This window comes from Pseudomonas sp. W2I6, from assembly GCF_030815935.1.
Classification (GTDB): domain Bacteria; phylum Pseudomonadota; class Gammaproteobacteria; order Pseudomonadales; family Pseudomonadaceae; genus Aquipseudomonas.
The window spans coordinates 5380864-5438534 of sequence record NZ_JAUSXJ010000001.1 but is presented as its reverse complement, the minus strand read 5'-3'; the positions used below and the strand labels follow the sequence as shown (position 1 = coordinate 5438534).

General features: G+C 61.2%; 45 protein-coding genes and 3 pseudogenes (2 of these 48 only partly in view). 31 read left to right on the top strand and 17 right to left on the bottom strand.

Annotation, left to right across the window (positions count from 1 at the left end):
- The 7 genes from QF039_RS25140 to QF039_RS25110 form a co-directional block, all read left to right on the top strand.
- Window positions 1–281, top strand: the 3' portion of a protein-coding gene (locus QF039_RS25140) for an RNA polymerase sigma factor (protein WP_177029001.1). Its footprint begins 241 nt before the window's first position; the window shows 281 of its 522 coding nt (coding positions 242–522); the start codon falls outside the window, past its left edge; the stop codon is at window positions 279–281.
- A 63-nt stretch (window positions 282–344) separates the two neighbouring features.
- Window positions 345–1334, top strand: coding sequence for a FecR family protein (locus QF039_RS25135; RefSeq protein ID WP_307521247.1), 990 nt, complete (start codon window positions 345–347; stop codon window positions 1332–1334).
- A 134-nt stretch (window positions 1335–1468) separates the two neighbouring features.
- On the top strand, window positions 1469–4219 hold the full coding sequence (locus QF039_RS25130) for a TonB-dependent receptor (protein WP_307521246.1): 2751 nt from the start codon (window positions 1469–1471) through the stop codon (window positions 4217–4219).
- Window positions 4220–4327: 108 nt separating this feature from the next.
- Window positions 4328–4948: a heme acquisition protein HasA gene (locus tag QF039_RS25125; protein ID WP_003215551.1), complete on the top strand. Its 621-nt coding sequence runs from the start codon at window positions 4328–4330 to the stop codon at window positions 4946–4948.
- A 176-nt stretch (window positions 4949–5124) separates the two neighbouring features.
- On the top strand, window positions 5125–6867 hold the full coding sequence (locus tag QF039_RS25120; RefSeq protein ID WP_102369947.1) for a type I secretion system permease/ATPase: 1743 nt from the start codon (window positions 5125–5127) through the stop codon (window positions 6865–6867).
- Complete coding sequence (locus tag QF039_RS25115; RefSeq protein ID WP_003215553.1) at window positions 6864–8195, top strand: HlyD family type I secretion periplasmic adaptor subunit; 1332 nt, start codon at window positions 6864–6866, stop codon at window positions 8193–8195. The genes QF039_RS25120 and QF039_RS25115 overlap by 4 nt, the downstream gene beginning before the upstream one ends.
- Window positions 8192–9520, top strand: a complete 1329-nt coding sequence (locus QF039_RS25110; protein ID WP_177020964.1) for a TolC family outer membrane protein — start codon at window positions 8192–8194, stop codon at window positions 9518–9520. Before QF039_RS25115 ends, QF039_RS25110 begins: the two co-directional genes overlap by 4 nt.
- Before the next feature lie 163 nt (window positions 9521–9683).
- On the opposite strand, the gene trmA is transcribed toward QF039_RS25110, so the two are convergent.
- A complete protein-coding gene (trmA, locus tag QF039_RS25105) occupies window positions 9684–10763 on the bottom strand; it encodes a tRNA (uridine(54)-C5)-methyltransferase TrmA (protein ID WP_102605483.1) in 1080 nt (359 codons plus the stop codon).
- Window positions 10760–12056 (bottom strand): annotated as a pseudogene (locus QF039_RS25100) (NCS2 family permease). Before QF039_RS25100 ends, trmA begins: the two are co-directional and overlap by 4 nt.
- Before the next feature lie 200 nt (window positions 12057–12256).
- Between QF039_RS25100 and QF039_RS25095 the strand changes: the two are divergent.
- The 4 genes from QF039_RS25095 to QF039_RS25080 all read left to right on the top strand — a co-directional run bounded on the left by QF039_RS25095 (window position 12257) and on the right by QF039_RS25080 (window position 16506).
- The gene (locus tag QF039_RS25095; protein ID WP_008436632.1) at window positions 12257–12709 is read left to right on the top strand and encodes a DUF4879 domain-containing protein; all 453 of its coding nucleotides are present in this window, start codon (window positions 12257–12259) and stop codon (window positions 12707–12709) included.
- A 106-nt stretch (window positions 12710–12815) separates the two neighbouring features.
- Window positions 12816–13340, top strand: a complete 525-nt coding sequence (locus QF039_RS25090; protein WP_003215562.1) for a (2Fe-2S)-binding protein — start codon at window positions 12816–12818, stop codon at window positions 13338–13340.
- Window positions 13337–14326: a xanthine dehydrogenase family protein subunit M gene (locus QF039_RS25085; RefSeq protein ID WP_307521239.1), complete on the top strand. Its 990-nt coding sequence runs from the start codon at window positions 13337–13339 to the stop codon at window positions 14324–14326. Before QF039_RS25090 ends, QF039_RS25085 begins: the two co-directional genes overlap by 4 nt.
- Complete coding sequence (locus QF039_RS25080) at window positions 14323–16506, top strand: xanthine dehydrogenase family protein molybdopterin-binding subunit (RefSeq protein ID WP_307521237.1); 2184 nt, start codon at window positions 14323–14325, stop codon at window positions 16504–16506. The genes QF039_RS25085 and QF039_RS25080 overlap by 4 nt, the downstream gene beginning before the upstream one ends.
- Here QF039_RS25080 and QF039_RS25075 read toward each other — a convergent pair.
- Window positions 16503–17744 carry an MFS transporter gene (locus QF039_RS25075; RefSeq protein ID WP_063026986.1) on the bottom strand — a complete coding sequence of 414 codons (1242 nt, stop codon included), beginning with the start codon at window positions 17742–17744 and terminating at the stop codon, window positions 16503–16505. The genes QF039_RS25080 and QF039_RS25075 overlap by 4 nt on opposite strands.
- A gap of 1207 nt (window positions 17745–18951) precedes the next feature.
- Here QF039_RS25075 and QF039_RS25070 point away from each other — a divergent pair.
- Genes QF039_RS25070 through QF039_RS25060 form a run of 3 tightly spaced genes read left to right on the top strand, consistent with a single transcriptional unit; the run spans window position 18952 to window position 21582 of the window.
- Entirely contained in the window at window positions 18952–20391 is a 1440-nt protein-coding gene (locus QF039_RS25070; RefSeq protein ID WP_008432808.1) for a cytochrome ubiquinol oxidase subunit I, read from the top strand.
- Window positions 20392–20394: 3 nt separating this feature from the next.
- On the top strand, window positions 20395–21402 hold the full coding sequence (gene cydB, locus QF039_RS25065) for a cytochrome d ubiquinol oxidase subunit II (protein ID WP_008432810.1): 1008 nt from the start codon (window positions 20395–20397) through the stop codon (window positions 21400–21402).
- 12 nt (window positions 21403–21414) lie between these two features.
- Window positions 21415–21582, top strand: coding sequence for a DUF2474 domain-containing protein (locus tag QF039_RS25060; protein WP_003215809.1), 168 nt, complete (start codon window positions 21415–21417; stop codon window positions 21580–21582).
- Between the two features lie 41 nt (window positions 21583–21623).
- Here the strand turns inward: QF039_RS25060 and QF039_RS25055 are convergent, their stop codons facing one another.
- Both QF039_RS25055 and QF039_RS25050 read right to left on the bottom strand, forming a co-directional pair.
- On the bottom strand, window positions 21624–22748 hold the full coding sequence (locus QF039_RS25055) for a methyltransferase (RefSeq protein ID WP_003215811.1): 1125 nt from the start codon (window positions 22746–22748) through the stop codon (window positions 21624–21626).
- A gap of 128 nt (window positions 22749–22876) precedes the next feature.
- Window positions 22877–23587 carry a LuxR family transcriptional regulator gene (locus QF039_RS25050; protein WP_003215813.1) on the bottom strand — a complete coding sequence of 237 codons (711 nt, stop codon included), beginning with the start codon at window positions 23585–23587 and terminating at the stop codon, window positions 22877–22879.
- Window positions 23588–23992: 405 nt separating this feature from the next.
- Between QF039_RS25050 and QF039_RS25045 the strand changes: the two genes are divergently transcribed.
- Window positions 23993–24769, top strand: coding sequence for a ferredoxin--NADP reductase (locus QF039_RS25045; protein ID WP_008432814.1), 777 nt, complete (start codon window positions 23993–23995; stop codon window positions 24767–24769).
- A 40-nt stretch (window positions 24770–24809) separates the two neighbouring features.
- Here the strand turns inward: QF039_RS25045 and mscL are convergent, their stop codons facing one another.
- The gene (mscL, locus tag QF039_RS25040) at window positions 24810–25226 is read right to left on the bottom strand and encodes a large-conductance mechanosensitive channel protein MscL (protein WP_003215816.1); all 417 of its coding nucleotides are present in this window, start codon (window positions 25224–25226) and stop codon (window positions 24810–24812) included.
- A 286-nt stretch (window positions 25227–25512) separates the two neighbouring features.
- On the opposite strand from mscL, the gene QF039_RS25035 reads away from it, so the two are divergent.
- The 3 genes from QF039_RS25035 to radA all read left to right on the top strand — a co-directional run bounded on the left by QF039_RS25035 (window position 25513) and on the right by radA (window position 29102).
- The gene (locus QF039_RS25035; protein ID WP_307521230.1) at window positions 25513–27054 is read left to right on the top strand and encodes a catalase; all 1542 of its coding nucleotides are present in this window, start codon (window positions 25513–25515) and stop codon (window positions 27052–27054) included.
- A 105-nt stretch (window positions 27055–27159) separates the two neighbouring features.
- Entirely contained in the window at window positions 27160–27699 is a 540-nt protein-coding gene (locus tag QF039_RS25030; RefSeq protein ID WP_307521228.1) for an ankyrin repeat domain-containing protein, read from the top strand.
- 35 nt (window positions 27700–27734) lie between these two features.
- Window positions 27735–29102, top strand: coding sequence for a DNA repair protein RadA (gene radA / locus QF039_RS25025; protein WP_003215821.1), 1368 nt, complete (start codon window positions 27735–27737; stop codon window positions 29100–29102).
- 115 nt (window positions 29103–29217) lie between these two features.
- Here radA and QF039_RS25020 read toward each other — a convergent pair whose 3' ends face one another.
- On the bottom strand, window positions 29218–29586 hold the full coding sequence (locus tag QF039_RS25020; RefSeq protein ID WP_307521225.1) for a PilZ domain-containing protein: 369 nt from the start codon (window positions 29584–29586) through the stop codon (window positions 29218–29220).
- 173 nt (window positions 29587–29759) lie between these two features.
- On the opposite strand from QF039_RS25020, the gene QF039_RS25015 reads away from it, so the two are divergent.
- The 3 genes from QF039_RS25015 (at window position 29760) to yjiA (ending at window position 33146) form a co-directional block, all read left to right on the top strand.
- A complete protein-coding gene (locus QF039_RS25015; RefSeq protein WP_003215826.1) occupies window positions 29760–31826 on the top strand; it encodes a carbon starvation CstA family protein in 2067 nt (688 codons plus the stop codon).
- A gap of 15 nt (window positions 31827–31841) precedes the next feature.
- Window positions 31842–32039 (top strand): YbdD/YjiX family protein, encoded by a 198-nt coding sequence (locus tag QF039_RS25010; RefSeq protein ID WP_003176208.1) that lies wholly within the window; start codon window positions 31842–31844, stop codon window positions 32037–32039.
- Between the two features lie 147 nt (window positions 32040–32186).
- On the top strand, window positions 32187–33146 hold the full coding sequence (gene yjiA / locus QF039_RS25005) for a GTPase (protein ID WP_177021862.1): 960 nt from the start codon (window positions 32187–32189) through the stop codon (window positions 33144–33146).
- 197 nt (window positions 33147–33343) lie between these two features.
- Here the strand turns inward: yjiA and glyA are convergent.
- Both glyA and QF039_RS24995 read right to left on the bottom strand, forming a co-directional pair.
- Window positions 33344–34598: pseudogene (gene glyA / locus QF039_RS25000) on the bottom strand (serine hydroxymethyltransferase).
- Between the two features lie 241 nt (window positions 34599–34839).
- Window positions 34840–38691, bottom strand: coding sequence for a bifunctional diguanylate cyclase/phosphodiesterase (locus QF039_RS24995; protein ID WP_307521222.1), 3852 nt, complete (start codon window positions 38689–38691; stop codon window positions 34840–34842).
- Window positions 38692–38976: 285 nt separating this feature from the next.
- Between QF039_RS24995 and ettA the strand changes: the two genes are divergently transcribed.
- Entirely contained in the window at window positions 38977–40641 is a 1665-nt protein-coding gene (gene ettA, locus QF039_RS24990) for an energy-dependent translational throttle protein EttA (protein ID WP_003215833.1), read from the top strand.
- Between the two features lie 349 nt (window positions 40642–40990).
- Window positions 40991–42328, top strand: a complete 1338-nt coding sequence (gene gdhA / locus QF039_RS24985) for an NADP-specific glutamate dehydrogenase (protein ID WP_134327343.1) — start codon at window positions 40991–40993, stop codon at window positions 42326–42328.
- Here gdhA and QF039_RS24980 read toward each other — a convergent pair.
- From QF039_RS24980 to QF039_RS24965, 4 genes are all read right to left on the bottom strand, one after another.
- Window positions 42325–42822 (bottom strand): GreA/GreB family elongation factor, encoded by a 498-nt coding sequence (locus tag QF039_RS24980; protein ID WP_177067052.1) that lies wholly within the window; start codon window positions 42820–42822, stop codon window positions 42325–42327. The two genes, gdhA and QF039_RS24980, sit on opposite strands and share 4 nt — an antisense overlap.
- A gap of 70 nt (window positions 42823–42892) precedes the next feature.
- Entirely contained in the window at window positions 42893–43249 is a 357-nt protein-coding gene (locus tag QF039_RS24975; RefSeq protein WP_102369931.1) for a hypothetical protein, read from the bottom strand.
- A gap of 389 nt (window positions 43250–43638) precedes the next feature.
- Window positions 43639–45492: a DUF4105 domain-containing protein gene (locus QF039_RS24970; protein WP_307521217.1), complete on the bottom strand. Its 1854-nt coding sequence runs from the start codon at window positions 45490–45492 to the stop codon at window positions 43639–43641.
- A 94-nt stretch (window positions 45493–45586) separates the two neighbouring features.
- Window positions 45587–46075 (bottom strand): DUF3015 domain-containing protein, encoded by a 489-nt coding sequence (locus tag QF039_RS24965; protein ID WP_003215845.1) that lies wholly within the window; start codon window positions 46073–46075, stop codon window positions 45587–45589.
- 267 nt (window positions 46076–46342) lie between these two features.
- On the opposite strand from QF039_RS24965, the pseudogene QF039_RS24960 reads away from it, so the two are divergent.
- Window positions 46343–48782: pseudogene (locus QF039_RS24960) on the top strand (Lon protease family protein).
- A 200-nt stretch (window positions 48783–48982) separates the two neighbouring features.
- On the top strand, window positions 48983–49309 hold the full coding sequence (locus tag QF039_RS24955) for a hypothetical protein (protein ID WP_003215849.1): 327 nt from the start codon (window positions 48983–48985) through the stop codon (window positions 49307–49309).
- A 57-nt stretch (window positions 49310–49366) separates the two neighbouring features.
- Here the strand turns inward: QF039_RS24955 and QF039_RS24950 are convergent, their stop codons facing one another.
- The gene (locus tag QF039_RS24950; protein ID WP_219406167.1) at window positions 49367–51202 is read right to left on the bottom strand and encodes a hypothetical protein; all 1836 of its coding nucleotides are present in this window, start codon (window positions 51200–51202) and stop codon (window positions 49367–49369) included.
- Window positions 51203–51368: 166 nt separating this feature from the next.
- Here QF039_RS24950 and QF039_RS24945 point away from each other — a divergent pair, with 166 nt between their 5' ends.
- Both QF039_RS24945 and QF039_RS24940 read left to right on the top strand, forming a co-directional pair.
- Window positions 51369–51857 (top strand): TIGR00645 family protein, encoded by a 489-nt coding sequence (locus tag QF039_RS24945; RefSeq protein WP_003215853.1) that lies wholly within the window; start codon window positions 51369–51371, stop codon window positions 51855–51857.
- A 113-nt stretch (window positions 51858–51970) separates the two neighbouring features.
- Window positions 51971–52588: an FKBP-type peptidyl-prolyl cis-trans isomerase gene (locus QF039_RS24940; protein WP_003215854.1), complete on the top strand. Its 618-nt coding sequence runs from the start codon at window positions 51971–51973 to the stop codon at window positions 52586–52588.
- 54 nt (window positions 52589–52642) lie between these two features.
- Here QF039_RS24940 and QF039_RS24935 read toward each other — a convergent pair whose 3' ends face one another.
- From QF039_RS24935 to QF039_RS24925, 3 genes are all read right to left on the bottom strand, one after another.
- Complete coding sequence (locus tag QF039_RS24935; protein WP_003215856.1) at window positions 52643–52900, bottom strand: hypothetical protein; 258 nt, start codon at window positions 52898–52900, stop codon at window positions 52643–52645.
- A 197-nt stretch (window positions 52901–53097) separates the two neighbouring features.
- Entirely contained in the window at window positions 53098–53439 is a 342-nt protein-coding gene (locus QF039_RS24930) for a zinc ribbon domain-containing protein YjdM (protein WP_003215858.1), read from the bottom strand.
- A 187-nt stretch (window positions 53440–53626) separates the two neighbouring features.
- Entirely contained in the window at window positions 53627–54595 is a 969-nt protein-coding gene (locus QF039_RS24925; protein ID WP_003215860.1) for a polyprenyl synthetase family protein, read from the bottom strand.
- Between the two features lie 377 nt (window positions 54596–54972).
- On the opposite strand from QF039_RS24925, the gene rplU reads away from it, so the two are divergent.
- From rplU to proB, 4 genes are all read left to right on the top strand, one after another.
- Window positions 54973–55287 (top strand): 50S ribosomal protein L21, encoded by a 315-nt coding sequence (rplU, locus tag QF039_RS24920; RefSeq protein WP_003176051.1) that lies wholly within the window; start codon window positions 54973–54975, stop codon window positions 55285–55287.
- Window positions 55288–55321: 34 nt separating this feature from the next.
- The gene (rpmA, locus tag QF039_RS24915) at window positions 55322–55597 is read left to right on the top strand and encodes a 50S ribosomal protein L27 (protein WP_003215862.1); all 276 of its coding nucleotides are present in this window, start codon (window positions 55322–55324) and stop codon (window positions 55595–55597) included.
- 193 nt (window positions 55598–55790) lie between these two features.
- Window positions 55791–57014: an Obg family GTPase CgtA gene (gene cgtA, locus QF039_RS24910; RefSeq protein WP_003215864.1), complete on the top strand. Its 1224-nt coding sequence runs from the start codon at window positions 55791–55793 to the stop codon at window positions 57012–57014.
- Window positions 57015–57137: 123 nt separating this feature from the next.
- Window positions 57138–57671: the start of a glutamate 5-kinase gene (gene proB / locus QF039_RS24905; protein ID WP_003215866.1), read on the top strand. Its footprint extends 585 nt past the window's final position; the window shows 534 of its 1119 coding nt (coding positions 1–534); it begins with the start codon at window positions 57138–57140; its stop codon lies beyond the right edge, outside the window.

Sequence of the window (57671 nt, the reverse complement as noted above, 5' to 3'; positions counted from 1 at the left end):
TGCCCCATGAGGCGCTGGCCGAGATTGAAGATGAAATGGCCGGGTTGGAGGCTCAGGCGATGGCGCAGCAACAGCGGCAGGCATTGAAGCAGGCACTGGCGGAATTGCCGGAGCGTACCCGGCAGATTTTCCGCCTCAACCGGATCGAGGGCATGACCCATGCCCAGGTCGCACGGCACCTGGATATTTCCGACAGCTCAGTGCAAAAGCACCTGGCCAAGGCGCTGGCGTATGTCATGCAGCGTTTGCAGGAAGGTGAGGCGGGGCCATCCGACGAATGAATTACCGACAAACCCGGGGTCAGACGTCACAGCGTTATATAACGAAAAATTCGAGATTCACACGTGAATAGCCCGGGTCCGCAACAGCACAGCATTACCGAGGCGGCTGCCGATTGGGCGGTGCGCCTGCACGCCGGCGCCCTGACCGATCAGGAGCAGGCCGAGCTGCGCCAATGGATCGCCAGAGACAGCCGCCATGAAGCGGCGCTGCGTTTTGCCGAGCAGACGTGGGCGGCGCTGGGCGAGGTGCATCGCGAGGAGACGGTGCATCGCCAGCGGCCGCCCGCTACCGCTGCGCCGGTGCGCGGCCCTCGTCGGCGCAGGCCGTGGCGCATGGCGGCGAGTGTTGCGCTGTTGCTGGTGGTGGCGGGCGTCGGCTGGGTGCGCGGGCCTGAGGCGCTGCTGCAGATGCAGGCCGATTACTTCACCCAAAAAGGCGAAGTGCGCACCGTGCACCTGGCGGACGGCAGCAGCGTGCAACTGGATTCTGCGAGTGCGATCAAGCTGGAGTTTGACGGTGTGCAGCGGCGCATCAGCCTGATCAAAGGCTCGGCGATCTTTGATGTGGCGCCCATGGCCGGTGAGGAAAAAAGGCCGTTCGTGGTGCACAGCGCCAGCGGGCAAACCCGTGCCCTGGGCACGCGGTTTGTGGTCGAGCGTGAGGACGACCGGCAGGCCTGGGTCGGAGTGTTGCAGCACAGTGTGGCCGTCACGCTGCAGGCGCTGCCGCAGAAAGAAACGGTGCTCAAGGAAGGCCAGGCTGCGCGCTACAGCCCGGAGAACGGCGTGGTCGCCCTCGACGACTTCGACCTGGAGCGCGCCACCAGTTGGCGTCGCGGTGTGCTGATCTTCGACCGCTTGCCGCTGGCCAAGGTCATCGAACAGCTCAACCGCTACCGGCCGGGCAAGGTGGTGCTGACCAATGCCGACCTCGGCACCCGTGAAGTCAGCGGCGTGTTCCGCCTCGATATGCTCGACACGGCCCTCGGCACCCTGACCGAAGAATTACAGGTGCAGCGCTTTGATCTGGCGGGGCTGAGCCTGATCTATTGATGGGGTCGCCGGGCCCCGTTTACGCCCTTTGAAAAAACTTTCAAAAAAACCTTACTGAGTTCCGACGCCTGACACGTCCTGTTAAGTGAGAAGTATTCGCATAAACAAGAATGGTCAGCGAAGGGATAACGTCGATGTCTGCAATCACCAAGGGGCGCAACACCGGTAGCCGGTTGGCCCTTGCCATCCACCTGGGGCTGTTAGCCTCCGCCTGCCAGGTGCAGGCCGCCGAGGCGCCAGTCGGTGAATCACAGCCTGTCACGTTGACGTTTGATATTGCGGCGCAACCCTTGGGCCTTGCCGTACTGACGTTCGCCGACCAGGCCGGGTTGCAAGTGTTGTTCGACAGCGCGCGCCTGCAAGGCCTCACCAGCACCGCGCTCAAGGGCCGTTACAGCGCCCAGGAAGGCCTCGGCCGATTGGTGGGCAGTGCACCGGTGGAATACCGCTTTACCGGGGACCGGCAGGTGACGCTGACTCGCGTCGGCGCCGACCATGACGGTGCGCTGACCGTGGGCACCACCACCATCACCGGCAACACCAACGGCAAGCCAAGCGACTGGGTGTACGACACACCGCGCTCGGTGGCCGTGATCAGTCGCGAGCAGATCGACAAACGCCCACCACGCCACGCCGCCGACATGCTCGAAGAAACCGCCGGCGTGTACACCGCCGTCAACCAGCGTGACCCGGGCCTGTCGGTGAACATCCGCGGCGTGCAGGACTACGGCCGGGTCAACATGAACATCGACGGCATGCGCCAGAACTTCAACGTCAACGGCCACCAGCAGCGCAACGGCACGATGTTGATCGACCCGGAATTCATCTCCAGCATCGAAATCGACAAGGGCAGCCAGTCCGGGCAGGGCGGTGCTGCCGTGTTGGGCGGGATTGCATCCTTCAAGACCCTGGAGGCCAGTGAGTTCCTGGCCGATGGCAAGGACTATGGCGGGCGTCTGCGTGCCGGTAGCGGGATTGGTGAACTGGGTAACGGCACCTATTTCAACGGCAGCGGTGTGTTTGCCTTTGGCGACGAGCGCGGCGACGTGCTGCTGGGGTACAGCGAACGGCATTTTGGCGACTACCGCGCCGGTACCCACAACGACCAGAAACTGGGCACTCATTTGCGCGCTCGTGACTCCCAGCCTGCGGCCTTCGACGATTGGCTGAACAGTGAGGTCGGTGACACCGGCAGCGTGACCCGCTCGCAAATCGTCAAGTTCGGCCTGAACCTGCCCAATGACCAACGGGTGCAACTGAGCTACCTGGAAAGTGACAGCGACAGCAATGACGCGTGGGCCTACACCGCCCCGGATAACCAGAGCGTGTACTACCAGCGCGTCAGCAAGAACAACCTCAATGCCAGGAACGTCGGACTGGATTATCGCTACACGCCGGATAACCCGCTGATCGATTTCAAGGCCAAGGTCTACTACGTCACCACACAGATGGACCGGGACAATGCGCCCAACACCGCGTCGCTGACCTCCGGCAACTATGTGGCGGGCTACACGGATCATTTTCAGACCGATACCTGGGGTGTACAGGGCGACAACACATCGCGGTTCGACTTCGATGCGTTGGGGCATGTGAGTTGGAACTACGGCGTGGAGGTGTATCAAGACAAGTTCAAGCCCAGTACCAACAAGGTCGAGGCCACCAACCTTTCCGGCCTGTTGCCTTACGTTGAAGGCGGGACGCCCGGTGGCAAACGCACCATCGCCAGCCTGTTCAACAACCTGCAGTACGAATATGGCGACTGGCTGACGCTGGATGCGGGCTTGCGGTACGACCGCTATCGGCTGGAAGGGGTCACCGGGATGACGCTGTACCGGCGCGATCGGTTCTACAGCAGCACGGTAGGTGCCAAGCGTGTCGAGGAGGTTTTCGACATTGATAGAGAAGAGGGCCAGTTCTCTCCCACGTTCGGTATCGGCATAAAGCCGGGGCTGGACTGGATGCAACTCTACGCCCGCTGGGGCAAGGGCTGGCGCCCGCCGGCGGTAACGGAAACCTTCATGACCGGGCGTCCTCACGGTGGCAGCTCATCAGAGCGGGTATTTCCCAACCCGTTCCTGAAACCCGAAGAGTCGCGGGACTGGGAAATGGGCGTGAACGTATTCAAAGAGGGACTGCTGTTCGGTGACGACCGCCTGGGCATGAAGGTGGCTTACTTCGATACCCGGATCGAGAACTTCTCTTTCCTCAATCACAGCGTCAGTTTGCCGGAGACCTCCGTCGGCGGTTTTCTCGGCACGATGGCGTACGTCAATAACACCAACCCCACGCGCTTTCGGGGGGTGGAGTACCAGCTCAACTACGACATGGGGCGGGCGTACGCCAACCTTAGTTACACCCATATGATCGGCAGTAATGAGTTCTGCTCGAAGAACTATTACATGGGCGGGGCGAAGAAGAACGGGCCGTCCACCACACGCTATGAACGCTACACCCGGCCAAACGGCACGATCGGCCTGCGCCCGGTGACCACGTATGAGGTGCTGGACGACGATGTCGCCAACAACAAGGAAAGCTGTGGCCGGATCATGGGCAACGCCACCTATATGCCGGCTGATCGCGGCTCGCTGACCTTCGGCGCGCGCTTCCTGGAAAAGCGACTCGATATGGGCGTCCGCGTGCGCTACAGCTCAGGCAATGGCGAGAACCTCGACTCACAAGGTTATGACTTCATCGACCAGGCGCTATGGCCCCAGTACACCCTCTATGACCTGTACGCCAGCTACTGGATGACCGAACAATTGAACATCGCCCTGGCGCTGGAAAACGCCACCGATGAGGCCTACTTCGTTGCCATGGGGGACGCCAATAACCTGAGCCTGGCGCGCGGGCGAACGTTGAGCGGGATGCTCGAATACAAGTTCTGATCAAGGTGCCACGGCACTTTATCAACCAACGGTTTTGCCCAAGGGTGGGCAAAAAGTGCGCTGTATGAGCGTGCTGATCAATCGTGTTGTTTATAACGAGGTTAAGTGATGACTATTTCTGTTAGTTACGAAGCTGCGCTCGGTGCTTACTCCGTCTCGGACTACCTGACCGACTGGGCACTGGGGTTCAACACTGCGGGTCACGGCAGCAGCAACACCGGCGGCTTCAGCAACGGCTCCCTGAGCGGCGACCAGTATTCGACCCACGGCGCCAACAATTCCGACTACGCGTTCATTGCCGACAGCAACACCAGCAACGGCCTGCACTACGTATTCAACCCGGCGCTGCCAGCCAGCCACAACGAAAACCACTACCTGTGGGGCAACCTGGATAACGTTCAACTGGGCACCGGCCTGGGCGGCGGCAATGGCAGCGACTTCACCCTCGATGCGTTCAAAGTGGCTTTCAACGGCCTCGACTTGAGCGCGGCACAAGGTGCAGGCCGCGTCGGCAATGACGTTCAGAACGTGATCTACAGCCTGATGCAAGGCAACACCTCGGCACTGGAAACCGTGCTCAACAACCTGCTGGACGACTTCGGCCTGTCCACCGCCAACACCTTCGACGAGATCTCGGCCGGCCTGGCAGCACACGCTACGGCAACCACCACCGACGTCGCCCTGGTAGGCGTGCAGGACGTTGCACAGGACTGGGCACTCGCTGCCTGATGTTGCTGCGCAATGAAAAAAGCGAATGGAAGATCGCTCTCCCATTCGCTGCGTAAACCCCGTCGTCGCCGTGAGTTTCGAAGGCCAGGGCGACGGCGGTGACAAATTCTGCGCAGCGGCGCGTGGCGTGTCAAACGCGGGCGGCGCTTCCCGATTTCCCCCATGAGACTCCCTCGATGCGCCATGCCGGCAACGAAACCCTGGCCGCTCTCACGGCCTATAAAAGTGGCTTCCTCAACATTGGCCTGTTTTCGGCAGTGATCAACCTGTTGATGCTGGCCCCGGCGCTGTACATGTTGCAGGTCTACGACCGGGTGCTGGCCTCCGGCAACTCGATGACCCTGTTGATGCTGACGCTGATGATCCTTGGCTTGTTCGGCTTGATGGGCGCGCTGGAGTGGGTGCGCAGCCAGGTGGTGATCCGCCTTGGCACACAGATGGACATGCGCCTGAACCAGCGGGTGTACGACGCCGCGTTCGAGGCGCAACTCAAGGGCGGTACCCAGGCGGCTGGGCAGGCGTTGAGCGACCTGACGACCTTGCGCCAGTTCGCCACCGGCCAGGCGCTGTTCGCATTTTTTGATGCGCCGTGGTTTCCGGTGTACTTGCTGGTGATCTTCCTGTTCCACCCCTGGCTCGGCGTCCTGGCGCTGGCCGGTGCGCTGATGCTGATGGCGCTGGCGTGGGCCAACCAGCACATCTGCCAGGCACCGTTGACTCAGGCCAATCAGCTGTCGATCAGCGCCAGCCAGCAGGCCACGGCCAACCTGCGCAATGCCGAAGCCATCGAAGCCATGGGCATGCTGGCAACCCTGCGTGCGCGCTGGTTTGCCCAGCACCAGGCGTTTCTGGCGGCGCAGAACCTGGCCAGTGAAAAGACCGCTGCCATCAGTGCCTGGTCCAAGGGCGTCCGCCTGGCGTTGCAGTCATTGGTCCTCGGTCTGGGCGCATTGCTGGCGGTGCAGGGGGCGATTACGCCGGGCATGATGATCGCCGGCTCGATCCTGATGGGGCGGGTACTGAGCCCTATCGACCAGCTGATCGGCGTGTGGAAACAGTGGAGTTCGGCGCGCCTGGCCTATGACCGTTTGACCCTGATGCTGGCGGCCAACCCGGCGCGCACCGAGCGCATGAGCTTGCCGGCGCCCAGCGGCCAGTTGACGGTCGAGCAGGTAAGCGCGTGTGCGCCCGGCAGTCGTCGGCCTGCATTGGCCAACCTCGGGTTCAGCCTGCCTGCCGGTGACGTGCTGGGCGTGATCGGGCCTTCCGGTTGCGGCAAGTCGACCCTGGCGCGGTTGCTGGTGGGGGCCTGGGCGCCCTTGGCCGGCAAGGTTCGGCTGGACGGCGCGGACCTGGCGCAATGGGACAAGCAGCAACTCGGCCCGCACATTGGGTATCTGCCCCAGGACATCCAGCTGTTCGCCGGCAGCATTGCCGACAACATCGCGCGTTTCGACACCGTGGATTCGGACAAGGTGCTCGCTGCCGCGCAAATGGCCGGCGTGCATCAACTGATCCTGCAGTTGCCCCAAGGCTACGACACCCAACTGGGGGAGGGCGGTGCCGGGTTGTCCGGCGGGCAGAAGCAACGTGTCGCGCTGGCGCGAGCGCTGTACGGCGTGCCTGCGCTGATCGTACTGGATGAGCCCAATTCCAATCTCGATGAGGCCGGCGAGCAGGCCTTGCTCCATGCCATCACCTTGCTCAAGGCGCAGCGTCGCACGCTGGTGCTGATCACCCACAAGACCCCTGTGCTGGCGTTGACGGACCAATTACTGATCCTGCGGGACGGCCAGTTGCAGGCGTTCGGGCCCACGGCGCGGGTGCTGGAGGCCACGCAGAAACCGGCGGCCGCGCCGCCCAAACCGGTGTCGGCGATGAGCATGAGCTACCGCCTCGGTGAAGGAAAAAAAGCATGAGCCGACCTGTGCTTGTGACGGACAACAGCGTGCCGCCGGTGAACAACGTGCTGGCGCTGGACGATAAAAAATACGCGCGCCTGGGCTGGTTGCTGGTGCTTGGCGGGTTTGCCGGGTTCCTTGGCTGGGCCGCGCTGGCACCGTTGGACAAGGGCGTGGCGGTGTCCGGCAAGGTCATGGTGTCGGGGCACCGCAAGACGGTGCAGCACCCCGCGGGCGGGATCGTCGAGCGGATCGAGGTGCGCGATGGCGAGGTGGTAAGCGCCGGCCAGGTATTGATCCGCCTGAAGGAAACCCCGTTGCGCGGGCAGATGCAGTCTTTGCGCAGCCAGTTCATTGCGTCCCGGGCCAGCGAAGCGCGCTTGAGTGCCGAGAGCGAAGGCTTGTCGGCCATCGTCTTCGGCCCCGAACTGCTGAACGAGCCTGAGGCCGCCGCCACCTTGAGCCTGCAACGGCAACTGTTCAGCAGTCGCGCCCAGGCCCTGGCCACGGAGCAGCAAGGCCTGCGGGAAACCATCGCCGGGGCCGAGGCACAATTGCGCGGCACCCGGGAATCCCAGGCCAGCAAAGTGCTGCAACGCACCGCGATGAATGAACAACTGCAAGGCCTGCGCGAGCTGGCGCGGGACGGCTACATTCCGCGCAATCGGCTGCTGGAAAATGAACGGCTGTATGCCCAGCTCGACGGTGCGATTGCCGAGGATTTCGGCCGCATCGGCCAGTTGCAACGGCAAGTCCTTGAACTGCGCCTGCGCATCCGCCAGCTCGGCGAAGACTTCCAGAAAGACCTGCGCGGCCAACTGGCCGAAACCCGCACCCGCAGCGACGACTTGCGCAACCGGTTGGCCTCGGCCGAATTCGAACTGGCCAACAGCCTGGTGCGCGCGCCGGCGGCTGGCGTGGTGGTGGGGCTGGAGGTGTACACCGAAGGCGGCGTGATCAAGCCCGGCCAGGCGCTGATGGACATCGTGCCCCAGGGCGAACCACTGCTGGTGGAAGCGCGGGTGCCGGTGCAGATGGTCGACAAGGTGCACCCGGGCTTGCCGGTGGAGTTGCTGTTCTCGGCGTTCAACCAGAGCACCACCCCACGCATTGCCGGTGAAGTGACGCTGGTGTCGGCCGACCGCCAGGTCGACGAGCGCACCGATGAGCCGTATTACACCTTGCGCGCCCAGGTCAGTGCAGCTGGCATGCGCCAGCTCGACGGCTTGCAGATTCGCCCGGGCATGCCGGTGGAAGCGTTCGTCAAAACCGGTGAGCGCTCGATGCTCAACTACCTGTTCAAACCCTTGCTGGATCGGACTCACATGGCGTTGGTGGAAGAATGAAGGCGCTGTTATTCGGTCTGTGTTGTGCCTGCAGTGGATCGGTTCAGGCGCTGGGATTGCTCGACGCCTATGACTTGGCCCTGCGCAACGATCCGACGTTTCAGGCGGCAATCCAGGAGCGCGAGGCCGGCGAGGAAAACCGCATCATCGGCCGCGCCGGGCTGTTGCCGAACCTGTCCTGGAGCTACAACAACTCGCGCAATGAATCCGAAGTCACCCAGTCGACGGCGGTGGGCAACGTCACCAGCGACCGCGATTACCGCAGCTATGCCTCGACCCTGACCCTGCAACAACCGCTGCTCGATTACGAAGCCTATGCGCGCTATCGCCAGGGTGCAGCGCAGGCGCTGTTTGCCGATGAACGCTTTCGCAGCAAGAGCCAGGAACTGGCCGTGCGGGTGTTGAGCGCCTACAGCCAGGCATTGCTGGCCCAGGAGCGGATCGAGCTGAGCCGCGCCCAGAAACGCGCGTATGCCGAGCGCCTGCAACTCAATGAACGGCTGCTCAAGGGCGGCGAGGGCACCCGCACCGATGTGCTGGAAACCCAGGCACGCCTGAGCCTGGCCCAGGCCGAAGAGATCGAATCCCTGGACACCCAGGACGCAGCCTTGCGCGAGCTGGAAGCGATTGTGGGCCAGCCGTTGCAGATAGACGAGTTGGCGCCGCTGACTCGCCAGTTCGAGATCCCGCCGCTGGAGCCCAACCGTTTCGAGACCTGGCGGGAAATGGCAATGGCCAACAACCCGGAGCTCAAATCCCAGCACCACGCGCTGGACGTCGCCGAATACGAAGTGGAGCGCAAGCGCGCCGGGCACATGCCCAAGGTCAGCCTGTATGCGAGCAGCCGCCAGACCAGCTCGGATTCGGAAAGCAGCTACAACCAGAAGTACGACACCAACAGCGTCGGCATCCAGGTCAGCCTGCCGCTGTTCGCCGGTGGCTCGGTGTCGGCGTCGACGCGCCAGGCCGCCAATCAACTGTCCCAGGCCCAATATGAACTGGACGCGCAGACCGCCAGGACGCTGATCGAACTGCGCAAGCAATTCAACCTCAACACCAGCGGCGCGGCCAAAGTGCGGGCGTATGAAATGGCGGTCAGCTCGGCCACCGCCCTGGTGACGGCGACGAAGAAAAGCGTGACCGGTGGCGAGCGCGTCAACCTCGATGTGCTGGATGCCGAGCAGCAACTGTTCACGGCACGCCGCGACCTGGCGGATGCGCGGCATGCGTATCTGCTGGCGCGGATACAACTGAAGTATTTTGCAGGGTTGCTGAACGAGCAGGACCTGCGGGCGTTGGCGGGGTATTTCCAGCCATCGGCATGATGGCTATATCGGCTAACACACCGATCCACTGTGGGAGCTGTCGAGCCTTGGCGAGGCTGCGATGGCGGCGGGACTGATGACATTTTTCTGTCTGACCCACCGCCATCGCAGCCTCGCTAAAGCTCGACGGCTCCCACATTTTGATCTTTGCAGTGCTGGGGATTTAACGCCGGGTCAGTAACACACCCGATTCCATGTGGTGCGTCCACGGGAACTGGTCAAACATGGCGCACTGGGTAATCCGGTGCGTGTCATGCAGTTGCGCAATGTTCGCCGCCAACGTCTCCGGGTTGCAGGAGATGTACAGGATGTTCTCGAAGCGCCGGGTCAGCTCGCAGGTGTCCGGGTCCATGCCGGCACGCGGCGGGTCGACGAACACGCTGCCGAACTCGTAGCTCTTGAGGTCGATGCCGTGCAGGCGGCGGAACGGCCGCACTTCATTCAAGGCCTCGGTCAGCTCTTCGGCAGACAAACGCACCAGGGTGACGTTATCCACCGCGTTTTCATCGAGGTTGCTCAGTGCCGCGTTCACCGAAGTCTTGCTGATCTCGGTGGCCAGCACTTTGCGCACGCGAGTGGCCAGGGGCAGGGTGAAGTTGCCGTTGCCGCAGTACAGCTCCAGCAGGTCATCACTGCGATCGCCCAGGGCTTCGAATGCCCAGTTGAGCATCTTCTGGTTCACCGTGCCGTTGGGCTGGGTGAACGCGCCTTCAGGCTGGCGATAGCTGAAGGTGCGACCGCCGACGTCGAGTTTCTCGACCACGTAATCGCGGCCGATCACATCGCGCTTGCCCTTGGAGCGGCCGATGATGCTGACGTTCAGGTCCGCCGCCAGCTTGTTCGCCGCCGTATGCCAATGCTCGTCCAGCGGGCGGTGATAGCACAGGGTAATCATCGCGTCGCCGGCCAGAGTGGTGAGGAACTCCACCTGGAACAGCTTGTGGCTCAGGGCGGCGCTGGCTTGCCAGGCGGCCTTGAGTTGCGGCATCAACTGGTTGATGCGCAGGCTGGCAATCGGAAACTCTTCAATGAGGATCGGTGTGCGCTTGTCCTCCTGGGAGAACATTGCGTAGTGGCGCTGACCCTCTTCGCGCCACAGGCGGAACTCCGCCCGCAGGCGGAAGTTCTGCAACGGCGAGTCGAAAACCTGAGGCTCTGGCGCGTCGAACGGCGCCAGCAGGTCACGCAGGCGCGTGACCTTTTCTTCCAGTTGAACGGTGTAGCTTGCGGCGTCAAAAGTCATGCGTTGAACCAGCCCAGCTTGATCACAAACAGAATCGACAGGATCACCAGCGCCGGGTTCAGCTCACGGTAGCGGCCCGAAAGCAGCTTGATGGCGGTCCAGGCGATGAAACCGAAGGCAATGCCGTTGGCGATGGAATAAGTGAATGGCATCGCCAGGGCGGTGATCACCACCGGTGCGGCGACGGTGATGTCGTCCCAGTCGATTTCGGCCAGGCCCCGAGGTCATCAGCACGGCCACGAACAGCAGCGCCGGTGCGGTGGCGAAGGCCGGAACGCTGGCCGCCAGTGGCGAGAAGAACAGCGCCAGCAGGAACAGGATCGCGACCACCACGGCGGTCAAACCGGTACGGCCACCGGCGCTCACGCCCGCCGCCGATTCGATGTAGCTGGTGGTGGTCGAGGTGCCCAGCAGCGAGCCGGCCATGGCCGCCGTACTGTCAGCGATCAGCGCGCGGCCCATTTTCGGCATGTGGCCGTCCTTGCCCATGAGACCCGCGCGCTTGGCGACGCCGATCAGGGTGCCGGAGTTGTCGAACAGGTCGACGAACAGGAACGCGAAAATCACGCTCACCAGGCCGATGTCCAGGGCGCCCTTGATGTCCAGTTGCAGGAAGGTCGGGGCCAGCGAAGGTGGCATCGACATCACGCCGCCGAACGGGGTGAAGCCCAGTACGATGGAGGCGATGGTCACCACCAGGATGCCGATCAATACCGCGCCGCGCACTTTCAGGGCTTCCAGCGCAACGATCAGCGCGAAGCCGAGGGTGGCGAGGATCGGCGCGGGTTGTTTCAGGTCGCCCAGGCCCACCATGGTGGCCGGGTTGCTGACCACGATGCCGGCGTTGTGCAGGGCGATCAGCGCCAGGAACAGGCCGATACCCGCCGCAATCGCCGAGCGCAGGGGCAGCGGGATGCTGTTGATGATCCATTCGCGGATGCGGAAGATCGACAGCAGGAAGAACAGCACTGCCGAGATGAACACCGCACCCAGCGCCACTTGCCAGGTGTGGCCCATGTGCAGGACCACGGTGTAGGTGAAGAATGCGTTGAGGCCCATGCCCGGTGCCAGGGCAATCGGGTAGTTGGCGATCAGGCCCATCACGGTGGAACCGATGGCCGCCGCCAGGCAGGTCGCAACAAAGACCGCGCCCTTGTCCATGCCGGTCTCGCCGAGAATGCTCGGGTTGACGAACAGGATGTAGGCCATGGCCAGGAAGGTGGTGACGCCCGCGAGAATCTCGGTGCGCACATTCGTGTTGTGTGCCTTGAGTTGAAACAGCTTTTCCAGCATGCCTGCTCCCTGTGACGCTATCTTGCGTCGTTATTTGTTGACCTCTAAGTCAAAGCACAAACTGCGCCAAGCGCCTGTGGTTCCAGAGAGGATCGGAAAAAGCGGCGCATCATACCAGCAGCCGAGGGCCAGTGGCGCATAGGCTTGATCATGGCCTTGAGGCATACTGCGCCGACGTTTATTACAGGGTCATCGACAGCATGAAAAAAGCCAGCGCCTGGAGTCTAGCTCTGTTCGGTTGCATTGGCCTGTGGCTCGGTGCGGCACCGGCGTGGGGCGCGCCTGCACCGGCGTTGAGCGAGGTGCGGGTATTCAAGGTTCAGTCGGCCAAGTGCACTGAAACCATTCCCGAGCGGGCCGACAGCACCCAGATGTGCACGCATCGCGGGCAGACACTGGTGTACGTGATGGAAGTCGGCCTGGGCAACAGCCCACAGGCATTTTTCGACGGCGCGTCGGTGCCCCGTATCAGCACCACCGCCATCTGCCAGGTGGGTTCCATCAGCCAGCCATGCAGCGGCGCGGGAACGTTGATGGGCTACATCTATACGTTCCAGCTGGATAATGTCGAAGCCGGCGGCACGTTCCAGTACAGCAACACCTCGATCAACCCACCGCGCAACCAGTTGGTCACCACCCTCGGCATTCGCTGATCGCCACCCATCAATTGCCTTGAACGCTCATAAACTCCGGAAGTCGGACCGCTAAGACGGCGACTTTTCTGAACGCCGCGATTGCACACCAATCCGTGAGGTGTTTATGAGCGCAACCCCCAATGGCGCGGCGGCCAAGCCGTTCGTCAGTCATCCGATACGCCTGACCCTCAATCGGGACCCCATCCAACTGGATGTATTGCCCTGGACCACCCTGCTGGACCTGCTGCGCGAGCAACTGGACCTGACGGGCACCAAGAAGGGCTGCGACCACGGCCAGTGCGGCGCCTGCACCGTGTTGCTCAACGGTAAACGGGTGAACGCCTGCCTGACCCTGGCGGTGATGTGCGACGGTGCCGAGTTGACCACCATCGAAGGCCTGGCCTCGGGCGACGACCTGCACCCGATGCAACAGGCCTTTATCAAGCACGATGCCTTCCAGTGTGGCTACTGCACGCCGGGGCAAATCTGCTCGGCGGTGGGCCTGGCCCGTGAAGGCCGCGCCCACGACACCGCGCAGATCCAGGAACTGATGAGCGGCAACCTGTGCCGCTGCGGCGCCTACAACAACATCCGCGATGCCATCGAAGAAGCCTTGCCGGCGTGCCGCGTGCAGGGAGGTGAGCAATGAATCCCTTCCATTACAGCAAGCCGGCCGACGTGCAGGAGGCGGTGCACCTGGTCAGCCCGGCGTCGCGGTTTATCGCCGGTGGCACCAACCTGCTGGACCTGATGAAAGAGAACATCAGCAGCCCGGAGCACCTGATTGATATCACCGGGCTGCCACTTCGTGACGTGGAAGAAACTCCCGGGGGCGGCTTGATGATCGGTGCCCTGGTGAGCAACGCCGACCTGGCCTGGCACCCGCTGATCGAGGAACGTTACCCGCTGCTGTCCCAGGCCATCCTCGCCGGCGCCTCGCCGCAATTGCGCAATATGGCCAGTACCGGCGGCAACCTGCTGCAACGCACCCGTTGCTACTACTTCTATGACGCTGCCGTGCCCTGCAACAAACGCGAGCCCGGCAGCGGTTGCCCGGCGCGGGTCGGTTTGAACCGCATCCACGCGATCCTCGGCGCCAGTGACCAGTGCGTTGCCACCCATCCTTCGGACATGTGCGTGGCCCTGGCCGCCCTGGATGCGCGGGTGCATGTGCAGGGCCGGGGTGGTGCGCGGGTCATCGAGTTCGCCGACTTCCACCGGCTGCCGGGCGATGCGCCCCAGCGGGATAACCAGTTGGCCGACGACGAACTGATCACCGCCATCGAGTTGCCTGCCGACCACCTGGCTGCCCACAGTCACTATCTGAAAATCCGTGACCGGGCTTCCTACGCCTTCGCCCTGGTATCCGTCGCGGCGGCGCTGGAGCTGGATGGCGATGTGATCGTCGACGCTCGCCTGGCCCTGGGCGGCGTCGCCCACAAGCCATGGCGTGATCGCGCGGTGGAAGCCGCGCTGATCGGCCAGTCCGTCAGCCGCGAAACTTTCAGCACTGCCGCCGAAACCCTGCTGCTGGACGCCGAGCCGCTGGAGCACAACGGCTTCAAGATCAAACTGGCACGCCGCGCGATCATTCGCGCCCTGAGCGATGCCGCTGTTGCAGGAGCCACGTCATGAGCGCAATCGGCAAACCGTTGGACCGGGTCGACGGTCTGCTCAAGGTCACCGGGCAAGCGCGCTATGCCGGTGAGTTTCCCGAGGATGGCTTGCTGCACGGCAGCGTGGTGTCGAGCAACATCGCCAAGGGCCGGGTCATCCGCATTGATGCGTCCCAAGCCCTGGCGCTGCCCGGTGTGGTGATGGTGCTTGATCACCTCAACCGCCCGAAACTGGCCAGCTACGACGACAGCTACGCCGATGCCGATGCTGCCGACGGCTCGCCGTTTCGCCCGCTGTACAACGACCGCGTGCTCTACAGCGGCCAGCCGTTGGCATTGGTGATCGCCGACAACCTGGAGCTGGCGCGCCACGCCGGTTCCCTGGTGCAGATCGAATACGCCGCCGAGCCTGCCGAGACCGATCTGCTGGCCTTGCAGGAGCAGGCGCACCCGTCGCCGCAAACACCGCCCAAGCCGCGCGGCAACTTCCAGGCCGAATGGACCGGCGCCGCCACGAGCCTGGATCTGCACTACAGCACGCCCATCGAACACCATAACCCCATGGAACCCCACGCCAGTACCGTGCTGTATCAGCCGGACGGCACCCTGCATATCCACGACAAGACCCAGGGCCCGCAGAACTGCCAGGCCTATGTGCAGAAAGTCTTCGGCCTGGATAAAAGCCAGGTGCGGATCTTCGCCGCGTTCGTCGGCGGCGCCTTTGGTTCCGGTCTGCGCCCGCAGTACCAGTTGCCGCTGGCAGTGATGGCATCGCTGGCCCTGAAGCGTTCGGTGCGCGTCACCCTCACGCGCCAGCAGATGTTCACCTTCGGTTATCGCCCGCGCACCTTGCAGCGCCTGCAACTGGGTGCTGCCGCCAATGGCCGCTTGCTTGCCCTGGGCCACACCGCCATCGGCCAGACCTCGCGCTTCGAGGACTTCAGCGAACACGTGGTGGAATGGAGCGGCATGCTTTATCACTGCGATAACGTGCTGCTGACCTACAAGCTGGTGCCGCTGGACGTGTTCACACCGCTGGACATGCGCGCCCCCGGCGCAGCGCTGGGGGTGATCGGCCTGGAATGCGCGATGGATGAACTGGCCTGCGCCCTGGGCATCGACCCGGTGCAATTGCGGCTGATCAACTATGCCGAGCGCAATCAGAACGAAGACAAGCCCTGGTCCAGCAAAGCGTTGCGCGAATGCTACAGCGAAGGTGCCGAGCGTTTTGGCTGGAGCCAGCGCAACCCGGAGCCGCGAAGCATGCGCGATGGTCGCCAACTGGTTGGTTGGGGCATGGCCGGCGGGGTGTGGGAGGCCCTGCAAATGAAAGCCAGCGCCAAGGCGCGGATCGACCACCTGGGCAAGCTCACGGTCAGCAGCGCCACCACCGATATCGGCACCGGCACCTACACGGTCATGGCGCAGATCGCCGCCCAGGCCAGCGGCGTGCCGGTAGGCGATGTGACGTTCCTGCTGGGGGATTCATCGCTGCCGACGGCGCCATTGCAGGGCGGCTCGTTTACCGTGTCGTCGGTGGGCAGTGCGGTGCAACAGGCCTGTGAAGCGTTGAACGCCAAGCTGTTGGACATTGCGCGCAAGACGTACCCGGCGTTCAAAGACGCTGAGTCGGCGCGGTTTGAGAATGGCCAGCTGCACGCCGGTGACCAGCGCATCTCCCTGGCGCAATTGGTGCAAGACAGCGGCGAGCAGGCGCTGGAAGTGCAGGTGGATTGCGAGCCGGGCAAACAGCGCGAAGGCTATGCCTCTGCCACGCATTCGGCGGTGTTTGTCGAAGTGCGGGTGGATGAGGACCTGGGCACCATCAAGGTCAGCCGGGTGGTCAGTGCGATTGCGGCCGGGCGGGTGGTCAATCCGAAGATGGCCCGTAGCCAGATTCTCGGCGGTGTGGTCTGGGGCATCGGCATGGCGTTGCATGAGGAGACCCAGGTCGACCACGCATTGGGTCGCTCCATGAACCACAGCCTGGCCGAATACCACATTCCGGTAAACGCGGATATCGGCGAGATTGATGTGCTGTTTGTCGAAGAACACGACGAGATCGTCAACGCCCTTGGGTCCAAGGGCGTCGGCGAGATCGGGATTGTCGGGGTGGCGGCGGCGGTGGCCAACGCGGTGTATCACGCCACCGGCAAGCGGGTGCGGGACTTTCCCGTCACCCTCGACAAGGTCTTCTAAACCTTGGCGGGTTCTTCCACCGGCACATGCATGCGGTCGCGGTTGGCCAGGGTCGGGAACAGTTTGATCCAGACCCCGGTCACCACCAGCGTGCCGATGCCGCCCATGACCACGGCGGGCACGGTGCCGAACCAGTGGGCGGTGATCCCGGACTCGAACTCGCCCAACTGATTCGACGCGCCGATAAACAGCCCGTTGACCGCGCTGACCCGGCCGCGCATTTCGTCCGGGGTTTCCAGTTGCACGAACGAGGCGCGGATCACCATGCTGATCATGTCCGCTGCGCCCAATACCACCAGCACCGCCAGGGAGAACCAGAACGAGGTCGACAGGCCGAACGCGATGGTGGCTACGCCAAACACCCCGACTGCCGTAAACATGATCCGCCCCACATGCCGGTCGACGGCAAACCGCGCCAGCCACAACGACATCAACAACGCCCCGACCGCTGGCGCCGAGCGCAGCAGCCCAAGGCCCCACGGCCCGGTCAGCAAAATGTCCTTGGCGAACACCGGCAGCAAGGCCGTGGCGCCGCCCAGCAGTACGGCGAACAGGTCCAGGGAAATCGCGCCGAGGATGTCCGGCCGACTGCGGATAAAACGAATCCCGGCCAGCAACGAATCCATGGTCGCCTTGGCCTTGTTCAGCGGCGTCTGGCGCGCGGGCAGGTTGAGGGTCAACACGCAGGCGATCAGGTACAGCACCACCGTGGGGCCGTACACCCAGACACTGCCAAAGGCGTACAGCAGACCGCCCAGCGCCGGCGCCACGATGGTGGCCAATTGCTGCGCCGACTGCGACGACGCCACGGCGCGGGGGAACAGTGCCGTGGGCACGATGCTCGGCAGCAGGGCCTGGGTGGTGGGCATTTCAAACGAGCGGGCTGCGCCCAGCAGGAATGCCAGGATAAAAATCATCTCGCGGGTGACATTGCCGGTCAGCCCGCCGATTGCCAGGGACAGCGCGATCAACGCCTGTACGGTCTGGCAGATGGCCGCTACCTTGCGCCGTTCATAGCGGTCGGCCACATGGCCGGTGTGCAGCATGAACAGCACCCGCGGTACGAACTCCACCAGGCCGACCAAACCCAGGTCCAGCACGTTGCCGGTCAGTTGGTAGAGGTTCCAGCCGATGGCCACGGTGAGCATCTGGAAACCGCTGGCGGTAAAGATCCGCGCCAGCCAGAACGCGATGAAAGGGCGGTGGTGACGTAACAGCAGCGCGGGTTCACTGGGCATCGGGGAGACGGGTCTGGGTGGGGGAACGGTGAGGTTATCACCAACTTGTAACCAATAGTTGCGTAGGAGGGTTGGGCGGGGGATATGGGCAGCTGATTGGGTACATATCCGTTGCTGCGGTAACGGCCGCTTATGGTTCCGCTCTTACAGCGGGTCACTTTTGGCAAACGCCCCAAAAGTAACCAAAAGGTCTTTGCCCCACCACTCGGTGCCTCGCTTAGGCTCGGCATGCCCGCACTCCGGCCCGATTCCGCGGGCCGCCGCGACGGGCCATCCATGGCCCGGCGCGGCTAAATCGGCATCCTTGCCGATTTACCCGCTCCACCGTGCCTACTTGCGGCCATCGTGGTTGACGGGGCGCCTAAGATCAAAATCAAAAGCAGATCAAAAGCAGAGCACAGCGGCCTACCGGCCGGCTTGAGTGTTTAACAGCCAGATCAAAAGCCAGAGCGAATGCAGATCTGCTTTTCTGTGGGAGCTGGCTTGCCTGCGATGCATACACCTCGGTACATCAGGCACACCCGGTTGATGCCATCGCAGGCAAGCCAGCTCCTACATTTGAACCGTGCCCGCTTTAGATTTTGATTTGGCTTTTGCTCTTCAACACTCAAGCCGGCCGGTAGGCCGCTGTGCTCTTGATCTGCTTTTGATCTTGATCTTGGGCGCCCCGTTAAACCACGCTGGCCGAACGCAGGCTTTGGAGCGTGGGTAACCCGGCAGGACGCCGGGTTAGCCGTCCTGGGCCAAGGATGGCCCATGACGGCGGCCCACGGTCCAAAGCCGGAGTGAGGGCACACCGAGCCTAAGCGAGGTGCCGAGTGGTGGGGCAAGAGCGTTTTGCTTACTTTGCGCTGTTCAAAAGTGAGCCGCTGTAAGAGCGGAACCAATACCAGCCATCACCCAAATAACGGATATACACCCAAAACACGCCCAATCTCACCAAAGACAACACCCAGTGACCACTGAGGCAACCTGTCACGCGGCAAAAGACCACGCCTTGCTCTCGCGAAAATGGGACTACTCTTTCAGCAATGCTTGACCCAGATCAAAACCTTCGCCGGGATTGCTCTGGCGGCCGCAAGGCCAGAATCCCTGCGTGGTTGGTTATAAAAAGAAACGAATTTGAATTCGCCACACTCCATATCCGTGGGGGCAGTGGGTGCAGGCCTCCAGCCAGCATTCGGTATTACCTGACAGAGGAAGACTTATGTTCGGTTTGGAGGCGCTAGATCTCGCCCGAATTCAATTCGCGTTCACCATCTCATTCCATATCCTGTTCCCGGCCATCACCATCGGCCTGGCCAGTTACCTTGCGGTGCTGGAAGGCCTGTGGCTCAAGACCCACAACGACACCTACCGTGACCTCTACCATTTCTGGTCGAAGATCTTTGCCGTCAACTTCGGCATGGGCGTGGTCTCCGGCCTGGTCATGGCCTATCAATTCGGCACCAACTGGAGCCGCTTCTCGGACTTCGCCGGCGCCGTCACCGGGCCGTTGCTGACCTATGAAGTACTCACGGCGTTCTTCCTCGAAGCCGGTTTCCTGGGGGTCATGCTGTTCGGCTGGAACAAGGTCGGGCGCAAGCTGCACTTCTTTGCCACGGTGATGGTAGCCGTCGGCACGCTGATCTCGACCTTCTGGATTCTCGCCTCCAACAGCTGGATGCAGACACCACAAGGCTTTGAAATCATTGATGGCCGGGTGATTCCCACCGACTGGCTGGCCGTGATTTTCAACCCGTCGTTCCCCTACCGCCTGATGCACATGGCCACGGCCGCGTTCGTCGCTACCGCGTTCTTCGTCGGCTCCTCGGCGGCCTGGCACTTGCTGCGCGGCAAGGACAACCCGGCGATCCGCACCATGCTGTCGATGGCGATGTGGATGGCGCTGATTGTCGCGCCGATCCAGGCGGTCATCGGTGACTTCCATGGCCTGAATACTCTCAAGCATCAGCCGGCGAAGATCGCCGCGATTGAAGGCCACTGGGAAAATATCGGCAACGAGCCCACGCCGTTGATCCTGTTCGGCTGGCCGGACATGAAGGCTGAAAAAACCAAGTTCGCGGTGGAAATCCCGTACCTGGGCAGCCTGATCCTGACCCACTCCCTGGACAAGCAGGTGCCGGCCCTCAAGGAGTTCCCGCCTGAGGATCGTCCGAATTCGACCATCGTGTTCTGGTCGTTCCGGGTCATGGTAGGCCTGGGCTTCCTGATGATCTTCACCGGCCTGTTCAGCCTCTGGCTGCGCCGTGGCGACAAGATGTACACGTCCAAGCCGTTCCTGTACCTGGCGCTGTGGATGGGCCCGTCCGGCCTGATCGCGATTCTCGCCGGCTGGTTCACCACCGAAATCGGCCGGCAGCCGTGGGTGGTCTACGGGCTGATGCGCACGGCGGACGCTTCGTCCAATCACAGCTTTGCGCAGATGAGCATTACGTTGGTGTTGTTTGTGGTGGTGTACTTCGCGCTGTTCGGCGCGGGCCTGGGCTACATGATGCGCCTGGTGCGCAAAGGGCCTGTGACCCACGAAAGCACCGAGCCCACCCACGGTGGCCCTGGGCAGAAACGCACACCGGCGCGTCCGTTGTCGGCGGCTGATGACAGTGCCGATGCCGATCACGGCGACACCTTGAACAAGGGGAACTGAGCCATGGGTATTGATCTTCCGCTGATCTGGGCCGTGATCATCATCTTCGGCATCATGATGTACGTGGTCATGGATGGCTTCGACCTGGGGATCGGCATTCTCTTCCCGTTCATTCCGGGCAAGACCGACCGTGACGTGATGATGAACACCGTCGCCCCCGTGTGGGACGGCAACGAAACCTGGCTGGTACTCGGCGGCGCGGCGTTGTTTGGCGCGTTCCCACTGGCCTATTCGGTGGTGCTCTCGGCGCTGTACCTGCCACTGATGCTGATGCTGATCGGGCTGATCTTTCGCGGCGTGGCGTTTGAGTTCCGCTTCAAGGCCAAGGACGACAAGCGTCACCTGTGGGACAAGGCCTTCATCGGCGGCTCGCTGGCAGCGACGTTCTTCCAGGGCGTGGCGCTGGGGGCGTTCATTGATGGCATCCCGGTGGTCGACCGGCAGTTTGCCGGTGGCTCCCTGGACTGGCTGACGCCGTTCACGATGTTCTGCGGCGTGGCCCTGATCGTGGCGTATGCGCTGCTGGGCTGCACCTGGCTGATCATGAAGACCGAAGGCAGCTTGCAGGAGAAGATGCACAACCTGGCCCGGCCCCTGGCATTCGTGGTGCTGGCGGTGATCGGTATCGTCAGCCTCTGGACGCCGCTGGCCCACCCGGAAATCGCCTCGCGCTGGTTCACCCTGCCGAACCTGTTCTGGTTCCTGCCGGTGCCGATCCTGGTGTTGGTGACCATGTACGGCCTGATTCGCGCCGTGGCCCGCAATGCGCACTACACGCCGTTCCTGCTGACGCTGGTGCTGATCTTCCTTGGCTACAGTGGCTTGGGGATCAGCCTGTGGCCGAACATCATCCCGCCGTCAGTCTCGATCTGGGACGCCGCCGCACCGCCGCAAAGCCAGGGCTTCATGCTGGTGGGCACCCTGTTCATCATCCCGTTCATCCTGGGCTACACCTTCTGGAGCTACTACGTGTTCCGCGGCAAGGTCACCCACGAAGACGGTTATCACTAGGAGGATCGACTCATGTCCGGCAAACCTTCGTTGCACGACATCGAACAGGCCGAGAAAAAGCCGCTCTGGCAGCGCCTGGGCTGGCTGGCGATGATCTGGACCGGCAGCGTCCTGGCCCTGTTCGTGGTGGCCAGCCTGATGCGCATGTTCATGAATGCCGCGGGCCTGACCACCCACTGACATCCCGTTGTAACCATTGCCCTCCTTTATGGAGGGCTTTTTTATTTGCGCGCCTTGAGGACCACGAACTTCGGCGTGGTCGCCACTTGCTCGACGCCGCGGAACAACCGCGCCAACTTGGTGTGATAACCCAAGTGACGGTTGCCGACGATGTACAGGGCGCCGCCCACTACCAAAGCTTCCCGCGCCTGCTGGAACATGCGCCAGGCGAGGAAGTCTCCCACCACTTGCTGCTGGTGGAACGGCGGGTTGCACAGCACCACATCCAGTGACTGCGCTTCCTGATCGGCCAGGCCGTCGCCGGGGCGAATCAGCACGTCACGTTCGCCCAGCGCCGCGCGCCAGTTCTCGGCCGCCGATTGCACCGCCATATAAGACTCGTCGACCAGCGTGTACTGCGCCTCGGGGTTTTGCAGCGCGCTGGCAATCGCCAGGACGCCATTACCGCAACCCAGGTCGGCTACGCGGGCGCCGCCCAGGTTTTGTGGCAGGTGCGGCAGGAAGGCCCGGGTGCCGATATCCAGGCCTTCGCGGCAGAACACGTTGGCGTGGTTGAGCAGTTCGATGGCCGGGGTTTCCAGGCTGTAGCGCGTAGGGTAGGGCGATACGGCGTGTGGCCGATCGGCCAGGGTGGCGATCAGCAGTCGGGCCTTTTTTACCGCCAGTGAGGCGTGCATCGGGCCGATGTAGCGCTCCAGCAGTTCGCCGGCAGCCCGTGGCAGGTGCTTGACCATCGCCCCGGCAATCACTTCGGCGCCGGGTGCCAGTTGACCTTGCAGGCGAATCAGTTGTTCTTCGAGCAGGGCCAGGGTTTTCGGCACGCGGATCAGTACCCGGTCGAACGGCCCGGCAGGTGTCTGGCTGGCGGGCAGGAACGTTACCGCGTCGAAAGCCTTGCCGTTGCGCGCCAGGTTTTTCTCCAGGCCCAGGGCGCCGAGGAACGAGTCACCACTGGAGGTGACCTGCACATGCCCTTCGAGGCTGGCCGCCAGTGCGCCGAAACTGTCGTTGAGCACGAGTACGCGGGTCGCCGTCGTCAGCTGTTGTTCCGCCAGGTAGCTGAGCAAATACTCATCGGCTGCGTCAAACGCTTGCAGCGGGTCGTTGTGCTGTTCTGGCTGACGGATCAGGTCGAGTTGGGCGAAGGGGCTGTCGAGCAGGGGCATGGAGGGGGAGACTCTGGGTAAGCGAACCATCGGGGTGAGCGGCGACGCGAGGCGCATCAGGGGCTCGCGTCATCACCCGGAACTGGCCGCAAATGTTACGTTTTTTTCCCCTGGATTACATGCGGTGTTTAAAACAACCCGCATTTGACTGCCGTGATCACTGCGGCAATCTTGTTACTGACCCCCAGTTTCTTCATCGCACTGCTGATATGGAAGCCGACCGTGCGTTCGGACAGGCACAGGATGGTGGCGATGTCCGAGGCGGTCTTGCCCAAGGCCGACCATTGCAGGATTTCGGTTTCCCGCGGGGTCAATTTGCTGGGCGCTTGCGGGCTGGGATTGTCTGCGTATTTTTTGGCCACCACCGCGTGCATGGCGTGGCAAATCCAGAGCACTTGCCCGGCTTTTTCATAGAGTTCTTCAGGGCCCACTGGGCCGGTGGCACGCCCCAGGCTCAACATGCTGAAAACACCCTGGAAGTCATGAACCGATTGGGTCCATCCGAAATTCAGTCCGTTGGACTGGGCATGGGCCCATAAGTCCGGTACCGAAGAAAAGGTTTTCTCGTCCCATACGATCGGTAGAACCGAGCGTTTGCAATGCGCAACCACAGGGTCGAGATCAAAGTAGTGCTCTTGTCTGTACAGCGTATTCCATTCATTTGAATAGTTGTTGAGGTTGATAGTTTTCGTTTGGTTGTTGGGTAGATGGGAACTAAGGGTGAATGCGCAGTATTGGAAGCCAAGCTCGTAGGTAAGGTTGAGGGCAGCTTCGTACATACTGGTTATTTCGCTTTCCCCTTCGAGTTTGGGCAGGCGAGTGTTGTGCCAGTTGACCATCGGTAACTCTCCATGCGAACGGTTTTTACATGGGGTACTTCCAAGGCCCCCGGTTACAACGTGAAAAAATAGTGTAGGACAACGGCTACAGCTCGGAATAAAAATTTGGTTATGTTCAAGCGGGCGTTAGGCCAATAACATTTGTACAACCTGGCTACGGTGTACAGGTTTCAGGCGTTCGATAAGATTTTTTTCCATTAGTTTTAAGAACTTGCTCTAAATGCGCCTTGTTAGTATTTAGTTACACTCCCTCATCTAATGGCTTGTTGGAAGGCGACTAATAGCCAAATATTTAGTACCGCCCAGCGGTTGCCACAATGGGCAGCGGCAATGCCAGCACAAACCATCGGTGTTTCCAGGCGGCGCTTTGGGGGACACTAGGGGCCTCTGCAAATGGAGTTTCCCATGACGGCCAGTGCTGAAAAATACACCCGCCAGACCCTGCTCGACGTGAAATCGCTGACTCCCAGCCTGTTTACCCTGCGCACTACCCGAGACCCTGGTTTTCGTTTTCGCGCCGGACAATTCGTGCGTCTTGGGGTGACCAAGGCCGATGGCGGCATTGTGTGGCGTGCTTATTCGGTGGTGTCCTCGCCCTTTGATGAATACCTGGACTTCTTTTCCATCGTGGTGCCGGGTGGTGAGTTCACCAGTGAGCTGAGCCGCCTGCGGGAAGGCGATACCTTGCTGGTGGAGCGCCAGGCCACGGGCTTTCTGACCCTGGACCGGTTTGTGGATGGTCGCGATCTGTGGCTGCTGGGCACCGGGACCGGTATTGCGCCGTTTCTCTCGATCCTGCAGGACTTCGAAGTGTGGGAGAAATTCGAGCGGATTATCCTCGTCTATAGTGCCCGCGAAGCAAGGGAGCTGGCTTACCAGTCGTTGATCCATGAACTGGGCGAACGTGAGTACCTGGCAGAATACGCCCACAAGCTCACCTACATTCCCATTGTCACCCGCGAGCAACATCCGGGCGCGCTGAATGGGCGGATTACCACCCTGATCGAGAACGGCGAATTGGAGCGCGCCGCAGGCATCGAGCTGACCCCCGACCATTCCAGGGTGATGATTTGCGGCAATCCGCAGATGATCGACGACACGCGTCAGTTGCTGAAACAGCGCGACATGCAACTGAGCCTGACCCGCCGTCCGGGGCAGGTCGCGGTAGAAAACTACTGGTAAAACAAAGGCGCCCTGCAGGCGCCTTTACTTTTTGCCGAGCTTACTCGGGCTTGCTGTTCTGTGCCTTGAGCAGATCGCGGATCTCCCCCAGCAGCACTTCTTCCTTGGTCGGGACCGGCGGCAGGCTAGGTGCCACGGCCTCTTCACGCTTCAGGCGGTTGATGGCCTTCACGCCCATGAAGATCGCAAACGCAACGATCACAAAGTCGATCACGCTCTGGATGAACTTGCCGTACGCCAGTACGACGGCCGGCGCATCGCCCTGGGCGGCTTTAAGCGTTACGGCCAGGTCGCCGAAGTCGACACCCCCGATCAACAGGCCGATAGGTGGCATCACCACGTCGCCTACAAAGGATGAAACAATTTTGCCGAAGGCGGCGCCGATGATAATACCGACCGCCATGTCGACCACATTACCTTTGACCGCGAAGGCCTTGAACTCACTTAACACGCCCATAGGTTATTCCTTGTTACAGATGAGGAGGTAGAAGCCAGTGTAAGACAGTGTGGCGAGGCTTGCTCGACACAACTGCTAACAGTGTCCGTTTTTATCGACACATTAAATCGCAAATAGTTTGCAAAGTGCCACCAATCGCGCGCGGAATACCCGCTATTTCAGTGGGTTACCACACTATTTTCTTTATCGGGGTGGTACGGCTTTTCTATTTATCTTCTGACTCGCGGGTCACTAGCCTCTGGCAAGCACAACTCAATGTGCACTAAAAAAACCAGAGGATACCTCGATGAAAAACCCTATTAGCCGCGGGCCTATTTCTGCGCGACAGGTGCTGTTTGCAGTGAGCGCCAGTCTTCTTTCGCTGTCCGTACACGCCGCCAACCTCACGCGCGATAATGGCGCGGCGGTCGGTGACAATCAGAACTCGCAAACCGCCGGTGCGAATGGCCCGGTCCTGTTGCAAGACGTGCAACTGATCCAGAAGTTGCAGCGCTTTGATCGCGAGCGTATTCCGGAGCGCGTTGTGCACGCCCGTGGCACCGGCGCTCACGGTACTTTCACCGTCACCGATAACCTCAGCGACCTGACCAAGGCCAAGGTGTTTGCCGCCGGCGAAGCCACGCCGGTATTTGTGCGCTTCTCTGCGGTCGTTCACGGCAACCATTCGCCGGAAACCCTGCGTGACCCGCGCGGCTTCGCCACCAAGTTCTACACCGCCGAAGGTAATTGGGACCTGGTCGGTAATAACTTCCCGACATTCTTTATTCGCGATGCGATCAAGTTTCCGGACATGGTTCACGCCTTTAAACCCGATCCGCGCACTAACCTGGACGATGATTCCCGTCGCTTTGACTTCTTCTCCCATGTTCCGGAGTCCACTCGTACGTTGACCGAGTTGTACTCGGACTCCGGCACTCCAGCCAGTTACCGGGAAATGGACGGTAACGGTGTACATGCCTACAAGTTGATTAACGCCAAGGGCGAAGTGCACTACGTCAAGTTCCACTGGAAGAGCCTGCAAGGCATCAAGAACCTCGATCCTAAACAAGTGACTGAAGTACAGGGCCGTGACTACAGCCATATGACCAATGATTTGGTCACGCACATCAATAAGGGCGACTTCCCCAAGTGGGACCTGTATGTGCAAGTGCTGAAACCGGAAGACTTGGCCAAGTTTGATTTCGACCCGTTGGATGCCACCAAGATCTGGCCGGACGTACCGGAGCGCAAAGTCGGGCAGATGGTGCTGAACCGCAACCCGGCCAACGTCTTCCAGGAAACCGAGCAAGTCGCCATGGCGCCGGCCAACCTGGTGCCGGGCATCGAGCCGTCGGAAGACCGCCTGCTGCAAGGCCGGGTGTTCTCCTATGCCGATACGCAAATGTACCGCCTGGGGCCAAACGCCCTGCAACTGCCGATCAATGCACCCCGGGTGACCGTCAACAACGGCAATCAGGATGGCGCGATGAACTTCGGCAAGACCACCACTGGCGTGAACTACCAGCCAAGCCGCCTGCTGCCACGGGAAGAGCCGCAAACCGCGCGGTACAGCCAGTCGGCCGTGTCGGGCAGTACCCAGCAGGCGAAGATCCAGCGTGAGCAGAACTTCAAGCAGGCCGGCGATCTGTACCGTTCGTTCAACAAGAAAGAGCGTCAGGACTTGATCGACAACTTCGGCGGCTCCCTGGCCACCACCGATGACGAGAGCAAGCACATCATCCTGTCGTTCCTCTACAAGGCGGATCCGGAGTACGGCACCGGCGTGACCAAAGTGGCCAAGGGCGACCTGGCCCGCGTCAAGGCATTGGCCGAAAAGCTGACCGACTAACCGCCCACGCTCCCTGTAGGAGCTGGCTTGCCGGCGATAGCGCCCACAAGTACGCCATCGCCGGCAAGCCGGCTCCTACAGGTGGCACATCACTGAGAATTTGCCATGCGAATCTTAATAGGCGCTGTCCTTGCGTGTTTGTCGTTCAGCGTATTGGCCGAACAAGCTGACTCGGCCGCGCTTAAGGCACAACTGCAGGATTACTACTTCGACGCCGCCCGCCGTGGCGACGTGGACATGCTCAACACCTTCATCGAATCCGGCTATTCGCTGAACACCCAGGATGAAAAAGGCTACACGGCGCTGATTCTCGCCGCCTATCACGGCGAAAGTGCCTACGTGGACCGATTGCTCGCCGCCGGCGCCGATGCCTGCGTGCAGGACAAACGCGGCAACACCGCCTTGATGGGCGCGATCTTCAAGGGTGAGCTGAAAATCGCCCAGCGCCTGCTCGCCACCGACTGCAACCCCGACCAGCGCAACGGCGCCGGACAAACGGCGGCCATGTATGCCGGGCTGTTCAAGCGCGTGGAACTGCTGGATGAACTGAAAGCCAAGGGCGCCGATCTGAATGCCGAAGACCCGATCGGTAACAGCGCTTCACGTTTGGCCAGCGGTGAAATCCGTACCCCGGCGCCGCGCTGAGCTATCATCGCGGTTTTTCGGTTGGAGGTTCTCAAATGGCAAAGGCCAAGCGCATGTATGGCTGCACGGAGTGCGGCGCGACCTTTCCCAAGTGGGCCGGCCAGTGCACGGAATGCGGTGCGTGGAACACCCTGACCGAAACCATGATCGAGAGCGGCGGCGCCGTGGCCCCCAGCGGCCGTTCCGGCTGGACCGGGCAACAAACCCAGATCAAGACCCTGGCCGAAGTCAGCGTCGAAGAAATCCCGCGTTTCTCCACCGCTTCCGGTGAACTGGACCGGGTGCTGGGCGGCGGCCTGGTGGATGGTTCGGTGGTACTGATCGGCGGTGACCCGGGCATCGGTAAATCCACGATCCTGCTGCAAACCCTGTGCAGCATCGCCAGCCGCATGCCGGCGTTGTATGTCACCGGCGAAGAATCCCAGCAGCAGGTGGCCATGCGTGCGCGCCGCCTGGGCTTGCCTCAGGACCAACTGCGGGTGATGACCGAAACCTGCATCGAAAGCATCATCGCCACCGCGCGTCTGGAAAAGCCCAAGGTGATGGTGATCGATTCGATCCAGACGATTTTTACCGAACAACTGCAATCGGCACCGGGTGGCGTGTCCCAGGTGCGGGAAAGTGCCGCGCTGCTGGTGCGCTATGCAAAACAGAGCGGTACGGCGATTTTCCTGGTGGGCCACGTGACGAAAGAAGGCGCGCTGGCCGGCCCACGAGTGCTGGAACACATGGTCGACACCGTGCTGTATTTCGAAGGCGAGTCCGACGGGCGGTTGCGTTTGTTGCGGGCGGTGAAGAACCGTTTTGGCGCAGTCAACGAGCTGGGTGTGTTCGCCATGACTGACCGGGGCTTGAAAGAGGTCTCCAACCCGTCAGCGATTTTTCTTACCCGTGCCCAGGAAGAAGTCCCGGGCAGCGTGGTGATGGCAACGTGGGAAGGCACCCGGCCGATGCTGGTGGAAGTCCAGGCGCTGGTGGACGACAGCCACTTGGCCAACCCGCGTCGTGTCACCCTGGGCCTGGACCAGAACCGGCTGGCGATGTTGCTGGCGGTATTGCACCGCCACGGCGGCATTCCCACCCATGACCAGGACGTGTTCCTCAACGTGGTGGGCGGGGTCAAGGTGCTGGAAACCGCGTCTGACCTGGCGTTGATGGCGGCGGTGATGTCCAGCCTGCGCAACCGGCCGTTGCCCCATGACTTGCTGGTGTTTGGCGAAGTGGGCCTGTCGGGTGAAGTGCGCCCGGTGCCCAGTGGCCAGGAGCGCTTGAAAGAAGCGGCCAAGCATGGCTTCAAGCGGGCCATCGTGCCCAAGGGCAATGCGCCGAAAGAAATGCCACCGGGGCTGCAAGTGATCGGGGTAACGCGCCTGGAGCAGGCGCTGGATGCCCTGTTCGAATAGTCGCCAGCCACACATCCCCCCTGTGGGAGCCGGGCTTGCCCGCGATGGCGGTGTATCAGCTGATTGATATGCAAACTGACACACCGCCATCGCAGGCAAGCCAGCTCCCACATGCTCAGATCTCCAGCAAGGCGGCGAATTCCCGCTCCAGCTCTTCCTGATCGCCCAGGTTCAGCTCGATTATCCGCCGCAGGTGGCTGATGGAGTCGAGGTCGATGTGTTCGCACACAAAGCCGAGCTGCCCATGATCGTCGTGGGTCAGCCGCACCTGCATCTTCACGTCGGTCTCGGCGTCCAGATGAATGTCCACATCGAACGATTCGTAGCGATGGCCGTGCCATTCTTGCGGCCGTTGCACCAGCAAGCCCTTGAGCGACAAATCTACCAATTGCACCGGCCAGACATGGCCGTCTTGCGTGAGCTCGGTCCTGGCATCGAAGGCAATGCGTCGGAAACGGCGTCGGTCTGAAGGCTGTTCGCTCATGGTGAAACCCTCTGTGGATAAAGGAATTGTAGCCGTGCGCCATCATGGGGCGGTTTTTTCTGCTTTTTTTGCCCCGGCAAGGCTCTAGACCAACGTAGGGGGGTGGCCTTTGAGGCCAGTAGCGCTAAACTCGGGATGGCTGTCTTTCTGTCCACCCTGGCTGGAATATAAAAATGAAAAATAATAATAGCCTGCTACGCCATCTACCCTGGCTGCTGCTGGCAATCGTAGGAGCGTGCGCCCTGGGCGTAGTGGCCTTGCGCCGCGGCGAGGCGATCAACGCCTTGTGGATCGTGGTCGCAGCAGTGGCCATTTATCTGGTTGCTTACCGTTACTACAGTCTGTTCATCGCTAACCATGTGATGCAGCTCGATCCACTGCGGGCTACCCCCGCTGTGCTGAACAACGACGGTCTGGACTATGTGCCGACCAACAAACACATCCTTTTTGGTCACCACTTCGCGGCAATCGCCGGCGCAGGGCCTTTGGTCGGCCCGGTACTGGCGGCGCAGATGGGCTACCTGCCCGGCACGTTGTGGCTGATCGCCGGCGTGGTGCTGGCCGGGGCGGTGCAGGACTTCATGGTCCTGTTCCTGTCCACTCGTCGCAACGGCCGTTCCCTGGGGGACATGGTCCGCGAAGAAATGGGCCGTGTGCCCGGGACCATCGCGCTGTTCGGCTGCTTCCTGATCATGATCATCATCCTCGCGGTGCTGGCGCTGATCGTGGTCAAGGCCCTGGCCGAAAGCCCGTGGGGCATCTTCACGGTGATGGCAACCATCCCGATCGCGATGTTCATGGGCATCTACATGCGCTACATCCGCCCGGGCCGCATCGGTGAAATCTCGATTGTCGGCGTGCTGTTGCTGCTGGGTTCGATCTGGCTGGGCGGGCAGATTGCCGCTGACCCGGTGTGGGCCAAGGCCTTCAGCTTCACCGGGATCCAGATCACCTGGATGCTGGTGGGTTATGGCTTCGTGGCTGCCGTGTTGCCGGTGTGGCTGATCCTCGCGCCACGGGACTACCTGTCTACTTTCCTGAAAATCGGCACCATCATCGCCCTGGCGATTGGCATCCTGGTGACCATGCCCGACCTGAAAATGCCGGCGCTGACCCAGTTCATCGATGGCACCGGCCCGGTGTGGAAGGGCGGCCTGTTCCCGTTCCTGTTCATCACCATCGCCTGTGGCGCGGTCTCGGGTTTCCACGCACTGATCTCCTCGGGCACCACGCCCAAGTTGCTGGCCAGTGAAGGGCACGCCCGTTACATCGGCTACGGCGGCATGTTGATGGAGTCGTTCGTGGCCATCATGGCGATGGTTGCCGCTTCGGTGATCGAGCCAGGCGTGTACTTCGCCATGAACAGCCCGGCCGCGATTGTCGGCGGTGACGTGGTGGCTGTGGCGCAAACCGTCAGCAGCTGGGGTTTTGCAATTACCCCGGAAGCGTTGCAGGCGGTGGCCCATGACATTGGTGAGTCCACCATCCTGGCCCGTGCCGGTGGTGCGCCGACCCTGGCGGTGGGTATCGCGCAGATCCTGCACAGCGTCCTGCCGGGTGAAAACACCATGGCGTTCTGGTACCACTTTGCGATCCTGTTCGAAGCGCTGTTCATCCTGACTGCGGTCGACGCCGGTACCCGTGCCGGTCGCTTCATGCTGCAGGATTTGCTCGGCTCCTTCGTGCCGGCGCTCAAGCGTACCGAGTCCTGGACGGCCAACCTGATCGCTACCGCAGGTTGTGTGGCGATGTGGGGTTACCTGCTGTACCAGGGCGTGATCGACCCACTGGGCGGCATCAACACCTTGTGGCCGCTGTTCGGTATCTCCAACCAGATGCTGGCCGGTATCGCGCTGATGCTCGCCACGGTTGTGCTGATCAAAATGAAACGCCAGCGCTACATCTGGGTGACCATGCTGCCAGCCGTATGGCTGCTGATCTGCACCGTGACCGCAGGCTTCATCAAGTTGTTCGACGCCAACCCGGCGATCGGCTTCCTGTCGCTGGCCAAGAAATACAGCGATGCCCTGGCCGGCGGCCAGATCCTCGCACCGGCCAAGAGCATCGACCAGATGCAACATGTGATCTGGAACGCCTACACCAACGCAACGCTGACGGCGCTGTTCCTGTTCGTGGTCTTCAGCATCCTGTTCTATGCGCTCAAGGTCGGCATTGCTGCCTGGGGCAAAAAGGAACGTACGGATAAAGAAGCGCCATACCAGGCCATCCCGGACGCGTGATAGAGGATTGCAATCATGTTCAATGACATCAGTCGCCTCGGTAAATACCTCGGTCAGGCCGCGCGCCTGATGGTCGGCATGCCCGACTACGACACCTACGTCGAGCATATGCAAACCAAACACCCGGACAAACCGATGATGGACTACAAGGCGTTCTTCCGGGAACGCCAGGAAGCCCGTTACGGCGGCAAGGGTGGGCCCAAGTGCTGCTAGCCCGGTAGTTCGGGCTGCGGTGATACCTTGTGGGAGCGGGCTTGCTCGCGAAGGCGGTCTTTCAGTGATGCCTGTGCTGACTGACACGCCGCCTTCGCGAGCAAGCCCGCTCCCACATTTGTTTTGTGTTTCTTCAAGGAGAATTCTTTGTCCTCTCCCATTCCCGTCACCGTCCTCAGCGGCTTCCTCGGCGCTGGCAAGACCACCTTGTTGCGTCACCTGCTCAAGGCCGAGCACGGCTTGAAAATCGCCGTGATCGAGAATGAATTCAGCGACGCCGGTATCGACACCCAACTGCTGGGCAGCGAGCCGGTGCAAGTCATGACCCTGTCCAATGGCTGTGTGTGTTGCACCATCCACACTGACCTGACCAAGGCCCTGTACCTGTTGCTGGAGCGCCTGGACAGCGGCGAGATCGCCTTCGACCGCCTGGTGATCGAGTGCACCGGCCTGGCCGACCCGGCCCCCGTGGCCCAGACCTTTTTCATCGATGAAGAACTGCGCGAGCGCTACATCCTCGACGGCATCATCACCCTGGTGGACGCGGCCCACGCCGAGCACCACCTGACCCAGACCATCGCCCAGGCGCAGATCGGGTTTGCCGACCGCCTGCTGGTGAGCAAGCGCGACCTGGTGGACGATGCCACCTTCGACGCCCTCAGCGAGCGCCTGACTCGTATCAACCGCCGGGCGCCGATTCGTGTGGTGGAACACGGCAAGATCGACCTCGCCGAACTGCTGGATGTGCGCGGCTTCAACCTCAACGCCGGCATGAGCCTGCGCCCGGTGAGCCAGGCGCCGTCCATCGACCGTATTTCCAGCCTGGTGCTGCGCACTGACCAGCCGCTGGATATCGACAAACTCAGCGAGTTCATGAACGAGCTGCTGGAAGACCACGGCAAGCAATTGCTGCGCTACAAAGGCGTGCTGAACATTGCCGGGGAAGACCGGCGCATGGTGTTCCAGGGCGTGCTGAAGCTCTACGGGTTCGACTGGGATACCGAATGGGCCGAAGGCGAGACGCGGGAAAGTGTGATTGTGTTTATTGCTGACGAGTTGCCGGAAGAGAAGATTCGCGAAGGCTTTGCGCGGGTTTACCAATCCTGACTTGAAACGCAGTCAAAATGTGGGAGCGGGCTTGCTCGCGAAAGCGGTGTATCAGTCAGCCCATGCATCAACTGACACAGCGCTTTCGCGAGCAAGCCCGCTCCCACATTTGATGTCATTTCAAATTGAGAAAGCAGCGTTTTCAGGCATAAAAAAGCCCGGCTCAAGAGCCGGGCTTTTCATTCAAGCAACTGCAATCAAGCGCCGTATACCGGCAGCTTCTTGCAGATGGCCTTGACCTTCTCACGAACAGAATCAATCACTGCTTCGTTGTTCAGGTCAGCCAGGATGTCGCAGATCCAGCCAGCCAGTTCCTTGCACTCTGCTTCCTTGAAGCCACGAGTGGTCACAGCCGGGGTGCCGAAGCGCAGGCCGGAGGTGACGAACGGCGAACGTGGGTCGTTCGGTACCGAGTTCTTGTTCACGGTGATGAAGGCTTTGCCCAGAGCGGCGTCAGCGTCTTTACCGGAGATGTCCTGCTTGATCAGCGACAGCAGGAACAGGTGGTTCTCAGTACCGCCGGACACCACGTCAAAACCGCGCTCGATGAACACGCCGGCCATGGCCTTGGCGTTTTTCACCACTTGCTGCTGGTAGGTCTTGAACTCAGGCTGCAGGGCTTCCTTGAAGCAGATCGCTTTGGCGGCGATCACGTGCTCCAGCGGGCCACCCTGGCCGCCCGGGAATACCGCGGAGTTCAGCTTCTTCTCGATCTCGGCGTTGGCGCGAGCCAGGATCAGGCCGCCACGTGGACCGCGCAGGGTCTTGTGGGTGGTGGTGGTCACGACGTCAGCGAACGGCACCGGGTTCGGGTAGACGCCAGCGGCGACCAGACCGCGCCACGTGGGCCATGTCGACGAACAGGTAGGCGCCGACCTTGTCAGCGATTTCGCGGAAGCGTGGGAAATCCAGGATCTGCGAGTAGGCAGAGAAACCGGCCACGATCATTTTTGGCTTGTGCTCAACGGCCAGGCGCTCGACTTCGTCGTAGTCGATCAGGCCGTTGCCGTCGATGCCGTACTGAACGGCGTTGTACAGCTTGCCGGAGGAGGAAACGCTGGCGCCGTGGGTCAGGTGACCGCCGTGGGCCAGGCTCATGCCCAGGATGGTGTCGCCCGCTTGCAGCAGGGCCAGGTACACGGCGCTGTTGGCTTGGGAGCCGGCGTGTGGCTGGACGTTGGCGTAATCGGCGCCGAACAGTTCCTTGGCGCGGTCGATGGCCAGTTGCTCAACGATGTCGACGAACTCGCAACCGCCGTAGTAGCGCTTGCCCGGGTAGCCTTCGGCGTACTTGTTGGTCAGAACCGAACCTTGAGCCTCCATCACGGCGGGGCTGGTGTAGTTTTCCGAAGCGATCAGCTCAATGTGCTCTTCCTGGCGCTGAGCTTCTTGCTCCATGGCGGCAAAGAGATCGGCGTCGTACTTGGCAATAGTCAAATCACGGCTGAACATGGCGGTCCTCAAGGATCGGGGGCAGAAAAGAAGCGCATTCTAACCCAATGGGTTTTAGATGGCATATGAAAGGACATCATGTCGCGGACAAGCGGGGCTCATCTGGGGATAGGTGGTGTTTGTTCGGGCCCCTTCGCGAGCAAGCCCGCTCCCACATTCAATCGGGTTCCTTCAGGTGGAATACGGTCGAATGTGGGAGCGGGCTTGCTCGCGATGAGGCCATGAGCATCACCTGAGGATTTCAATCGAACATGAACAGCGCATCATTGCTGAACTGCGCCTCAAACCGGTTCGCCGGCATCGGTCGCCCGAACAGGTAGCCCTGCACCTCATCGCAACCGTGCTCCCGCAGGAAGTCCAGCTGCTCATGGGTTTCCACACCCTCGGCGATCACCGCCAGGTTCAGGCTGTGGGCCATGGCGATAATCGCCCGGGCAATCTGCGCATCCTGCTCACCCGACGGCAGGCCGTCGACAAAGGTACGGTCGATCTTCAGCACGTCGATGGGGAACTGCTTGAGGTAGTTCAGCGATGAATAACCGGTGCCGAAGTCATCTACCGCGATGCTCAGGCCGAGGTTTTTCAGGCTGGCGAGGATCTGCATCGCTTCGTTGACCTCGCGCATCAGGATACTTTCGGTCAGCTCCAGCTCCAGGCACGCCGGCGGCAGGCCGGTGTCCTTGAGGATGGTGGCGATGCGCTCGCCCAGTTGCCCGTCGGAGAACTGCCGGGCCGAAATGTTGACCGAGACCTTGGGTACCCGCACCTTGTTCTGGTGCCAGGTCTTGAGTTGGCGGCAGGCTTCGCTGATCACCCAGTCACCCACGTCCACCACCAGCCCCAACTCCTCCAGCACCGGGATGAAGTCCCCCGGCGGCACCAGCCCGCGACGCGGATGGCGCCAGCGCAGCAGGGCTTCGGCGCCGGTCAAACGTTTGCCGTCGCCGCTGAACTGCGGCTGGTAATACAGCACGAATTCGTTCTGTTCCAGGGCGTGGCGCAGGTCGCTTTCCAGCTCCAGGCGTTCCAGTGCGCTGGCGTTCATGTCGGCCTGGTAGAACTGGAAGTTGTTCTTGCCCCGCTCCTTGGCGTGGTACATCGCCGTGTCGGCGTTTTTCATCAACTGGCTGAGTTCGTTGCCGTCCTGCGGGCTCAGGGCGATGCCGATACTGGCGGTGACGAAGAACTCGCGGCCCTCCAGCACAAACGGCTTCACCAGGCTGGCCAGAATCTGCTCGGCCACGTGAATCGCCCGGTTCAGCGCCATCTCACGGTTGACCCGCGGTTGCAGCAGCAAGGTGAACTCGTCGCCGCCCATGCGTGCCACGGTGTCGTCTTCGGCGACGCAGCCCAGCAGGCGGGTGGCCATTTCCTTGAGCATGCGGTCGCCGGCGGCGTGGCCCAGGGAGTCGTTGATCGGCTTGAAGCGGTCGAGGTCAAGGAACATCAACACCACCCACGACTTCTGCCGTTCCGCCGATTGCAGCGCGGTGTGCAGGCGGTCCTGGAACAGCGTGCGGTTGGGCAGGTGGGTCAGGGCGTCGTAGTAGGCCAGGCGGTGGATGCGCTGCTCGCTGGCCTTGCGTTCGCTGATGTCACTGAAGAAGCACACGTAGCTGGCCAGGTCGCCTTCGTCATCGAACACGGCAGTAATTCCGACCCAGGCCGGGTAATGCTCGCCGTTGCGGCGCTTGAGCCACACTTCGCCTTCCCAGGTGCTGTGCTGGTGCAATTGCTTGAGCACGTAGCGCAGGTGGGCTTCCTGCTGTTCGTCGACGGTGAGCATGTTCGGCAACTGGTCGAGCACGTCCGCCACCGCATAACCGCTGACCCGGCTGAACGCCTCGTTGGCCTGCACGATGTAGCCGGCCGGGTCGGTGATCAGGATCGCCGAGGTGGAGTGTTCGAATACCGTGGCCGCCATGCGCAGGTCTTTTTCCGCACGGCGCTGCTGGCTGATATCGCGACCCACGCCAAGGATGCCCTCGAACGCGCCGTGTTCGTCCCACACCAGCACCAGGCGCAGTTCGATGGGGATCTTGCGCCCGTCGGCCCGCAGGCAGTCGAACAGGAACAGTTGGGTCTGCACGTCGTTGCGCAAGGCCGCGAGGGATTCGGGTTGGTCCAGGGCGCGGCTGACTTGCTCCACCAGGGAGTAGATACCGGTCAGTTGCTGCGGGTTGGCGATGGTCGATTGCCAGCCGTTTTCGAAGATCCAGTCGACGTCATAGCCCAGCACCGCGTTCACCGAAGGGCTGACGTAGTTGAGGGCCAGCTTGCTGTCGGTGGAGAAGATTACGTCGCTGATGCTTTCCGCCAGCATGCGGTAGCGCTGTTCGCTGTCACGCAGGGATTCACTGGCTTCGATCTGGTCGGTGATGTCCTTGGCGACGCCGATGATGCGCGTCACTTGGTCAGTCTTGTCACGGGCCAGGGCCTGTTCGCGGATGTCGAAGCGCCGCCATTGGTTGTTGCGGTGGCGAAAGCGCAACTGGCACTGCAACTGGCTCAGGTAGCCGGCCTGGCGCTGTTGCAGGCGCAGGTCGTGGTAGCGCTCGGCGTCTTCGGGGTGCAGCAGGATCTCCCAGAAGTACTCGCCCATCTGCTGCAGCTCGGGCTTGTTGTAGCCCAGGGTGTGGCCCAGGTGGTGGTTGCTGAAAATCATCCGCTGGCTGATCACGTCCTGCACATACAGGTGATCGGGCACGGTGCGCACCACGTCCGACCAGAAACTCTCGCGCTCCACCAGTGACAACTCGATCAGCTTGCGGCTGGTGATGTCGCTGATGCTCAGGATCACGGCCTTGAAGTCGTCCTGTTGTTCCGGCAGGCGCATCACCAGCCACAGGTATTGGTCGTTGCCTTCGATATCGCTGAGCTGGATTTCCAGTTCAAGCTGCTTCTGCTGGGTCAGCACCGCGTCGATCACCTGGTTGCCGATGGCGGTCGGGCTCGACGGACAGGCGTCGATCAGGCGCTCCCAGGCCTGCTCGCAAGAAGCGACATTCAGCAGGCGCACCGCCACCTGGTTGACCTCGGTGATGCGCAGTTCCTTGAGCAGTTGCTGGCGCTGTTCCGGGTTGTCTTGCAGCAACTGTTGCAACTGCTCGCGGGTTTGCAGTCGGGATCTATCGAAGAACGCACGCAGGCCCGACAGGTCGAGCACGCACAGGGCCACGCCGGTGCCTTCGAAAATATCCTGGTAGCGCCGGCGGCCCTCGTGCACCTGGCGCTGGCGGCGGCGCATGTTCAGCAGCACGATCACCGGGATCAGCGAGAAGGCCAGGCCCAGCAGGCATTTGCCGATAAAGGCCGGCAGCAGTTGCTCCAGCACGGCGGCGCGGTCGAACAGGCCGCGCAGTTGCCAGTCGCTCTTGCTCAGGGGCGTGACCAGTACACTTTTGTTCAATTCGTCCGGGGTCAACGCGGTGGCCCATTGGGCCGGCATCCCGCTGTCACGGCTGACCACCCGGTGGTTCAGGCGGTTTTCGATGACCCACATCGGGCGCTGGCCCTGGCCATCCTGGCGGGTCAGGTTGGCCAGGTAATTGGGGGCCAGGCGCAAGGCCCAGTACATCTTGGTGCCGCCGCTGGGCTGGTGCAGCAGCAGGTAGATGACGGTGCCGTCGTTGTTGTTGCTCAGGTAATAGGACTGGGCGTGGCTGCGCTTGACCAGTTCTTCGAGCCAGGCGCTGTCCTGGCTGTCGCTGGCGCTGTCACTGATCATCGCGCCGCTGGGGGCGAGCAGGGCGACGCTGCGCAACTCCGGCAAGGAGCGTTGCAAGGTGCGCATCAGGATTTGTTGCTGTTCGGCGTCCCGCGGCGGTTCGACGATCGGCAGCAGGTTCAGCGCGATCTGCGCACTGAGGGCCATGTTCAGGCTGATCTGTTCGGCCAGGTCGGCGCTGTAGTCGATGGTGTATTGCTGCTGGTTTTTCTGGTTTTGCTGCAACTGGTCCAGCAGTTGCCAGAACAATAACGCGAGCAGCAACAGGACCAGCGTCGCCAATGCGCCCTTCAGGGTTCCGTGCAGGGGCGCTCCCGGCGCTATATGAGCGGCGCGCAGGGGAGTTGGCGGCGTTACGTTGGACAAACTGTGATCCTGCGGTTTGGCTGGACTGGCGCGCGACGTGCACTATAAGCCGGACGCCCGGAGGGCGGCTAGCATGCCTTGTGTTGTGGCAAAGTGCCAGCCCCGCCTGGCTGGACTGCCCACCCGCATTCAGGTAGCTTTGCCGGTTACGCGAGGGCGTTCCAGCCCCAGACAATCAGGCATCTACCGCACGCAGGCATTGATAGACATCAACGGCCCGCGCGGCGCATGGCCTGGCACGGGTTTCGCCCGCTTAATTCATCAGTCACTGACGCTAGGTTCACCATGGCTCAATACGTCTTCACCATGCATCGGCTGGGAAAAGTTGTTCCGCCGAAGCGGGAAATCCTGAAAAACATTTCTCTGTCCTTCTTCCCGGGCGCCAAGATCGGCGTGCTCGGCCTCAACGGTTCGGGTAAATCCACCCTGTTGAAAATCATGGCCGGCGTCGACACCGAGTTCGACGGCGAAGCCCGCCCGATGCCCGACCTGAACATCGGCTACCTGCCACAGGAACCTATCCTGGACCCGACCAAGACCGTGCGTGAAGTGGTCGAGGAAGCGGTCAGCGTGATCAAGAACGCCCAGGCCCGCCTGGACGAGGTCTACGCGGCCTACGCTGAAGAAGACGCCGACTTCGACAAACTGGCGGCAGAACAGGCCAAGCTCGAAGCCATCCTGCAAGCCGCCGACGGTCACAACCTGGACCGCCAGCTGGAAGTCGCCGCCGACGCGCTGCGCCTGCCGGCGTGGGACGCCAAGGTTGAACACCTGTCCGGTGGTGAAAAGCGTCGTGTGGCCCTGTGCCGCCTGCTGCTGTCGGCCCCCGACATGCTGCTGCTCGACGAACCGACCAACCACCTGGACGCCGATTCCGTCGCCTGGCTGGAGCATTTCCTGCACGACTTCCCGGGCACCGTGGTTGCGATCACGCACGACCGGTACTTCCTGGACAACGTTGCTGGCTGGATCCTTGAGCTCGACCGTGGCGCCGGTATCCCTTACGAGGGCAACTACTCCGGTTGGCTGGAAGCCAAGTCCGACCGTCTGGCCGCCGAATCCAAGCAACAGTCGGCCCATGAAAAGGCCATGAAGGACGAGCTGGAATGGGTGCGTAAAGGCGCCAAGGCGCGTCAGTCGAAATCCAAGGCCCGTCTGGCGCGTTTCGAAGAGATGCAGTCCCAGGAATTCCAGAAGCGTTCCGAGACCAACGAAATCTACATCCCGGCCGGTCCGCGCCTGGGTGACAAGGTCATCGAGTTCAAGAACGTCTGCAAGGGCTACGGCGACCGCGTGTTGATCGACAACCTGTCGTTCTCCATGCCAAAAGGCGCCATCGTTGGCGTGATCGGCGGTAACGGTGCGGGTAAATCCACACTGTTCCGCATGCTGATGGGCAAGGAACAACCGGACTCGGGCACCATCGAAGTCGGCGAAACCGTGCAACTGGCTTGCGTTGACCAGAGCCGCGACGACCTCGACGGCAGCAAGACGGTGTTCCAGCAGATTTCCGACGGTTCCGACCAGATCCGTATCGGCAACTACGAAATCCCGTCGCGCACCTACGTGGGTCGCTTCAACTTCAAGGGCGGCGACCAGCAGAAGTTCGTCAAGGATCTGTCCGGTGGTGAGCGCGGTCGCTTGCACCTGGCCCTGACCCTGAAAGAAGGCGGCAACGTATTGCTGCTCGACGAACCGTCAAACGACCTCGACGTTGAAACCCTGCGTTCCCTGGAAGAAGCCCTGCTGGACTTCCCGGGCGCCGCCATTGTGATCTCTCACGATCGGTGGTTCCTTGACCGCGTGGCCACTCACATCCTGGCGTACGAAGACGACTCCCAGGCGGTGTTCTTCGAAGGCAACTACACCGAATACGAAGCCGATCGCAAGAAACGCCTCGGCGAAGCTGCTGCCCAGCCGCATCGTGTACGGCACAAGAAGCTGGCCTGATCCGGGTTGGTGGTTTGAACAAGCGGAGCCTTCGGGTTCCGCTTTTTTTTGCGTGTTTTCAGGTGGACCGCGTCGTCTGCATCGCAGGCAAGCCAGCTCCCACAGTTGACCGCATTGTCATGGATGCACTGGATCAAATGTAGGAGCTGGCTTGCCTGCGATAGCGGATTAACTGTTGGTGCAAGGCCTGGATTGAAATCCTCATTAAGGTGCAAAAAACGCCTGTATTTATATCTAATGCACCATTTAAATTCACAAAAGCGACATTTTGCCCTGTCGCGGTGCGACATGAATTGATAAAGTCCGGGACAAATCTCCTTTAATGACAATAAATTTGCCGAGACTTTTCATGATCGAATCCGTTGAATCCTTCCTTGCCCGCCTCAAGAAACGCGACCCCGACCAGCCGGAATTCCACCAGGCCGTGGAAGAAGTCCTGCGCAGTTTGTGGCCGTTTCTTGAAGCCAATCCCCACTACCTGAACTCGGGCATCCTGGAGCGCATCTGCGAGCCGGAGCGTGCGATTGTGTTCCGGGTGTCGTGGGAAGATGACCAGGGCAAAGTACGGGTCAACCGCGGGTTCCGGATCCAGATGAACAGCGCCATCGGACCTTATAAAGGTGGCCTGCGCTTCCACCCGTCGGTGAACCTGGGCGTGCTGAAATTTCTCGCCTTCGAACAAACCTTCAAGAACTCCCTGACCTCGCTGCCCATGGGCGGCGGCAAGGGCGGCTCGGACTTCGATCCCAAGGGCAAGAGCGACGCCGAGGTGATGCGTTTCTGCCAGGCGTTCATGAGCGAGCTGTATCGCCATATCGGCTCGGACGTGGACGTGCCCGCCGGTGATATTGGCGTGGGCGCCCGGGAGATCGGCTTCCTGTTCGGCCAGTACAAGCGCCTGAGCAACCAGTTCACCTCGGTGCTGACCGGCAAGGGCATGAGCTACGGCGGCAGCCTGATTCGCCCGGAGGCCACCGGTTTTGGCTGCGTGTACTTCGCTGAAGAAATGCTCAAGCGCAACGGCGAGCGGGTCGAAGGCAAGCGCGTGGCCATCTCCGGCTCCGGCAACGTCGCCCAGTACGCGGCGCGCAAGGTCATGGACCTGGGCGGCAAGGTGATTTCCTTGTCCGACTCCGAAGGCACTCTGTACTGCGAAAGCGGTTTGACCGAAGAACAATGGTCGGCACTGCTTGAACTGAAAAACGTACAGCGCGGGCGCATCAGCGAGCTGGCACCGCGTTTCGGCCTGGAATTCCGCGCCGGCAAAGCACCCTGGGAACTGGCCTGCGACATCGCGTTGCCCTGCGCCACCCAGAATGAACTGGACGCCGAAGCGGCGCGCACCCTGTTGCGCAATGGCTGCGTCTGCGTGGCCGAAGGCGCCAACATGCCGACCACCCTGGAGGCGGTGGATATCTTTATCGAGGCCGGCATCCTGTTCGCGCCAGGCAAGGCGTCCAATGCCGGCGGGGTGGCGGTGAGCGGGCTGGAGATGTCGCAGAACGCCATGCGCCTGCTGTGGACCGCCGGTGAAGTGGACAGCAAGCTGCACAACATCATGCAGTCGATCCACCATGCGTGCGTGCACTACGGCGAAGAGAACGGCCGGGTCAACTACGTGAAGGGCGCCAACATTGCAGGCTTCGTGAAGGTTGCGGATGCAATGCTGGCCCAGGGCATCGTTTAACCCTCGGGGTCGATGCGCAGGATTTCGATCAACTGATCACCGACGGGGCGCCTCCACAGCACCTCGTCGCCCACCTGTGCACCCAGCAGAGCGCGGCCCAGTGGGGAACCCCAGTTGATCAGGCCCACCGTGGCGTCGGCCTGGTCTTCGCCCACTAACTGAATGCGCTGCTCTTCGTCCTGTTCGTTGGCAAAGGTCACCCAGCTGCCGATTTGCACCTTGTCGGTGGAGGTTGCCGGCGCCACCACCTGTGCGCTTTGCAGGCGCTGGTTGAAGTAACGCAAATCCCGCTCAAGGTCGGCCTGGCGCTGTTTATCGGCCTGCTCGCCCTTGGCGGATTCTTCGCTGTGCTCATGCTGCAACTGCGCGACCCTGGCCTGCAATTGTGCAAGTCCGCGGGCAGTGAGGTGATTGGGTTGCGCGCTGACCTGGCGTTCCACCGGTTGGCTGGCCTGGGCAGCGGCGCTGTCTTCGTTGACGAAAGCTCGACTCATGACGTTCTCCTGCTATGGAGTTTGGGCCATGGTCGCAGGGGTTAAGTTTCGCTGGATGTCTGGAAGCGACCTATTGCGAGCGAAAGGCCCTGGCAGCGTCGCGGTCTTTTTCCTGTTGCCAGGCGCGTTCGCGGTCGTCCCAGTGGCGATTCTTGTAGTCGTTCAGGTCTTCGTTCTCGCGCATGGCCTTGCATTGGCGAAAGCCATCATCCCAGCCTTCGGCGTAGGTGCGGTCTTTCAGGTAGCGCGGGACGTTCTTGCGAAATTCCCCGGTGATCACCCCGGCAGCCTGGCGGCCGCTGCTGCAACCGTCGTCATAGCCATCGGCGAAGGCGGGTGGATAACCCTTGGCCAGCAAATCCTCATGGGTTGATTGGCAACCCGACAGCAGGGCCAACAGGCCCAGCACTCCAGCGTACCGCCACATCGCTTGCTCCCTGGCCGTTGAACGGCTGATGGGGGAAGTGTAGGAGTGGATTCGTTCGGGGTATGTGAAACGGATGTGAGAAAACCGTGTGACGCTGCGGCTTCGGGCGATCACGCGCCCCCTGTGGCGAGGGAGCTTGCTCCCGCTGGGGCGCGAAGCGGCCCCTGTTCAGGGTATTGAGATATTCCAGAGAGGGTGAGGTGTCTGGTTTTGGGGCTGCTGCGCAGCCCAGCGGGAGCAAGCTCCTTATGGACTAATTAGAGATCGTTCCCACGCTCTGCGTGGGAATGCCGCTCTGGACGCTCTGCGTCCGCTTTTAAAGGTCGTGACGCAGAGCGTCACAGGATGCATTCCCACGCGGAGCGTGGGAACGATCTACGGCTCAGGGATTAATAGTGATACCACTTCACTTCCAGCATCACTTCGTTCACCGGTGTCGCGAGGTGGCTGTATTCCCGCTGCGCACTCAGTCTCAGCCCCAGGTTGCGCGACAATTCCCACTGTTGATTCAGGCTGATACTGCGCCGCACCTCGCCATTGGTGAAGAAGTCACCCTTGGCTTCCAGGCTCAGGTTGCCCAGCGGGTTGCGCCACAACACACCTGTATTGAACCCGGCAGCCGGGGAGATGGCTTCACCGAAGTCGCTGTTGTGCTCCACACGCACGGTGCCGAGGGCGAAGCCAAGCACGTCGTCGCGCAGTTGCCAGGTGCCGCCCGCGCCACCGTTGACGTGGCTGACGAGTGTCTCGTCGTCATGCTTGCCCGGTACGCGCTCCAGGCCGCCGGTGACTTGCCACGACCACGGTTGCAGCAGCTCGTTGCGTGGGGTCAGTGAGCGGATGGTTGCCAGATCCAGTTGCTGCAATTGCCAGTGGTTGCCTTCGTACTGGCGCAGTTTCATTTGCAGGATTTCAATCTGCGCGCCCAAGGGAAAGCCTTCGGCGTTGTCGTTCAGGTCGTGGTAGGCCATGCGCAGGCCGTATTCGCCGAAGGCCTTGTCGCCCCGGGTGCCGATGCCGGCTTGCCAGGTGCGGGATTCGTGGCCGTCTTCGGGCAGGCCGGGGCGTTCGATCTTCAGGTCCGGCGCCGGGTTCTGGTTGATCGCCCGCAGCAGTTCGAAGCTGCGCTGGGAGCGTTCGGTGTCGCGCTCCAGGCCGTTGGCGCGGTAGCGGCCAAGGCGGTAGGCGGCGTCGATGATCAGGGCCTGGCGGTCTTTGGCGATAGCCTTGAACGCCGGGTCCTGCAGTTGTTTCTGGTCGTCGCTGATCTTCAGCACCCATTGCTGCTCGTCGCTGTCCAGCGGCTTGGCGCGTTCCAGCAGCTCCCGTTCACGGGAAGGGCGGTAATCGATTTTCTCCACCAGGCCGGCTTCTTTCACGGCTTTTACCGTGTCGGTAGGGATCGCGGTCAGCGGGAATTGTTCGGTCAACCGCAGGCTTGGGCGGGCCACTTGCAGCAGTTCCAGCAGGCGATAGGAGCAGTTTTCGTCGAAGAAGAAGTAGTCGAACTGGATCTGCTTGAGTTCCCACACGTGCTCGACCATGCGCTCGGTCTCGACCTGGGTCAGGTTCAGGCGGTATTCCCACAGGTCGCGGTTCTCCAGGCTACGGTATTCCGAGAGTTTTTCCTGGTAGGGCACCAGCGCGAACAGGCCCGGGTAGCCGCCCATCAGGCCCTTCCAGGCGTAGAGGATGCTGTTGTCCGAGCCTTCGATATAGGCGCCAAAGTTGATCGCGTAGCTGAGCAGGGCGGTGTTGTTGCTCTGCACGTCAGCCTGGTCGATGCGCAGCAGGGTATGGCCGAACATTGATGACGGGCTGTTGAGGTAGGCCGCCGGGAAGATCATCACCGCGCTGTGGGGGGCGACGTCCTTGAACCATTGCTTGAACTCCTTGCAGTCCAGCGTCGGCAAGTCCGTCAGGTGCAACTGGTCCTTGAGCCAGCGTGTACGTGCCGGGTAAACGCATTGGGCGTGCTTTTCGCCGAGGCTGGCCGGGGCATACAGCGCCTCGACAGTGGCCTTCAGCTCCTGGTCCGGATGGTGGGCGCCATCGGGAGCGAGGAAGAATTTCTTGTCGCTGACATAGCTGCGCCAGCCTTTGAACTTGCCGGATTCGTAGTGCCCCAGCGAAAGCCAGAACGGGTCGTTGGCCAGTTGCTGCAAACGTTGATCATCAAGGTGCGGCGCCGCATACAGCGGGGCGCAGGCGAAGAGTGCCAGGTAGGCAAGGCGTTTGAGCATGTGGGCAACTTAAGTCGAGATAAAAAGACCCAAAGGGGAGGCAGGTCCAAAAATAATAAAAACCCGTGCCTCGAAAGGCACGGGCGGGTCGAGCTTAAGCCTGGGTAGCGTATTTCGCCAGACGGGTGTCGCTTTTCAGTACAGCCAGGGTGTTGTTGTGCACGTCATCAGCGGTTACGTCAGCCTTGCTGAAGATTTGCTGGAAGTGCTCGTGAGTCACAGCGGCAAAGTGCTCGCGGTCTTCAGGAGCAACGCCCAGTACTACAGCGTAGGTAGTCAGCGCTTCGCCGTTACCCTTGGCCATGTCTTCGGACAGCTCGTTCATCATGCCATTCATGGCAATCCACGATTTGCCACCGTAGGTCAGTGCGCTGTTGGTGCTGCAGCCGTTGGTGCCCGAGGTCATGCCGAACGTGGCGTTACCCGAGGTACCGTTGGTGGTGGAGGCCAGGAAGTGAGCCGGAGTGCCGCGTTGGCCTTCGAACAACATGTTGCCCCAACCGCAGTTCGGGCCACCTGGCGCTTCTGCCATTGCATTGAGGGAGACGACGGTGAAGAGAGTACCGAGAAGGATCCGTTTCATAGCTTTGTTCTCTTTGTGTGCAAACCAATGGACAAGGGTTCAGGTGCCTGACAGCACCCTAGGGGTCGGTTATTAGTCCAACCCGCAGCAGGTTGGAGTTTAGGCATGATCCAAGGGTTCCGTGACTTTTTATGAAACAAGCCGGAAACACTCGGTTTTTTTACAGCCCCGAACACGGGGCTATGCTTTCCCCAAGCCGTCCTTGCCAGCCGGCCCAACCCGGCGCCAGAATGCCGTCATCTGCCCCGCCTGATGTAAGGAAGCCCGATGCCTGATCCTGTTGCTGCCAGCTTGCGTCTAGCGCCCGAAGCGCTGACCCGTCCTTTTTCCGCTGAACAGTTCAGCTTCTCGACCACCAATGATTTGGAGCCCTTTCGCGGTGTGCTTGGCCAGGAACGTGCGGTCGAAGCCTTGCAGTTTGGTGTGGCCATGCCACGCCCCGGTTACAACGTATTTGTGATGGGCGAGCCCGGTACCGGGCGCTTTTCGTTCGTCAAACGCTACCTCAAGGCCGAAGGCAAGCGCCTGCAGACCCCGGCCGACTGGGTCTACGTCAATAATTTCGATGAGCCTCGCGAACCCCGCGCGCTGGAACTGCCTGCGGGCGGTGCTGCCGCGTTCATCTCCGATATCAACGGCCTGATCGACAACCTGGTCGCGACCTTCCCGGCGGTGTTTGAACACCCGACGTATCAACAGCGCAAAAGCGCCATCGACCGTGCCTTCAACCAGCGTTACGACCGTGCCCTGGACGTCATCGAGCGCCTGGCCCTGGAAAAAGACGTGGCGCTGTACCGTGACAGCACCAACATTGCGTTTACCCCGATGCTCGACGGCAAGGCCCTGGACGAGGCCGAGTTCTCGCAGTTGCCCGAAGCCGACCGCGAGCGTTTCCACACCGATATTTCCGAACTGGAAGAACGCCTCAACGAAGAACTCGCCAGCCTGCCCCAGTGGAAGCGCGAGTCCAATAACCAGATGCGCCAGTTCAACGAAGAAACCATCACGCTGGCCTTGCAGCCACTGCTGGCGCCGTTGTCCGAAAAATATGCGGAGAACGCGGCCGTCTGCGGCTACTTGCAGGCGATGCAGGTCTACCTGCTGAAAACCGTGGTCGAGCAGTTGGTGGACGACGCGAAAACCGACGCCCAGGCCCGCAAGTTGCTGGAAGAACAGTACTGCCCGAGCCTGGTGGTGGGGCATCCGATCAACGGTGGCGCGCCGGTGGTCTTCGAGCCGCATCCGACCTACGACAACCTGTTCGGCCGTATTGAATACAGCACCGACCAGGGCGCGCTCTACACCACCTATCGCCAATTGCGTCCGGGTGCGCTGCACCGTGCCAACGGTGGTTTCCTGATCCTTGAAGCCGAGAAGATGCTCAGCGAGCCGTTTGTATGGGACGCCCTCAAGCGTGCCTTGCAATCGCGCAAGCTGAAGATGGAATCACCGCTGGGCGAACTGGGCCGCCTGGCCACGGTGACCCTCAACCCGCAAGTGATCCCGTTGCAGCTCAAGGTGATCATCATCGGCTCCCGCCAGTTGTACTACGCGTTGCAGGACGCGGATCCGGACTTCCAGGAGATGTTCCGGGTACTGGTGGATTTTGACGAAGACATCCCGATGGTGGATGAAAGCCTGGAGCAGTTCGCCCAGTTGCTGAAAACCCGCACCTCGGAAGAAGGCATGGCGCCGTTGACCTCCGATGCGGTGGCGCGGCTGGCGACCTACAGCGCGCGGTTGGCGGAGAACCAGGGCCGCTTGTCGGCGCGTATCGGTGACTTGTTCCAGCTCGTCAGCGAGGCGGACTTCATTCGTCACCTGGCCGGTGATGAGCGCACCGACTCCGGGCACATCGAGCGCGCACTCAAGGCCAAGGCCACGCGCACCGGGCGGGTGTCGGCGCGGATTCTCGACGACATGCTCGCCGGGGTGATCCTGATCGACACCGCCGGCGCGGCGGTGGGCAAGTGCAACGGGCTGACGGTGCTGGAGGTGGGGGACTCGGCGTTTGGTGTGCCGGCGCGGATTTCTGCCACGGTGTACCCGGGCGGCAGCGGCATCGTCGATATCGAGCGTGAAGTTAACCTCGGCCAGCCGATTCACTCCAAGGGCGTGATGATCCTCACCGGTTACCTGGGCAGCCGTTATGCCCAGGAATTCCCGTTGGCGATCTCGGCGAGTATCGCCCTGGAGCAGTCCTACGGCTATGTCGACGGCGACAGCGCGTCCCTGGGCGAAGCCTGCACCTTGATCTCGGCCCTGTCGAAGACGCCGCTCAAGCAGTGCTTTGCCATCACCGGCTCGATCAACCAGTTTGGTGAGGTGCAGGCGGTCGGCGGGGTCAACGAGAAGATCGAAGGTTTCTTCCGTCTTTGCGAGGCCCGCGGGCTGACCGGCGAGCAGGGGGGCGATCATTCCCCAGGCCAACGTCGCGACACTGATGCTCGATGAGAAGGTGTTGCAGGCCGTGCGGCAGGGGCAATTCCACGTCTATGCCGTGCGTCAGGCCGACGAGGCCTTGAGCCTGCTGGTGGGTGAGCCTGCGGGTTCGCCCGACGAGGAGGGGCAATTCCCCGAAGGCAGCGTCAATGCGCGGGTGGTGGAGCGTCTGCGGGCGATCGCCGAGATGATCAGTGAAGATGACCTGAAGGAAGCCGAGAAGGAGTTGGCGCAGGAAGCACTGGCTGAGACCAAGCCGGTGTAATCAATGCCGAAGGGGCCTGGTTCCAGGTCCCTTCGGCATATTTTTGACGCCGTCGTGACGGCAGTCATCCGTTGGTCCCCCAGCCTTGGTTTGTACCGGGTTTCTTCTATTCTCAGCTCAAGGGATAGCCACAGGAGTCGCTGGATAGAAACAGTCTTGCCCTGCGAGGCTGAATACCGGATCTACCGAGGGTCGCCGCCATGTCGCGCAACCTCTGCCTCACCCGCCAGTGCCTGGGCCTGGTCACCCGTATCGAATGTTCCATTCGCCCTCTCGCGGGGGATACCGGGATGTGGACCTTGTTGTTTGCCGCCGGAATGACCGGCGAACAACCCTCCACCATCAAGTCCCAAGGCCCGTTCCACGGACCTTTCGTGGCACAAACCATCCTCGATTCGATTGTTGAAAGCCTGACCCTGCACGGGTACGAGCTGGCTGACGACCCGCAGATCTGGTGCCTGCACCTGCAGGCGCACTTGCGACAACTCAATGGTGGGCGGCAGACGGTGCTAAGCGATATCCGCTGACCGCACTCCCCCCGTAGCAGCTGGCGCTCGACAACTGCTACGGGGGCGGGGGAGGGGCTATGGCTTGGGGGCAGGGGCCGCCTCGGGTTTGTCCAGCTTCACCTCAAACCCATACTGCACCGTGTCCAGGCCGGTGCGCTGGTAGGTCTCCAATGTCGTCGGCTGGCCGTAGAAGTAATGCACGTCGAACAGCGCCGTGCCGTATTCCTCGGCGCGGTGGCTGACGCCGAGAATTTCCTTCAGGTAGTTGCCGCTGGCGTCCTTGGCATAGAACCGCCAGCTGTCAGAGGGGAACAGCTTCTGGTCGACAATCAGCGCGTTGTCCTTCAGCTCCAGGCCCTTGGGCAGTTGGCCGGCAGTGAGGCTGCCTTTCTCGATGGTCGCCAGGAACAGCGGCATCGATCCGACGGCAAACCCCGGGTTTTCAGGGAACAGGTTCAGGTCATAGGTGATGGTGCCGCGCCCCGGGTCGACCTCGTAGGCTTCGGCGGGCAGTTCGATCGGCTCGCCAAGCTTGCCTTCGTCGTTGGCGGTGAGGAACGTCACCGGGGCATCGCCGCCGCCGCGGTCCTCGCCCAGCAGGTCGTCGTTGAAGGTGTAGGGGTGATCGAACTCAACGTGCGCCGCACTGGCGTCATCCACCGACTGGTTGATGGTGACGCTTTTCTTCAGTTGGTCTTCGGACAGGGTGGCGTCCTTGAGCCAATCCGCAGCCTGGTCGTCATACACCGTGACGGGCATCGGCAACGGCTGTACGGTTTTTTCCAGGCTGTTCTTGTCGAAGCGCCGTACGGGCAGGTCCAGGTCCTTGCGGGTCACCGTGGCCTGGGAAAAGTCGAGCACGCTGACTTGCACATTGTCGATCAGGCCATTGAAGTACACCTTGGTGTAATGGCTATTCTGCTTGAGCTCGAAGGCTTTCTGCTCGTCTTCCAGCTGTTTCTCGAAGGCGTCGGACCAGGCCTTCTGCTTCTGCATTTCGGCCAGTTGCTTCTCGTAGAACGCCAGTTGCGCGGCGTTTTCGTTGATCGAGCCCGAGCGCGAGAGAAATTGCCCGGTGGTGTCACGAGCCTGCACCAGCAACGGGTTCGGCGATTCGTCCGCGACTTCCGGCGCCAGCGGGGCGCTGTTGGTCAGTTCGATCTCGGCGTAGTTCTTTTCCAGGGCCAGCAGGGTGACGGTGACGTTTTCTTCGGTGCGCTTGCGGCCCACGTCCTTTTTCGACAAGTCGAAGGTGAAGACTTTACGCGGGGCAATCACTTCCACCTTGCCCTTGAGGGTGACGGGCTGCGGCTGGCTTTTGTTCTCCGTCTCGACGCCTTCGACGAATGGGTAGGTCACCGTCAGGTCATCGGGGTTGGTCAGGTTGGAACTGGTGGGGCTCAACTGGATGCCCGGGTCGGTTTCCGACCATTCCGGCTGGAACGGGATGACCTTGCTGTTGCTCAGGGTCACCGACTGCCATTCCAGGCCGTGTGGGAAGGGGAACTGGTCGGGCATGTTGAAGTTGAACGGGAAGATCGGCTGCAGGTCCGTCAGGTAGTCCGAATGGGACGCCTTGCGCAGGACAAACAGGCCATTGATGTAGGTATCGACCAGCGCCTGCGGTGTAGGGTAATGCTTGAGCAGCGCCAGGGCGTCTTCGCTGTACTCGGCCTCGATGGGCTTGGTGGCGAGCTTGGCGCGCGCCCGTTCCAGCAACAGCAGCGAGCCTCCGAGCTCGGACACGGCGTCCTTGAGCTTGGGGTCCTGGATGGCGTCCAGGGATTGTTCGAACTTGGCGGTTTTCTCTTCGAGACTGGCTTGCTTGTGTTCATCGCTTGGGGAACAACCGCTGCCCATCAGCAACGCCGCACACAGGCCAAGGCTGGCCAAAGGGGATCGCACATCCATTATCTGAGTTTTCCTGTCCGACATCATCGAGCCGAGTTGATGAGCTCGACACTAGCAGAAAAATTCCTTAACAGATGCCGTACAGATCAGTTTTCTCGACGGTTTCTGGGGTTTGGGTGCGGCTGGTATACTCGCCGCCATTTTTAGCCAAGCTGTGTGAGATTCAATGGAACGCTTTATCGAAAATGCAATGTATGCCTCACGCTGGCTGTTGGCGCCGATCTATTTCGGGCTGTCCCTGGGGCTGCTGGCGCTGGGCCTGAAGTTCTTCCAGGAAGTGTTTCATGTGATTCCCATCGTGTTCACCATGAGTGAGTCGGATGTGATCCTGGTGCTGCTGTCGTTGATCGACATGGCCCTGGTGGGCGGCCTGCTGGTGATGGTGATGATCAGCGGCTACGAGAACTTCGTCTCCCAGCTGGACATCGACGAAAGCAAGGAGAAGCTCAACTGGCTGGGGACCATGGACTCCTCGTCGCTGAAGATGAAGGTCGCGGCGTCCATCGTGGCGATTTCGTCGATCCATCTGCTGCGGGTCTTCATGGACGCCAAGAACGTCGATCCCGAGCACCTGAAATGGTACGTGATCATTCACATGACCTTCGTGGTGTCGGCGTTTGCCATGGGCTACCTGGACAAGGTTACCAAGCATTAATCAGCCCCTGGCGCTCTCCTGCGCGGGGCTCATCAAGGGCGTGGCTTGTGTGCTAGTCTGCTCGCCCTTTTAGTTTGGACGGCACCTGTGTCGTCCTACAGCGGAGCCTTTCCATGTCCGAAGTTAATCTGTCCACCGACGAAACCCGCGTGAGCTACGGCATTGGCCGTCAGTTGGGCGACCAGCTGCGCGACAACCCGCCACCGGGCGTGAGCCTGGACGCGATCCTGGCTGGCCTGACCGACGCTTTTGCCGGCAAGCCTAGCCGTGTGGACCAGGAGCAAATGGCCGCCAGCTTCAAGGTCATCCGCGAAATCATGCAAGCCGAAGCCGCTGCAAAGGCTGAAGCTGCTGCTGGCGAAGGCCTGGCTTTCCTGGCTGAAAACGCCAAGCGTGACGGCATCACCACCCTGGCTTCCGGCCTGCAATTTGAAGTGCTGACTGCAGGTAGCGGCGCCAAGCCGACCCGTGAAGACCAGGTGCGTACGCACTACCACGGCACCCTGATCGACGGCACTGTGTTCGACAGCTCCTACGAGCGCGGCCAGCCTGCGGAATTCCCGGTTGGCGGCGTGATCGCCGGCTGGACCGAAGCCCTGCAACTGATGAATGCCGGCAGCAAATGGCGCCTGTACGTGCCGAGCGAACTGGCTTACGGCGCTCAAGGCGTTGGCAGCATCCCGCCGCACAGCGTTCTGGTGTTTGACGTCGAGCTGCTCGACGTTCTGTAAGACCTTACCTGCAGGAGCGAGCCTGCTCGCTCCTGCAGTGTTTTGCGCGGTTGCTCATGGATGAAACTTGCCATTGAGATCCGTCACCGGGCGCAACGCTCGGGCATAGCAGAACAGAAACAGATTTCTCACCACTTCCTTCAGCACCCCGGGCTCACTGGAACTCAGGCCATTGACGTCCAGGTCGCCCTGATCCTGCAGTTCGCTTAACGCCTCTTCTTCCAGCACCGCGCAGACTTCCCCGGTTTCCCGATGGAGGATTCGCAAGTAAGGGTGTGGACGGTCCAGCCAGGCATCGATCAAATAAGTCATGGGAAGTATCTCCTTGATGGGTTTCAATGAGAATAATTCTTATTCGTAGAATAGCAAGTCCCTATTGGCCATTTCCGGACTTTTCTGTGTGGATATTGTTTTTGATCAAAAGGCCTGGCCTTTTGCCGCCAGTGCGGAACTGACGCGGGGAGGGTGAAGCGCCATCCCGTGCAGGGCACGGGATGGAGGCAGCATATTCAGACCTTGCGGACGAACTCGGACTTGAGTTTCATCGGGCCGATACCGTCGATCTTGCAGTCGATATCGTGGTCGCCATCGCACAGGCGGATGTTCTTGACCTTGGTGCCGACCTTGACCACCAGGGACGTGCCCTTGACCTTGAGGTCCTTGATCACGGTGATGGTGTCACCGTCCTGCAGGACGTTGCCCACAGAGTCTTTCTTCACGGATTCATCGCTGGCCGCCTCGGCTTCGCCGCCGACGGCCCACTCATGGGCGCATTCCGGGCAAATCAGCTGGGCGCCATCTTCGTAGGTGTATTCGGAATTGCATTTCGGGCAGGGTGGCAACGTGCTCACTAAAGCTCCTTGGTTTCAGGATGGCTAAAAAGCGCGCATTGTATAGGGTTTTAGCCGGGCAGGGGGCAGCAACGCCAGAGAACGCTGTGGGAGCTGGCTTGCCTGCGATGCAGGCACCTCGGTTTGTCTGTTACACCGCGGTGATGCAATCGCAGGCAAGCCAGCTCCTACATGGAGCAGAGCAGAATCAGTGAGTACGGGCGACCGCGAACTCACTCAGCTCAACCAGGGCGTCCCGGTATTCGCTGGCTGGAAGGGCTTCCAGGCATTGGATCGCGCGAGCCACGTAGTCACGGGCCAGTTGCGCGGTGTATTCAAGGGAACCCGAGGCTTCCACGGCTTCGCGGATGCTTTCCAGGTCTTCGATCCCGCCTTTCTGGATCGCCTTGCGCACCAGGGCGGCCTGTTCCGGCGTGCCTTCGCGCATGGTGTAGATCAGTGGCAAGGTCGGCTTGCCCTCGGCCAGGTCGTCACCGACGTTCTTGCCCAGGGTTTCGGCGTCGCCGCGATAGTCCAGTAGGTCGTCCACGAGCTGGAAGGCTACGCCCAGGTGATCGCCGAACGTGCGCAGGGCTTCGCTCTGCTCGGGCGTCGCTTCGCACAGGGCGGCGGCGCTGTGGGTCGAGGCTTCGAAGAGCATCGCGGTTTTGCCGCGAATCACTTCCATGTAGGTTTCTTCGGTGGTGCTGGCGTCGCGAACCTTCGACAGCTGCAACACTTCGCCTTCGGCGATGATGCGCGTGGCCTGTGAAAGAATCTTCATCACCGGCATCGAGCCCAGCTCGACCATCATTTCGAACGAGCGCGAGTACAGGAAGTCGCCCACCAGCACGCTCGGCGCGTTGCCCCACATCGCGTTGGCCGTCTCGCGACCACGGCGCATGCCGGACATGTCGACCACGTCGTCGTGCAGCAGGGTGGCGGTGTGCAGGAACTCGATGGTCGCGGCCAGCAGGCGCAGGTCATCGCCTTCGCGGCCCAGGGCCTTGCCACACAGCAACACTAATAAAGGACGCAGGCGTTTACCGCCGGCCGACGTAATGTAGTCGCCAATTTTGGAGACCAGCGGCACTTTAGAAGTCAGCTGCTTCTTGATGATGCCGTCGACGGCGCTAAAATCGTCCGCCACCGCGCGGTAGAAAGCTTGGGGTTGCATCAGCGACAGTCGCTCCAGAAGGGTTGCGCGGCATGCTAGGACCCGCGTCCCGTAGTGTCAAGGCGCGACCAGTCACCATGAAAGCTACTGCGCTCGGCAATCCTGCGTCAAAAACAGGCTCGGAATGCTCATTTACAGCCAGTAGACTCCGCTTCCTCGCCTGTTTTTTCCTTGTCTTGCCTTCGCTCGCTACGCTTTCACGGCGACTGGCGGCTACTTGCAACACCTCCATAGCTTGCGTACAATCGCGCACCCTGAACTTCCTGGGCAGCACCTGCCTTACGCAATTGCATTCGGGACGTCCATCCCATGCAGCCATGCCAGCCAATACCTCTTCTTATAAAGCGCTGGGTGAGCAGGATTATCGGAGAAATACCATGTCGTACGCAGTAATTGTTACTGGTGGCAAGCAATACAAGGTCGCCCCAGGTGAATACCTGAAGATCGAGAAGCTGGAAATCGCTACTGGCGAATCCGTTACTTTTGATCGCGTTCTGTTGGTCGCCAATGGCGATGACGTGAACATCGGCGCTCCAGTTGTTGCAGGCGCTACCGTTGTGGCTGAAGTGATCTCCCAAGGTCGTCACGATAAAGTCCGCATCATCAAGTTCCGTCGTCGTAAGCACCACATGAAGCGTATGGGCCACCGCCAGTGGTACACCGAGATCAAAATCACCGGTATTCAGGCTTAATTTCAGCCTAATTCCTCACTAGGAGAATTGACTCATGGCACACAAAAAAGCTGGTGGTAGTACCCGTAACGGTCGCGACTCAGAAGCCAAACGCCTTGGCGTGAAGATGTATGGCGGCCAGGTTATCATTCCGGGCAACATCATCGTGCGTCAGCGCGGCACCCAATTCCACGCCGGTTACGGTGTTGGCATGGGTAAAGATCACACTCTGTTCGCTAAAATCGACGGCGTGATCAAGTTTGAAGTAAAAGGCGCTTTCAACCGCCGTTACGTGAGCATTGTCCCGAAGACTGAAGTCGTCGCGGCATAATTACGTAGTTGCTGGAAAAGCCCTGTCTCGCGACGGGGCTTTTTCGTTTGTGGGGTGAGTCTCTTGCAAAGCTGTTTGTGATGGGCGAAAGCAGTGGATTTGCGGTCGTTGCTTGAGGTCGCTGCGCTCATTTTTGCAAGAGTCTTATGTCTTGGTTTCTTAAGCTCGTCCGTGTGGCGAGAGGCGTTTTGTTATGAAGTTCGTTGATGAAGTTTCGATCCGAGTAAAAGCTGGCGACGGCGGTAACGGTTGCATGAGTTTCCGTCGGGAAAAATTCATCGAAAACGGTGGTCCTAACGGTGGTGATGGTGGTGATGGCGGCTCGGTCTACATGATCGCCGACGAAAACCTCAACACCCTGGTGGACTACCGGTACACCCGGCACTTTGACGCCGAGCGTGGCTCCAACGGCGGCAGCACCGACTGCACCGGTAAAAAAGGCGAAGAACTGGTACTGCGGGTTCCGGTCGGCACCACCGTTATCGACTCCGCAACCCAGGAAGTCATTGGTGACCTGACCAAAGCCGGTCAGCGCCTGCTGGTGGCTCATGGCGGCTGGCACGGTCTGGGTAACACCCGTTTTAAGTCCAGTACCAACCGTGCGCCACGCCAGACCACGCCGGGCAAGCCAGGCGAGCAGCGTGACCTCAAGCTGGAAATGAAGGTGCTGGCTGACGTGGGCCTGCTGGGCTTGCCGAACGCCGGCAAAAGTACGTTCATTCGCTCGGTGTCTGCTGCCAAGCCGAAAGTCGCCGATTACCCGTTCACTACCCTGGTGCCGAACCTGGGTGTGGTCAGCGTCGACCGCTGGAAAAGCTTCGTGGTTGCGGACATTCCGGGCCTGATCGAAGGCGCTTCCGACGGCGCAGGCCTGGGGATCCGTTTCCTCAAGCACTTGTCCCGCACCCGTTTGCTGCTGCACCTCGTCGACATGGCGCCGCTGGATGACACCAGTGCACCGGACGCTGCTGAAGTGATTGTCAGCGAGCTGACCAAGTTCAGCCCGTCCCTGGCTGAGCGTGACCGCTGGTTGGTGCTGAACAAGTGCGACCAGATCCTCGAGGAAGAGCACGAAGAGCGCGTCAAGGAGATCGTTGATCGCCTGGAGTGGACCGGTCCGGTCTACGTGATCTCGGCCATTGCCAAAGAAGGCACTGAGCGCCTGACTCGCGACATCATGCGTTACCTCGAAGACCGTGCCGATCGCCTGGCCGCCGACCCTGTCTACAAGGCCGAGCTGGCTGAACTGGATCAGCGCATCGAAGACGAGGCTCGTGCCCAGTTGCAGGCGCTGGATGATCAGCGTGCCCTGCGTCGCAGTGGCGTCAAGTCGGTCCATGATATCGGTGACGATGATTGGGACGAGGAAGACGTGGATGATGAAGATGGTCCGGAAATCATTTACGTGCGCGACTGATTCGTTGCAGTAAACTTAAGCGCCGCTCAATCGAGCGGCGTTTTGGTATCTGGAAATCGGTAGTCACGAATAACGTTATGGGCGGCGCTGGGTCGCGCGGCCCTCTATCTAAGGTTGAAGATGATGCGGAGCAAGGTGACAGGTGCGCAGCGTTGGGTCGTTAAGATCGGTAGCGCGCTGCTGACGGCGGATGGCAAGGGGCTGGATCGTGCGGCCATGAGTGTCTGGGTGGACCAGATGGTGGCCTTGCATGAGGCCGGCGTCGAGTTGGTGTTGGTGTCGTCCGGGGCGGTTGCCGCCGGCATGAGCCGCCTCGGCTGGACCGCGCGACCCAGCGCGATGCATGAGCTGCAGGCTGCCGCCGCCATTGGTCAGATGGGCCTGGTACAGGCCTGGGAGTCCAGCTTTGCCGAGCACGGGCGCCACACGGCGCAGATTCTGCTGACCCATGACGACTTGTCCGACCGCAAGCGCTACCTGAACGCCCGCAGCACCCTGCGTGCCCTGGTTGAACTCAAGGTGATCCCGGTGATCAACGAGAATGACACCGTGGTGACCGACGAGATTCGCTTCGGTGACAACGACACCCTGGCAGCGCTGGTGGCCAACCTGGTTGAGGCTGATTTGCTGGTGATCCTCACGGATCGCGACGGCATG

What these genes read in the sequence shown, in the direction of transcription:
- QF039_RS25130 (WP_307521246.1), top strand. Translation starts at nt 1,469, where the DNA reads ATGTCTGCAATCACCAAGGGGCGCAACACCGGTAGCCGGTTGGCCCTT.
- QF039_RS25125 (WP_003215551.1), top strand. Translation starts at nt 4,328, where the DNA reads ATGACTATTTCTGTTAGTTACGAAGCTGCGCTCGGTGCTTACTCCGTC.
- QF039_RS25120 (WP_102369947.1), top strand. Translation starts at nt 5,125, where the DNA reads ATGCGCCATGCCGGCAACGAAACCCTGGCCGCTCTCACGGCCTATAAA.
- QF039_RS25115 (WP_003215553.1), top strand. Translation starts at nt 6,864, where the DNA reads ATGAGCCGACCTGTGCTTGTGACGGACAACAGCGTGCCGCCGGTGAAC.
- QF039_RS25110 (WP_177020964.1), top strand. Translation starts at nt 8,192, where the DNA reads ATGAAGGCGCTGTTATTCGGTCTGTGTTGTGCCTGCAGTGGATCGGTT.
- trmA (WP_102605483.1), bottom strand. Translation starts at nt 10,763, where the DNA reads ATGACTTTTGACGCCGCAAGCTACACCGTTCAACTGGAAGAAAAGGTC.
- QF039_RS25095 (WP_008436632.1), top strand. Translation starts at nt 12,257, where the DNA reads ATGAAAAAAGCCAGCGCCTGGAGTCTAGCTCTGTTCGGTTGCATTGGC.
- QF039_RS25090 (WP_003215562.1), top strand. Translation starts at nt 12,816, where the DNA reads ATGAGCGCAACCCCCAATGGCGCGGCGGCCAAGCCGTTCGTCAGTCAT.
- QF039_RS25085 (WP_307521239.1), top strand. Translation starts at nt 13,337, where the DNA reads ATGAATCCCTTCCATTACAGCAAGCCGGCCGACGTGCAGGAGGCGGTG.
- QF039_RS25080 (WP_307521237.1), top strand. Translation starts at nt 14,323, where the DNA reads ATGAGCGCAATCGGCAAACCGTTGGACCGGGTCGACGGTCTGCTCAAG.
- QF039_RS25075 (WP_063026986.1), bottom strand. Translation starts at nt 17,744, where the DNA reads ATGCCCAGTGAACCCGCGCTGCTGTTACGTCACCACCGCCCTTTCATC.
- QF039_RS25070 (WP_008432808.1), top strand. Translation starts at nt 18,952, where the DNA reads ATGTTCGGTTTGGAGGCGCTAGATCTCGCCCGAATTCAATTCGCGTTC.
- cydB (WP_008432810.1), top strand. Translation starts at nt 20,395, where the DNA reads ATGGGTATTGATCTTCCGCTGATCTGGGCCGTGATCATCATCTTCGGC.
- QF039_RS25060 (WP_003215809.1), top strand. Translation starts at nt 21,415, where the DNA reads ATGTCCGGCAAACCTTCGTTGCACGACATCGAACAGGCCGAGAAAAAG.
- QF039_RS25055 (WP_003215811.1), bottom strand. Translation starts at nt 22,748, where the DNA reads ATGCCCCTGCTCGACAGCCCCTTCGCCCAACTCGACCTGATCCGTCAG.
- QF039_RS25050 (WP_003215813.1), bottom strand. Translation starts at nt 23,587, where the DNA reads ATGGTCAACTGGCACAACACTCGCCTGCCCAAACTCGAAGGGGAAAGC.
- QF039_RS25045 (WP_008432814.1), top strand. Translation starts at nt 23,993, where the DNA reads ATGACGGCCAGTGCTGAAAAATACACCCGCCAGACCCTGCTCGACGTG.
- mscL (WP_003215816.1), bottom strand. Translation starts at nt 25,226, where the DNA reads ATGGGCGTGTTAAGTGAGTTCAAGGCCTTCGCGGTCAAAGGTAATGTG.
- QF039_RS25035 (WP_307521230.1), top strand. Translation starts at nt 25,513, where the DNA reads ATGAAAAACCCTATTAGCCGCGGGCCTATTTCTGCGCGACAGGTGCTG.
- QF039_RS25030 (WP_307521228.1), top strand. Translation starts at nt 27,160, where the DNA reads ATGCGAATCTTAATAGGCGCTGTCCTTGCGTGTTTGTCGTTCAGCGTA.
- radA (WP_003215821.1), top strand. Translation starts at nt 27,735, where the DNA reads ATGGCAAAGGCCAAGCGCATGTATGGCTGCACGGAGTGCGGCGCGACC.
- QF039_RS25020 (WP_307521225.1), bottom strand. Translation starts at nt 29,586, where the DNA reads ATGAGCGAACAGCCTTCAGACCGACGCCGTTTCCGACGCATTGCCTTC.
- QF039_RS25015 (WP_003215826.1), top strand. Translation starts at nt 29,760, where the DNA reads ATGAAAAATAATAATAGCCTGCTACGCCATCTACCCTGGCTGCTGCTG.
- QF039_RS25010 (WP_003176208.1), top strand. Translation starts at nt 31,842, where the DNA reads ATGTTCAATGACATCAGTCGCCTCGGTAAATACCTCGGTCAGGCCGCG.
- ettA (WP_003215833.1), top strand. Translation starts at nt 38,977, where the DNA reads ATGGCTCAATACGTCTTCACCATGCATCGGCTGGGAAAAGTTGTTCCG.
- gdhA (WP_134327343.1), top strand. Translation starts at nt 40,991, where the DNA reads ATGATCGAATCCGTTGAATCCTTCCTTGCCCGCCTCAAGAAACGCGAC.
- QF039_RS24980 (WP_177067052.1), bottom strand. Translation starts at nt 42,822, where the DNA reads ATGAGTCGAGCTTTCGTCAACGAAGACAGCGCCGCTGCCCAGGCCAGC.
- QF039_RS24975 (WP_102369931.1), bottom strand. Translation starts at nt 43,249, where the DNA reads ATGTGGCGGTACGCTGGAGTGCTGGGCCTGTTGGCCCTGCTGTCGGGT.
- QF039_RS24970 (WP_307521217.1), bottom strand. Translation starts at nt 45,492, where the DNA reads ATGCTCAAACGCCTTGCCTACCTGGCACTCTTCGCCTGCGCCCCGCTG.
- QF039_RS24965 (WP_003215845.1), bottom strand. Translation starts at nt 46,075, where the DNA reads ATGAAACGGATCCTTCTCGGTACTCTCTTCACCGTCGTCTCCCTCAAT.
- QF039_RS24955 (WP_003215849.1), top strand. Translation starts at nt 48,983, where the DNA reads ATGTCGCGCAACCTCTGCCTCACCCGCCAGTGCCTGGGCCTGGTCACC.
- QF039_RS24950 (WP_219406167.1), bottom strand. Translation starts at nt 51,202, where the DNA reads ATGGATGTGCGATCCCCTTTGGCCAGCCTTGGCCTGTGTGCGGCGTTG.
- QF039_RS24945 (WP_003215853.1), top strand. Translation starts at nt 51,369, where the DNA reads ATGGAACGCTTTATCGAAAATGCAATGTATGCCTCACGCTGGCTGTTG.
- QF039_RS24940 (WP_003215854.1), top strand. Translation starts at nt 51,971, where the DNA reads ATGTCCGAAGTTAATCTGTCCACCGACGAAACCCGCGTGAGCTACGGC.
- QF039_RS24935 (WP_003215856.1), bottom strand. Translation starts at nt 52,900, where the DNA reads ATGACTTATTTGATCGATGCCTGGCTGGACCGTCCACACCCTTACTTG.
- QF039_RS24925 (WP_003215860.1), bottom strand. Translation starts at nt 54,595, where the DNA reads ATGCAACCCCAAGCTTTCTACCGCGCGGTGGCGGACGATTTTAGCGCC.
- rplU (WP_003176051.1), top strand. Translation starts at nt 54,973, where the DNA reads ATGTCGTACGCAGTAATTGTTACTGGTGGCAAGCAATACAAGGTCGCC.
- rpmA (WP_003215862.1), top strand. Translation starts at nt 55,322, where the DNA reads ATGGCACACAAAAAAGCTGGTGGTAGTACCCGTAACGGTCGCGACTCA.
- cgtA (WP_003215864.1), top strand. Translation starts at nt 55,791, where the DNA reads ATGAAGTTCGTTGATGAAGTTTCGATCCGAGTAAAAGCTGGCGACGGC.